A 57,671-nucleotide genomic window follows, 5' to 3' on the forward strand; every position below is an offset into this window, starting at 1 on the left:
GACGGTCGTTCTGTCCACTTTTTCTTCTAATCTAATGGACACCTCGCAGACAGCTCATCCCAGTATTTTCAAGGCTCCGGCTGATGTCCATCGTTTTTCTCTTGCGCATAACGAGGGAAACCACGCGAAATCGGTGACTTCGCCTGTGCCGACGAATTCCGCATCGAACTGCCTGCGTAACGCGTCCAGCGAGACGTCCCTGAGTCGAGATAGCAGTGCGACAAACCGGGCGGGCGCAAGCCAGGCCAGTTCCGTGAGCAACGGCCACGTAGCGTCCAGACCGTCGGCCCTGTAACGCGCCTCGGTCATCCATGCAAGCGGCGCAGGGATACGCCGCCACGATGCGATCCGCTTAACCGCCTGCTTTGCCGCACTCCAGTCACCGGCCTGCAACCAGATCGACGCCGCGTGATGGTCACCGTAATCCGCATCAAACGGCAGGTTGGAGGCTCGCTGCGCGAGCGTTCGCCAGCAAGGCATCAGCCAGGCGGCAGCCTGCACACCGAACATGCATCGGGCCGCCAGAGCGATTTCATCGTCGAGCACGCGACGGGCGTCAGCGAACGCAGGATGGTCGGCGAAGCGCGTGGCTGTCGTGTCCCCGATCGCGGTGATCAGGATTGCAAGGGCCGGCACGGTGTGATCGCCGGGATACTCGCCGCTCAGCCGCTCCCACGCCTGACGGGCATCGGAAGCATGACGCCGCTGCAAGGCGTCAAGCACGTCGTTGCGGAGCATGACATCACGGCTGTCGGCGAAAAGGTCAAGTTGCATCGTGACGGAAACCAGATGATCGGGATATTCGGGTCTGCAAGATTAGCCCATTCTGCTGCGCTTCCGGATATCCGGCCGTCGCTCGCTGACTACAGTCAGCTCGAAGCGTAGTCTGGACACTTCATCGCTCAACGTTTCGAGCCAATTCATTTTGATCATTTTCCCATCTGGGGTCGTGCCCACATAGCCGCCAAATGTGCCATTTGGCTCGGGTTCCTCGGGCACCAGAATCGGGCCTATTGATCGAGTTTTCGTCCAAAGCGCGACGCTCTCACACGGGCGTGTCCTATCGGAACTGCCGCCGACTGGCATTCGTCAGCTACAGGACTACATGAGTCTGCGAGCCGATCACGTCGCGGCGGCAGCTGCCGGGTTGTGTGCAGTTGATGCAGCAAGCCTTCGACCGGATGAATATCAAGCTGCACGATGTGATCTCCTCCCTCGACGGCGTCAGCGGTATGGCGGTAGCCCGCGTGATCGTGGCCGGGGAGCGTTCGCCTGAGGCGCTTGCGGCTATGTGCATTGCTGTGCTCCCCCCACCTATCATCACTCATTTGCCCGTCCGAATCCGGGGGTGGCAGTGCCGCGCGACCAGTTCCTCGAGGCGCGGATTGAACTCGTCGGGGCGCAGGCATTCCATTGGCTCGCGTTGCGGCCATACCTTGAGGATGTTGGCGGGGCGCCGTTTCATCGGCCCGCCGCCAAGTTCAGGGCCGATGATCCAGGCCGGGACGTTGTGCCGCTCAAGGTGCGGATACATCATGCGTGCGCAGTCTTCGAACCGGCCGTCATCGGTGGCGCCGTCGTCAAAAACCAACAGTGCGACCATGCGCCCACATTGTTCGCAGCGCACCTCTTTCACCGGCAACTGTCCGGTCGGCCGTGGCGGGCGAACAGGCAAGGGGGGCGTGGGGCCACGCCCGGGTCCATAGACCGATTCCAGAATGCCGGACAGTTCCCTGCAGAGCGGCTCGAGCAATTCGATCCGGCGTGACATCATCGGATCGCCAGGATGACCGGCGACCTCCGATGTCAGTCGCGTCTGGCCGTCCGGTGCCGATTCAACCGCGAGCCGGCCGAGTTCACCGAGTTCGACATCACGAAATACATAGGCGATCCCGCCAGGCATCGGCTGGCGGATGACGCTGATGTTCGGCGGCAGCTGGAAATCCTGACCGGGGTTGCTCCGACGATTGTTTCGCGCTGTCACAAAGGACTCCTGATGGTTAGCACGCCGGGGACGCTTCGATCCGCGACATGCCCTGCTGGGCGGAAACGATGGCCCTTGCGCAGTCGCCCTCATTCAACCCGACATTGCTGTTGATCTTCAGTACCTGATGGTCGGCAGTGGTGAGTTCGTATTCGTAGACGTTTTCCGTCTTCGTGGTCGTGGCATGGCTGAACAGGCTGGTCAGATCGATCCCCAGGCCGGCGCCACCGAACCCGCCACCGCTGATGGCGCCGCCACCCACGCCCGCGCTGACGGGCGAAGGCGATGGCTGATCGAGTCTGGCGACAAGCTTCCTGCCTGTGATGCGTCCGGTCTCTATCCGGGCATCGGGCGGCATGGGCTGGCTGGTCGTCCCGGCGCAGCCGGCCAGCCCCAGGAAGGTCGCGCAGGAAGCGAAGACAGCAAGGTAAAGGCAGGCCTTTGTCGGCATCACCGGGGCAGGGTCACGGAAAGTACAGGTCAGGAAATTCAAAGGGGAGCGCGTGCTGCTATTGTAGCCGTCGGCCTGACGGTAAAAACCCGTCATCGTCATGTCCTGACGGCGTGTCGAGGAAACCAGAATCAGGCGTCTGGCGCAACCATTGCGGTACCACTGCAAATCAAGGCTCGTCAGCCATATCGATGATCTGGAGTCTGAACTGCCAGCCTTCGAAAGCCGTGAGCATGCGCCCGAAATCGTCCCAGCTGATTTCCCGGCCATCGACGACCACGACCGGCGTGTCGCCGGGGCCGGTCATATCGGACGAAATGCGGCCCCGCACGGTTTGATCGCTGATCCGCAACTGATGTCCATCGGCAGCAAGATCCTTGACGGACAGGGCTCGCCGCATTTTTTGAACGAGGCGGCCGAGCAGGGTTAGCACGTCATCGTCCGGGTTGCCGATCATGCGGAATTCATAACCTGCCCGAAGCTCGCCCTGAATTTCGAAAGCATCGAGGACGAGCATGTTGCCGCCAGCCAGGCGCATCTGGAAATGGAACTGGTGCGCGTCTCCCGCACAATCGACCATCCGGATAGGTTCGAGCCGCACGTTCTCGAAGCCAGTCAGGCCGTACCGCTTCGCGACCTCTGCATTGAAACATTGAGTGCAAAGCAGCCGGTAACCACCACCGGCAGCGCCGTAGTGGATGGCATCATACGCTGCAATAGGCTGCGCACACTGTTCGCACTGGTCGCACTGGTCGTGAGTCATTGGGTTCTCCGTGGTTGGCGAGACGGTTCCCTGAGCGATGGCATGGGTACGAAGGCGATGCAGTTCACGAGGTTGGTCGCGGCCAGCATCACATACTGGTCGCTGTCCTCCGGAACGATCCGCTTAAGCCAGTCCGCAGTCATCGACAGCACACAGGCCTGCAGGTTCTGCTCAGGATGGTTTTCCACATACTGCTGCATCAGGCGATCCCGCTGGGGCGGACTCAGGTCTTCGCCCAGCTTGACCGTGCTCACGTAGATCCGCTGCTGCAATTCCTGATCGTCTTCCGTGATGAGGGGCCATGTCCAGCCCGATTCCTTCATCGCCTGAAAGCAGAGCAGGAGAAGTTCGAGGGCGAACTCCATCTTCTCCAGCGATACTCCCAGCTTCGGCAGGACGAGAACCGAGCCGAGCATATGCGGCTGGGCACGGTATATTTCATCGGCCAGCGCCTCCTTCTGTCGCAGGTTCATCGTCTCTACGGCGCTCATGGCCCGCGCCATGGCCTCCAGTGAAATACGGCTCATTCGGGTTTTTCCGTTACGTGATGAGTACCCGATGGCCGGTCACCACCGACCGGGTCGCCTTTTACCAATCTGCCCAGATGTGCACACCGGCCGCGAACACCCGAACACGGCGGGCGCTCACCGCTAGAACTTCGTGCCCGCGTGGCAACCGCCGAACGCAGCGCCGTTGGTCGCCAATGCACCGCAGCCAAACAGGCCGCATCCACCGAGCAGGGACAAGGCGCAAACCAGTAGCGCGGCCATCACGAACTTTCGGAGTTGCATCGTCGCCATCAGTGGTGGATTGGAGCAGAAGCAAATATAAGCGTGAGTACGACGTGAAGGAATCCCCACGCGAACAGAATCGCGGCAATCAGTCCGGCCACGGCCGTGCGCAGCGTCCATCGAAACTCGCGTCTGTCGGCCGTGTATGCGTCCTGTGCGACCGGTTGATTACGGACCACGCCCTTCAGATCCCCGATGCCGGCCGTGCATTCACGCTCCTTCACGATCTTCCCTGTCCTTTTCATGTGTGTCCAGTGTCACCCGCCGCGCTGTCCTGGGCACGCCGCGTCGCGACTTCGCCGACACGGCGAAATCCATTCCCGGCACCGTTGCATCGTCCTGATCCTCCACTTCCGCACCGACGATCTCGAACCGGCCATTGCGTTCGACGAGCGTGCGCCGCATGGAGAAGAGCCGACCGCAGCCGATGCAGTGCCATACGCGCCGGCCGTCGCGCCTGGCTGTGCCCGTCCGGCCGCAGAAAAGGCACGGTGTGTCTCGCGTTGGCGTGGCACCGAGCCGGAAGCGCGCGCTCAGGTTGCCGTCCGGTTCCAGCTGGTCGGCCCAGCGGGCGAACTTGTCACGCCACGTCTGGATCTGCGTTTCGTCAGCCTGGAAGATATCCGCGACCTGCGCGTACGACAGCGGCAGCGACAGATACCGGATCAATGGCCGGAAACGCCCGGCGCTTACCATGTACGTGCTCGAAAACGGTGTGCCGGTGCGCCGATTGAACACCCGGTGACACGTCCGGCATTCGAATGCCGGCAGCCGGCGGCTCGGATGGGGCGCCATCTCGTACGTGTTCCGGCTGCCGCAGTGCGCACATCGTGGCGCCGGCCCCGCCTTCGCGTATATGTCGTCGTATTCAGAAGTCAGCCGCCTGGTCAACTTGACGTCCTCGGCGGTGCCGGTCTCCGCGACGTGCAGCGATGTGGGCCGTACCTCGGCGCGGCGTCCGCCGAGTCGCACGCGGGCTTCCCATTTTCCAGACGGATCCAGCTCGAGAAGCCAGACGCGAAATGCCTTGACCAGTTCGCTGACCTGGGCAGGCAACTTCCCCAGCAGACGACCGGCCTCGGTGCAGTTGAGCGGTTGCGGCAACAGCGGGACGAATGTCTCGACCTTCCCGAGAAGGCGGCCATCGAGCGGCGTGCCCTGCAGGCGCGTATATTGTTTGCCGCATGCGCTGCAGCGGTATACCGGCAGGCGATAGCCACCGAGTCTGGGACGGTATCCATCGATGACAATGGAGGTTCCGGCGCAACGTATGCACGGTGGCCGTGGCTCCGCGTCCGACGAGATGAGCGCGGCAATGCGCCGGTCCAGAAATGCGATCAGTTCGCGGTCTTTCACCTGGCCTCTGGCCTTGCCATCCTGATTGCGGACTGGCTTCATGTCGGCGACCTCAACCCGCGGCAAACCCGCGGTTCCATCCCGCCCGCAGGGGCGAGCATGAGGCGGTGCAGTTCCAGGAGCCGCATTCGATGCCTAGCGCTCCGGGTCGGCCGGAGGCGCATCGAACAAACACCCCAGCGCGGCGAACTCAGCACGGCTGATCTGATCAATGTCAATCGCCCCCAAATGCTTTTCGACGAGACGTCCGTAGAGCGTTGACAACAACCGTTCCTCACGCGCGCCGTCAACACTGTCGTTGTACAGGCGTGCGCGATCGTGGTGTTTGCGCCAGTGATGAATGGCCCGCTCGATCTGGGCCAGAGTAAAACTCCGCATCTGTCCATACATCCTTTCAAAAACATCGGCATACTGGCGACGACGAAACCGTTCCCGGTCGCGCTTCGCACATCGTCAGCCGTCAAAGGCCATCAGGTCCTCGCCGACGGGCAACATCCTCTGCGGCAAAGCCGTTGCTGTCGTGTCATTCCGGATTCGACGCGGCCTGCCCAGGAAGCGAGTGGCTCACCTGGTCGACCACCGATTTTGCAGCGCCGACCGCCAGCGCCCGGTCAATATCCGACGTTTGCCAGTCGCCGTTAGCATCCTTCGTGAAGACTAGGTTTGCATGAAACGTCGTGCCGGATCCGTCAGGCAGACTGGCGCGACGTACGATGTCCACCTCGCAGGCGAAGGTATCGGCGGCGGTCTTCGTGCAATCGCCGTCGGGTTTGACGGACGCGACATCCGCTGACGTCGGCATCGGACTGCCGACCAGCGCGTTGATACCACCCCGGTTTGCCGCGTCGAGCGCCCGTCTCACCGCGCCATCGATCGCGCTCGCGCCCGGGCCCGCATGAAACGCGTCGCAGGCCGCTATCAGCATGCACATCCCTGCCATCGTTGCGGCGAGCCGCAGTCTCTTTGTTTGCATCGATTCCACCTTTCTTTTTGCGATTGACCGTAAACACCGTGGGCTCACGGTTCCCTCTTCCCCCGTTTCACAGCATGATCGGCACGGCCCCCTTGCTGCGCCGGCGATTGCGAGCCATACGCCGGCTTTCCCAGGCACACTCCGCACACCAGCTGCCGCGCCACACGCTGTTGACCGTGGCCTTCCATAGGTGGCCCTTCGCGCACTCAAGCTCAAGCTTGCCGTGCACCCCGGGGTAAACTGCGGACAGGCATCGCCCGCCGCGCGACTTCGCCAGATCCTGCATCTGTTCGATCGTGCGGGTCCTCGCTTTGACCGCACAGCGGTGACACCACTGGCCCTTGCTCACACGAAACCATGGCGCCGACCACGTGTGTCCCTCGGCGCACTGCCATTCCAGCGGCGTTTCCTTGTCGACGTACGCCGACAGGCAGCGCCCGCCACGCTCGACAGCCGCGCGTTCGATATCTTCATGGCGCGGCTTGATGCGCTCGAAATAACATGTCTGGCACCAGTCCCCTTTGAGCACGCCCTCGAAGTTGGCAGACCATTCATGCCCGGCGCCACAGCGCCAGCGCAGTTTCGCCCGGCCATTCTGATAGCGGGTCGACAGGCACAGCCCGCCGTGCCGCGCGGCGAGCGTGCGGGCCTCGTCGATCGAATGCACGGTCGTGCGCGCGTAGTGGCAGGCCTGACACCAGCCCCCACGCCGCAGCACCACAATGGACAGCGCGAAACGGTGTCCGGCGGCGCATTCAAATCCGAGCGGTACCTTGCTACCCTTGTATGCCGGCGTCAGACATTGACCGCCCCATGCCCGGGCGACTTTCTGGATGACGGCAATTGCCCGTTCGCGATAGTCGGGGGCATAGATGTCCAGCCGGAACATTTCCTCAATTGCGCGTTGTACCAGCGTGCGGGTCTGTACGGAAACCCGTTGCGACCATGCGGCGCTCGGGACCGCCTTCGTGACAGTTGTCATGACGTTCAGTCTCTTACTATCGTGCAACTCCTACCCGAGATGTCACTGTTTTGAACCATCGTTTGACGCGACGAGATCTCGATTCGCCAGTTCAAGCTTCAGTGGCGCATCGGCGGAAAGCGTCTTCTTCGCAATCACACGTCGCCATTCAGTGCCGGCACCGGGATCGCGATAGAACGCGACGATCGCGATGTATTGCGTGTCCGGCTGTATCGGCTGCGACAGGCTCGCGGCCGCGCCCGGGTTCACGACCGTGGCGAGGCTCGCCTGCAGGTCCTGCGCCAGCACGGTTTTGTCGTTCTTGAGCAGATCGTCGTAGGACGCCGCGTCAAAGAGCTTGCGGTCCTTGAGTTGATACACACGTACGGCAACCGAGGTCGACCGGTCGGCGTCGTCCGGGTTAAGGGAGGCGCGAGCCGTCAGGTCAACGTTCAGCGTCTTGACCTGTTTGTAGAAGACGGCTTGGTATGCGCTCGAGGTGCCGTCAGAGACAGCCTGCCAGGCGCCGCAGGCGGAAAGCAGCAGGCTGGACGCGAGGGTGGCCATGGCGGCCCGGTTGGCGCGGGTCGGGCGGCTGGGTATGAAGCTGGGCATGAATTCTCCGGAATCAGGCAACGCGTGCGGCAAGGTACGGGTTCGGCGCGGGTGCCGGAAACGCTTCGTAGCTGCCGAGTTCAATCGTGATCAGACGCTCGTCGTCCGACGGCAACACCGTGGTCCAGGCGAGGCGCGGCAGCGAACCGCTCAATGCTGAAGTCATTGTCGGTGGCGGCACCAGCCGCGACGACAGTTCCATGCGCAGGAACACATCGGCCTTCGTGCCGACATACAGGCGCAGGAACGCCATCAACTCCCGGTGCACCGGTGCGCCGGGCAACAGGTCGTGAGCCTGTGCGGCGCTCGCTGGCCGCACCGTCACCCGCGCCGCTCGGCTACGGTACGCGACGCGTGTACCCAGCACGTAGCCGGCACCAAGTGTCCCGGGGCTCACTCCGCCACCTTCCCGCGGCCGGTCGTTCCCCGGTGCGCCCGAACTGAGTACATAAGGTTTGCCCGCAGCCTTGAAGGTCGGGTGAAATTCGTCGACACGCACCTCGACGCCCGGCACCGCCAGCGCGACGACGCCAGCGAGCCCCTCGGGCGTGCGCGTGCGCTGGATCAGCAAGCCGAGCAGCGCGAGCACGCGTGAATCGGGCAGCCCGGCTCGCGCGGGCTTTTCGCCCCAGCCGAAACCCGCGAGGCAGAGCAGCTTGCGCGAGTGTTCGTCGGTCGCGCCCGGGCGGAATCCGATCGGGTAGCGGTATTTCTTCCACGCTCGGTACAGCAGCGTCACGTACCGGTGATTGAACTGGTCAAGAAACGCTTCGACCGCCTCGTGCCCCTCCTCCCGCAGCACGATATCGTCGATCATGTAGGACGGCACCGCAGCGTCGACGCCATACAGGCCCATGAACGTCGTGTGCACGGCAGGCGGTGCGTCGGGCCGCTCCGGGTCAAACCCGACCGAGGCGATTTCACCGGCCGGAAAACCTGTACGCGGCCGAGCACGGAACCGCACGGCTTCATGTTCAGGCGTGTCGCGTGTGCCAAAGCCCGGGTGGTCCGGCACGCGAACCTCCAGAAGCTGGCATAGCTGCATGAAGCTCATGGTCGGCGCGCGCTCAAGCAGCGATCTCACGAGCGGGTCGAGATTAACCGTGGCCTGATCCGGCAGATCACGTACCTTCATAGCGGGGAACGCAGTGCCTTGCTGCGCGGCCATTCGGTGCGGGACTGTGATGGCAGGCTGACGATCGCGAGTTTCGTGAACAGGTTGATCTCGGCGTAGAGCGCAAAAAAGCGGTGCAGGAGTTCACCGAACAGCATCACGTCGCCTTCTCCCGCGAATGCGTGAGCGTCGAGCGTCACTTCGATCAGCACTCCCCGTTCGACCGAGCCGCCCGACACCTCTTCAAGCAGTTCCTCCGAGACGTGCAGGATGCCCGCGAGGCGGCGACGGTTCAGCTCGTCGTTGGTCCAGTCATAGAGCGCCAGTGCGCCGCGCAATACTTCCGCATCCATCATCGACAGGAAGTTCGGCGCGAGGTGCGAGAGCACGCGCCACTGGAAGCGGTCTCCGGTTGGCGGATACAGCGGCAACGTCGGCGCGGCGAGATTGCGCACGCCTGCCACGTTCGGCGTGCTCGCGGCAAGTTCGTTGATACTCGCCTCGCGCAACCCCTTGCGCGGCAGCATGCCGTTCGTGCCTGTCACACGCAGCGACAGGCTTTCCTCCGGCAGGTCCTGCATCGTCTCCCATGCGTGGCCACCGAGGATTACCCAGGTCTCGTGCAGGCCGGTGGCACCGGGGCGCACCCGCGAGTGAAAGTACCGCTCTGGCGCTTCGTGGCGCATCATGCCGCCGCGATGGCGGAAGGTGGCGAACGGTACGTATTCATAGCGCTCCGCCGTTTCGTGATCGAACGACTCGATCGCGTCGACCGAGTAGGTTTCGACGTGTTCACCCTGGTGGCCCGCCGGCACGACCCGGTATTCCGTCTCGTGGTGATTAACCGGGATCGTCTCGGCATCCAGCGTGAACAGGTTGATCACCGGCGTGCAGAAGAGGCGCACGTTCTCTGCCGTAAAGCGCTGGTCGGACGGATAGCTGTGCTTTAGCAGGATCTCCAGCTCGAAGCTGAACGCGTTCGCAGGCAGTTTCGCAATGTCCAGTCCGCACAGGTCAATGAACAGGAATTTTTCACGAAAAGAAAAATATTCGAGTAATAGCTGGTACCTGTACAAGGCGGTCACGAGCGGCCAGACGCTCAAGTCGATCGAGATCAAGTGGTACAAGATCGACGACGCCGGCAAGGAAAAGGAATACTTCAACACGAAGCTCGACAACGTCAAGATCGTGGGTGTCACGCCGAAGATGCACGACATCAAGAATCCCGCTTACGAGAAGCACAACCATCTCGAAGAGATCGAACTGCGCTACGAGAAGATTACCTGGTCGTACAAGGACGGCAACATCATTCACGCCGACAGCTGGAATGAGCGCTCGTAAAAATTTGTAAGAAGCAGGCCTCGGAAAGCCGGCACTGGCCCAACCGACTCCCCGTCAGTTGTGTGCCGGCATTCTTTTCGCCAGTTCACCCTGTGGACTGGCGTTTTTTGTTGCCGGCGGACCCTCTCTCTGCCGCGCCCCAGGACCGGGTACCCACATGACGATGCGCGACACCACACATCTGCTCCGCAAGCTCAATCCGCATTGCGCGAGCGCGCTCGAAGCCGCCGCGAATCTCTGTAACGCGCGCCTTGCCGATGAAATCACCGTCGAGCACTGGCTGCTCAAGCTGATCGAGGCGGGCGACGGGGACATTCCCGCGATCCTGCGCCGCTACGAAATCGACATCAACGGCGTGTGGGACGCGCTGCTCGCGGCAATCGACCGCACGCCCCGCAATCTGCGTGGCAAACCATCGCTTTCCCGGTCACTCGCACATGTACTCGAAAACGCCTGGCTCCATGCATCAGCCGGTGAGTCCGCGCAGCCGATCCGCTCCGCGAACCTGTTGCAGGCGATTGTCGATGCGCCGCATGTGCTGCGCGCGACAGACGCCTGGCCGTTGCTGTCCATAAGTTCCACACAGGTCCAGCGGCTACTGCGTGACCTCGACCGTCAATCGGCTGAGGGGGCACGGCAGGACGTGAGGGAAGCAGCGGACAGCAAAGCGCCCGGATCACCGGGCACTGTCACGGCGACAGACGATGAGGCGCAACGGAAGGTGTCGCCCTCGCCCGGGATCAGCTCTGGTACGGATGGTGACGCCCTCGGGCGCTTTGCCATCGACCTGACTGAAAAGGCCGCGCGCGGCGATATCGACCCGGTATTCGGTCGCGATCGCGAAATCCAGCAGATGGTCGACGTGCTCGCGCGGCGACGGAAGAACAATCCGATTCTTGTCGGCGAACCGGGCGTCGGCAAGACCGCGCTGGTCGAGGGACTCGCGCTTCGTGTGGCCGAAGGCAGCGTACCGAATGTCATCCGTGACGTGCGCATTCTCACGCTCGATCTCGGCCTGCTTCAGGCAGGCGCGGGTGTAAAAGGCGAATTCGAGCAGCGCCTGAAAAACGTGATTGACGAAGTGCAGGCCTCGCCGGTGCCGATCCTGCTTTTCATCGACGAAGCCCACACGCTGATCGGTGCAGGTAACGCCGCCGGCGGCGCCGACGCGGCGAACCTGCTCAAACCCGCGCTCGCGCGTGGCGAGCTGCGCACGATCGCGGCGACCACGTGGTCTGAGTACAAGGAATACTTCGAGCGCGATGCCGCGCTTGAGCGGCGCTTCCAGATCATCAAGGTCGAAGAGCCGGACGACGATGCGGCCTGCCTGATGCTGCGGGGACTGGCCAGCCGTTATGCGAAACACCACAACGTCCATATCCGCGGCGAAGCGATTACCGCCGCCGTGAAACTCTCACGTCGCTATATCCCGGCGCGACAGCTACCGGACAAGGCTGTTGATCTGATCGACACGGCCGCCGCTCGTGTGCGTATGGGACTCGAATCGCCGCCGCCAGAACTGCAACGTGCAGCCGCGACGGTGACCGCGCTGGAACTGGAGCTTGCCACACTCGATTCTGATCAGCAGGTTGGTGTGCCGGGGCTGGCAGGTGAGCGTGAGACACTGAACGAGGCACTGGCCTCGGCGAGAGCGGAAAGCGAGCGGTTGCAGCAACGCTACACGCGCGAACTGGAACTGGTCAGTGGGTTGCTTGCCCACCGGGACGCCGGCAGCGACGGCGCAACGCTCGAGGCGGCGCAGCGTAACCTGTCGGATGCGCAGGGCAAGACGCCGCTGATATTCGCCGACGTGGACGCGCAGGCAATCGCGCGAGTCGTGTCCGAATGGACGGGTGTGCCCGTCGGCAATCTGGTCGAAGACGAACTGCGCAGTCTGCTCGCGATCGAACAGGGACTGGCGAAACGCGTGGTGGCACAGGACGATGCGCTCGCCGCACTCGCGGAAAGCTTACGCACCGCCAAGGCAGGCCTGAAAAGCGAGCACACGCCGTTGGGTGTTTTTCTGCTCGCCGGGCCGTCTGGCGTTGGCAAGACGGAAACCGCGCTGGCACTTGCCGATCTCCTGTTCGGTGGCGAATCCGCACTGACCGTGATCAACATGTCGGAATACCAGGAGGCGCACACGGTCTCGCAACTGAAGGGTTCTCCTCCCGGCTATGTTGGCTATGGCAAAGGCGGTGTGCTAACCGAGGCCGTGCGGCAACGGCCGTACAGCGTTGTCCTGCTCGACGAAGTGGAAAAGGCGCACCGCGACGTGCTCGACCTCTTCTATCAGGTATTCGACCGCGGTGCGATGCGGGACGGCGAGGGCCGCGAGATCGATTTCCGCAACTGCGTGATCCTGATGACCTCCAACCTGGGCAGCGCACAGATCGACGAGGCGACGGCAGAGAATCCGGCGATCTCGCAGGATGAGCTGCTTGAGGCGATCCGTCCGGAACTCGTGGCCCACTTCCAGCCCGCGCTGCTGGCCCGTTTCCAGACGCTCGTGTACCGGCCGCTGGAAGCACCGGCGCTCGAATCCATCGTGAAGCTGAAGATCGACAAGGTGGTCGAACGACTTCGCCGGCAGCACAACGTGGCGCTGACGTGCGACGAGGCGCTGACAGTATCACTCGCGCAACTGTGTCTCGCGCGAGAATCCGGCGCGCGCAACGTTGACGCGTTCCTGAACCAGCGAATTCTGCCGGCGGTGTCGCGCGAGCTGCTCGCACGGATGGCCGAGGGACTCGCGCCCGCGGAGATCCGGCTGTCAATGTCAGATGAGGGCAATCTCACGATCGATTTTGTTGATCGCGCCGACGACGAACACGATGCGACGGTCACGCTTTACAGCCACGCTCCTGCCACAGAAACGTCGATGTGAGGTCAATGCGATGCCCACCGGCCCCTCCCTCTACGACATGCTGCTCGGCCATATCGACGGCGAGCCGCTCGAAGCGCACGACGATAAAACGCTCGAGATTCTCAGCGTGCAGGCAAATATCCGGCGCATTCTGAACGCGCGCGCCGGAGCGCTGAAGCACGTGCCCGACTTTGGGCTACCTGATCTCACCGATGTGTACAGGAATCTTCCCGCCTCCGTTCACGACCTCAGGAACCAGATGGAGGCGACCCTGCTGAAGTTCGAGCCACGTATCCGGTCTATCGATGTCGAGATCGACGACAGGCCCGACCCCGGCCTGCTGGTCAGCTTCTGGATGACCTGTCACCTCAAAAAGGCCGGGCTCGTACGTTTCGGGACCTATTTCGAGCCGCAAGGACGTATGCGCGTGGAGCGGGTGCAGCCGCCCAAGCCGGGCCAGTGACGTCAGGCTGACTAACGACCGTGTCGACCTGCTCGCAAGTTCGCTTAGAATGGCGCGCAACGCCCAACTTATCGACAAGGAGAGTCTTCGACATGAATAAAACCGACCTGATTGACGCGGTTTCCGCACAAACGGATGTGAGCAAAGCGCAAGCTGGTGAGGCTCTCGACGCGGTTATCGACGCCATCACCAAGGCTGTCACCCGCGGCGAGACCGTGCAGTTGATCGGCTTCGGCAGCTTCAGCTCGGGTGCGCGCGCCGCGCGCACTGGGCGCAACCCGCAGACCGGTGCGGAGATCAAGATCCCGGCATCGAAAACCGTCAAGTTCACTGCCGGTAAGGCGTTCAAGGACGCTGTGAACAGCTCGAAGAAAAAATAAGTCTTGCGGTGGCAGGCGGGTGCTCCGCCCGCTTGCCACCGTATTCGCGTGTTTCCCACTCGTTTTCATGTCCCGTTCATCCTCCCGCCACAGCAGCCGAAAACCGGCCCGCAAGCCGCTCACCCGCGACATGCTGCTGCCGCTGCCAGCCGCCACGGTACGTGCGGCCGCTCTCGAAAATCACCTCGCGCTCGTTGCGATGCGAACCGGCAATGGCAGCGTCGACCAGATGAGCTGTCTGCTCAAGGTCGCCTACCTCTCCTGGTTTCTTCTGGAAAAACCCGTCGATCGTGAACAGCATATCCACCTGTTGCACGCCAGCGAAACGGCGCTTCAGCAATGCGGGCTGCGTGCGCAGTCCGGACAGCCGTGGAGCCTACGGCAGGAGGAGATCGCGGATCTCGAATCCCTGCTCGCGTTGCATGACCGTCAACTGCATTCGGTATGCGCGCATCAATATCAGGCAGCGTGGGCCAGGCTGCAGCATTTTGTGAGCAGCGACGCACAGTCGCCGCTTCCTGCACGCCGGCCGTTGTGACCATCTACTGCCAGCGGCGCCCGTGCACCAACGGCAGCCTGTGATGCGACTCCGGACGGCGCTCAGCCGTGGCTATCAAGCAGATCGCCCTGTCCAAGCGTAGAGCAAATGAATCCTGACATGCCTGCATTCAGCTCGCGATAGCGGTCGGCGTTGGCGACCTTCCCGCGAAGCATTTTTCGCCACAAGGTCTCGCGGCGCTCGGCCGAAATATGAACCCACGGTGTGAGTACGATTCCAGCCTTGTCGTAGTCGCCCTGAGCTCGCATAGCTGCGTAGTTTTCCTCGATCGTAACGATGTGAACGGACTCGTAGTCAACCAGAGTGCGAACAAATTCGCCGGGATCATTGAGCTGGTCCCGGCGGTGTCGATCGACAAGTCCAGTAAGCGTCGTCTGGATCCGCTTGTAATGCTCAAGGCGCAAACCTGAGCCCTCGGCCGCAATGGCTGAATGCGAGACAAGCCCTGTAAATTGCCGAATTCGGCGTTTGACGCTCTCTGCCATGATGTGCGTGTACCAGGCACGAGCCCGTCCCGAAGTGACATTCGGACGGGAAGCGAGCCACATGATTTCTTCGTAGATCGAGACAAGCGCCGCTTGAAGGTCGGCGGGAATCTGCAGGTCTGCATGGGGGAAAGGCTCGGTATTCAAGCTATCCATCCTGGCGCTCCCGCACTATCGCGACAAACTGCTCGACGTTCATCAGCCACGCCTGTTGCGAGGGCACGTAGGTCTCATGCAGTTTGGTCGGCAGCACCAGTTGCAACCGCTTCGCTCGCATTTCGTCGGTCTGGTGAAGGGAAATGGCGGTCTCAAGGGTGAGCAGGTGCTTGTCCGCCACACGGTCCGCTTCAGCCAATACCTGTCTCCAGCGATCCTTGCAGGTCGACTTGACCCCAAGCATCGTTAAACGGATCGAGTCAAAGGTGTGATCGTGGTATTCGGCCTTTCCAGGAAACAGGAAATCCGGCTTCGACTTGTTTTCAGTCGCAGCCGTGCGCGCATACTGAATCCCGCTTTCTGCGAAGAGCAGTTCAAGGTGATTTTCGAGCGCGAGGCCGACCCGGCTCTTCCGGCGATTCTGCACGGACAACGAAAAGCTCAGGAAGCCCTCGACATCAGCGCCCTTCTCCGCATCGCCGCTAAAGCCTTTTGACAGGCGATCGGCAAGCAGATATCGCTCGAGCGTCCGGAAAAGTATCTCCTCGCGCTCCATCCACGCCATCAGCACCACGTCAGGATTTTCGTGCACGTTCAGGTCGTCGAGCGTCGAGCGTGCATATGCGGAGAACTCGCGCGTGGTAGGGAACTTGCCGCCAAAGCGCTTGAGCATCTCATCCAGATACGTTGCTTCGGAAGTTTCAACCGCGACGCCGATGCTCTCAAGAATGAAGCGGGATGCAAACTCGATCCGGTCCTGTTCCGTCTCCAGTTCCGACTTGACCGAAAAACCCGGATGCGCAAGATCGGCGAATCCGAAGAGCCACTCGATCTGCCGGGCGATGCTGGATCCGTTCTCGGCGATCACCACAAGCAGACCGCCGTCGCGACGCTTGCCGATCACCAGCAGATCGCCCGTCGCTGCATTGAGCGAAACGTTCGTCGTCGGAAAGTACAGGCGGTATTCCCAGCGCTGCACGCCGCGTTCGAGCCGTGCCCGCTGGCGTGCGTCGTACCACGTGAATACCGCGTCTTCCATAATCGGATCGTCGTCCAGATCCGACAGGTAGAGCAGCTTCGCATCGTACCGAACTTTGCCGTCAGGCTCGCCCAGTATCGTGCGCAACCCTTCGACGCCATTGAACTCGTGCTGGTTCGACTGGATGACGTCCGCTTCCACCGCACTCAGCCGTTTCGCGGCCACACCCTCGAAGTACTCGGACAGGTAACCCGCCTTCATCCCCGTTGCTCCCATTTGCGCGTGCTGCTTCGCAGCCACCCAGCGAGTGCATCGGCTACTGCCTCCGCATCACACCCTTTGCCGCGCACCGCACATTCCCAGATGACACCGACCCGCCAGCCTGCGGCGAGCAGCGCATCATGCGCACGCTGATCATTCGTCTGGTTGCGACCGATTTTCTCGCGCCAGAACTCGACGCGCGTTGCCGGCCATTTGAAGTATCGACAGTCGTGCCCGTGCCAGAAACAGCCATGCACGAACACGACCGCATGATAGCGCGGGAGCACAAGATCCGGCTTGCCCGGCAGGTCGCGTGCGTGAAGGCGGAAGCGAAAGCCCCGCCGGTGCAGCAGGCTGCGAATGAGAATCTCAGGCCGGGTGTCGCGCCCCCGTATGCCGGCCATCATCCGGCTGCGGGTGACGCGGTCGACGACGTCGACCATCATTCAGCGTGCGCGAGCTCTTTTGCGACGGCCTGTCGCGCGGAGATCAGCGTCTTCATGTGCGGCACCAGGATGCGGGCGACTTCGCGCATCACGGGCATCACCACGCTGTTGCCGAACTGACGGTACGCCTGCGTATCGCTCACCGGAATCCGGAAGCTGTCCGGAAAGCCCATCAGTCGTGCGCACTCGCGCGGCGTTAGTCGCCGCGGCCGCTTGCCCTTGCCTTTGCCCTGAAAAACGAGGATCTCCGAGCCGTCTTTATAGTATCGGGCAGACAATGTGCGGGTTACGCTGTCCGGATAAACGAGTCCAAACCCAAAACCGTTGCCGGCCGCGCGATGCTTCTCTGCATAGCCTTGCAGATACTCCCACAGCTTCGGCGTCAGGGTGTACTTGGCTTGCACCTTAGCCTTGTCATGATCGAAGAAGCGGTCGCCATCCCATTCGAGAAGCGGCTCGCTGCCGTCGGTCTTGTGCAGGATCGACGACAGGACCGGACCGTCCGCCGGCAGGCAAAGGTCGTCCCACGAGAACGCGGTCTCTTCGCGAAAGCCAACGATGACGATGCGCTCCCGGTGCTGCGGCGTGAAGTGCTGGCCGTCGATGATCTTGTAGTGCACGTCGTACTTGAGTTCGTCGCGCAGTACCGAAATGATCCGGCGGAAAGTTTCGCCCTTGTCATGCGAGACGAGGTTTTTGACGTTCTCCAGCAGAAACGCTGCTGGCCGTTTGACGTCAATGATGCGCGCAACATCGTAGAAGAGCGTGCCCTGTGTCGTGCACTCAAATCCATGGGGCCGGCCAAGCGAGTTTTTCTTGCTTACGCCGGCGATACTGAACGGCTGGCACGGAAAGCCCGCGAGCAGCACGTCGTGATCCGGCACGTTCTCAGAGAGGAACGGCACAATGTCGCCAACAAACTGGTGAGTGTCGCTGGAATCGCCGAAGTTCTCGACGTAGGTCTTGCGGGAGAAATCGTTCCACTCGCTGGTAAAGATGCAGTGGCCACCGTAAGTTTCAAACCCCTGACGGATGCCGCCGATGCCGGCGAAGAGATCGATAAAGCGGAATCCGCTTTCCTTCCACGGGACGTCCTTGTTCGCCCTGCCCTCCAGCATGTCACGGAGCGCCGCCTCGGCGATGACGGGACAGGGCGTTTCCTGTGACTCCCAACGTCTGATGGTCTTGATATCCTTGCCGACCCGTTCGGCGATTTCGCGCTGACTGTATATCTGTCGAACCTGCTTGAGCAGGGTGTGCGAATCGGCTACGGTCATGTTGATTTTCTCGCTGGGAATTTTTGCGGACATTTTGACCTTGGGCCACGCTCGTGTCCAGCGTTTTTTGGAATGACCTTCCACTCCGTGTGCCCAACGCCCATGATCTGCGATAGTTTGGTGTTGGTAGCTGCGAGTGGGGCACTCAAGAACATCCGGTCGTGATTGTCCACCCGCCCCTCGAGCAGGCCCTGTTGATGAAAGCGCGTCTTGAGTCGGTGTAAAGCAGTGGCCATGGGCTTCATGAAAAGTTCCTGCTGGTTCGGTCCGCCGTATCGTCGCGTGCCGGAACATCACCTGCTTCGTCCGATACGGCTTCAGGGATCGGCGTCTGCCACATCACATACAGCGTGTTGACCGCTCCTTCCCCGTGCTCGTAACCATAGAACACTTCGCGTCCACCCAACCCAACGCTGTACGGTGGCGCCGGGAACCCGGAGGCATCGCGGGTTATGTCGTGCCTCGATGGAGACCGACGCTGCGACGCGTCCGCTTGGACTTTTTCGACATGTCGGTAAATGTCGTCGCGGTTCGACATGAAGTGCTGACCACTGTCGTCCGATGGAAACGCCACTGCCGCCATGTTGTTATCCAGCGCGAAATGCTGGGCCACTTCCAGGAACGATTGCACGACTGACTCGGCATCGTAGCGCACGTCCGTGTCTTCGACCGTGTTAATCGCCCGCATTACCAACGTTGCGCGATGCGGATCGATCGCTTTGATGCGCTCGACGTAGAGCATCGCCATGCCCACCAGCCGCATGGTCAACGGATCGAACACGACCAGATGTGACTGCCGTTCTTCGCGCCACATGCGCACGTTGTTTGCCGAGCAGAGCCTGGTTGCTACCTTGGCGAAGTACGCCGCCGGATGTTTCGACACGAACGCAACGTATTCTGCCTCGCTTTCCCTCCCCGAGGGGCGGCCTTCGAAAGCGTTGAGTTGCCGGTGGGTCCATGCACCGTGGATGCCACGTACCTTTTCCGCAATTTCGCCCAGCACGGCAGCCAACCGCTCGCGCGTCTGCATCCGGTTGTCATTGCCCGGCGATCCCGCGAGGCGGGTTGCCAACTTGCCGGCCGCTTCGTCGCTCAAGCTCCCGGCGATTCCTGTGACCTGCTCCCTCATAACGTCGAACAGCCCGATGTCAAAAAAGGCCGCGATGCGCTCCGCTGCGGCGTAACGCTGATCAACATCGTTCGCCTGTGCTTCCAGTGTTTCGATGTCGTTAAGCAACGCCTCCGTTACCTCGACAGGAAGGACGCCGAGGAGCACGCCGAGGTGCCGGTAAAACGTCTGCGGGTTGGCCGAGGCGTCACCCAACTGCTTCGGTGACAATCCCTGGCATCCATTGAGCACGTTGGCTTCCGCTTCCCGGCGAAAGGTCACGCCGTATGCGATAGCATCGCGGATCGCATCCACTCCATCCGAGTCGATCCGGCCTTTCAGTACAACGGGTCTGCGGCGCCACACCATAGTGTAGTGATCGCGCCGCACGAGGGAGTCGAGATGACTTTCAAGTCCTGCTACACCTGACCATCGCGAGTCCGCTTCGCGCAGCTCGACGCTGTAGACGGCCTCAATCGCGTCTGCCTGAAGCTGCGAAAGGGTCGTGGTGGCTGGCCCCTGCCCGCGCAGGAGCGTTTCCACTTCCACTCGGAACGCGACGAGTTGCCGTTCGTATTCATGCTCGCCGGTCAGGTACGCGGTGATCAGGCTGGCGGCCAGCATGCCTCCGGTAGCATCGAGTTGCCTTTTCAGGCCCGGGAGGATGCGGGCATGGATGCCGGGTTCCAGCGTCTGCCAATGCTGCCAGTATGCGTGACGCGCCTCCTCGTCCTCTACGTCGGTCGGGCTGCCCAGCAACCTGTAGCGCTCGTCCCACATGGCCGATGTCAGCGCGCCAAGGTTGCCGCCGACAAACGAAAAGTTTCCGCGGCTGGACGCATCGTCGACGAGCAATCTCGATACGGGCTGTCGCCAGTTGACCCCTGCGAGGTGCTCGATGCCACGCGACTTCTGCCGCCAGGCGCGCAATGCGTGCACGGTCCGTAGCCCGCGCGCCTCGACCGCGTACTCCAGCAGGCTGCGATCGATCTGGGCCAGTGGCCGGATTTCGTCGAACGCCGCGCGATCGGGCACCGGCAGGACCGAGACAAGATACTCGAGCGCATCGATGCGCTTCGCCCCGATGTTTCGCATCCATGCGGCGACTGATTCCGGTTGTTTGGCCGCGTTGCGCAACGCTCCATACATCGTCAACAGCCGGTCCAGATTGCGCGCCGACGTACCGTTCGCATACAGATCCTGAAATGCGAGCACACCGGCCGGCATGCCAAATCCATGTTGCGCGAGCGTCCGAAGGTAGTCAGCCAGATCATCGCCGGAACGTTGTGTCACGTAGGCACGGCATGTCGCGAGTTCACCAAACTTGAGTGAGTGCGGTGCCGAACACAGCAGCTCGATAGAATGGCGCGGATCACGATTACGCTCAGCCATCTGCAGAAGAAGCGACTGCAGGCCGGAAAGATCTTCAAGGGTTGCGCCACGCTCGCGCAGCTCGCGCACCGTCTCTTCGTCAGGCAGTTTTTCTTCTTCCAGGATTCGGGTGAACAGGCACCACTGCTGCGGATCCTTTGCACCGATCACGTCAATTACGAAATCCCAGTTATCCGGACGCGCGCGCCAGAGCCACTCGTCCAGCGCTTCGAAGAGTTGCGCCACATCGACGTGCTGACGCGCGGAAAGCGTTCTCACCGTGCGATCGAGGCGTGCCGGATCGCAGCGCCGCCAGCACCCGAGTACCTTCAGTGTCTGCTGACGGGGCACGCCGAGTTCAAGCAGGCGACGAATGGTCTTCGGGCCGTCGTCATCCCAATTGACGTCCCAGTTGTGGCCCTCGTTCCGTTCGCGCCAAGGTTCAAGCCACTGTAGCTCGTCGACGGATCGAATGACTCGCAGACCAATAAGAACGGCGAGCTTTTCCGGCGGGAAACTTCGCCAGATTCCGCAGAACACCGCATGCAGTTGTTCGGAGGTCTTGATTCCAAGATGCCACGCGTTGCGCGCGGTCACCAAGTCGAAGTACTGCAGGTCGTCCAGTACTGCCAGACTGCGTGGTGCCGTGAACTTCCGTGCAATGAAATCCAGTCCTTCGCCGTAGTAGGGTTTTTTCATGCATGCAGGACCGGCAAGCCGCTCAAAGACAAGTTCACGTCCTTCGGGTGTGCCTACAGAGCGAAGGCGGCTTGCTGCCAGTCGAAGCGTCCACACCGGAAAGAACGCCGACAGAAGGAAAACGCTGATCTTGACAGGCCACGAGATCTGCACCGGCACGTGATCCGGAATTCGCAGCGCGCGTCGGGCAAGGTCTGCAACGGGTGACTGCGGAGCGCACAGCTCGTCAACACTGCTCGCGACAGACTCACGAAACGCCTTGATGATCCGGCGACCATAGGCAAGCCCTCGTCGTGGACTATCCTCGTATCCATACCGGACCCTCGACGATTCCGAACGCCGCTCCTCAAGCCTCCACCTCGCGTACTCCGTCTCCAGTTGCTGCTTGCGGAAAGCGCGATACGCGTCTCTCTCGTCCCAAGATGGAGTACCGGTCGAGTGAGGGCCAGAATTGTGCGTCGAGGTTGTGGTCATAGGCTGGTCTCGCTATAGGGGCGGGCGCGTGGCTGCTTGTCGTTCGTCTTTTCGCCGCCGTGCGCAATCAGCGTGCGGCGGTACTGGTCATTATCAATGAGCAACTGATAAAAGGGGTCGTACAACGGTCAGTGCTGTACAGGCCGCGTGTCGGCCCCCGGACTGATTGGCCGGTGCGCCGGTGCGCCGGTACCCGAAGCCGATCCCGCAATCGTCTGACGAAGACCGGCCCGCAGGGCGTGAAGCGTCGGGCACGCCGGAACTACAGAAAATCAAGTGAGAGCTGCAGATTCTTCGGGTTGTGCATACAGCCTCGGGTGCGCAATGGTGCACATTTTTTCGAGATAAGCGCTACACTGGACACTGTATATTCATACAGTGTTTTTGTCCATGAGCGCCCTGCCCCGTCACCCTGAAGAAATCCACCCCGCACTGTGGACCTATACCCGTGGAGTACATAGTTTGAGGGCGAAAAGCGGGAGAGCGTTCTGCGGTGGGGTCGCCAAGGACTCACCGTTTCGATGTATGCATACATCGAACTACATCGTTTCGGTTATCCGCTGTTCAGGCTCCGAGGATCTTTCGTATTGCACGCGCGAAGCCGACATCGAACACAGTCCGACCGTGTTCGTTCACGATCTCGCCATGGCTGCCTTCGTGTAAGCCGTGTCCTTCAAGGTAGTCGGCAGAGACCGCCTTCTCCAGCGCTTCACGTTCTGAAGGAGTGAGCTGCGCGTCGTTGCCGTTCGTCGTTGTTGGCAACACGATGGCGGCTCCTGGACCGCGTACACCGATTGGGCGCCGGTCCACGACGACTTGAGCGTTGGACTTCAGAAGGTTGACCTCGGCCCGGAGCTTGTCTCGCTCCCCGATGATCGCTTGCATGATGGAGCGGATCGCGGGGTCTTGAATACGCATGAGGTATTCGTGGCTTGCCGGCGGTTTCGATGATTGAAGCGTCGGTGGCCCGGCATACGTTGCCCAGGACGAAATCAGCTTGCGGTAGTCCGCCGATTGCATGTTGTAGAGGACGCGCCCCTTTAGGATGCCTTCCGTCTCAACCAGGCGACCAATGGTTGAGAGAGAAAAATCGCTCGAGCCTGATTCCTGATGCCTGCGACAAATCTCATGCAGCGCTGTCAGCCTAGCAAGCCGATGAGCGCGGCCGCCTTTGGCGAGCAGCGTGTCAAGAACAATGTCCGGGTGACCGATTGTCGGGCTGTTCATCCTTGCGACTCGTCGATGGATTGAGGCTTGCGCGTGAGCATGTCGGTGGCGTTGCAATCCGGCATAAGCGTGGCGAAATCGACGCCAAATCGCTCGCTCAAGCTCTGGCCAGCATCCATCAAATTGATGACCTGCCGCGTTCCCAACACCGGATTGGCGGGGTTCATCTGCCGTGCGAGACGGCGCATGAATGCGTTGCCGACGCGGAGTTGCTCTTCCTCACTCAGCATCATGAAGACGGGCGACAGGTTATCGCGATATAGCACAGCATCGAGCAACTGACTACGACGGAATATCGCCTTGCCTGCATCGAGATCAGGATAGAGCTCGACGTCTTCGCAAACCCCAGCAAGCTGAAGCAATTCCGATTCGGTGTCTTCAAACGCGATATGCACATCGCTCGCGGTGCCCACGGCCACCAGTTGAGTAGAGTCTTCGACGACCCGGTCGAGCGCGGCCTTACAGCGTTCAATGAGCCGCCAACAAGCGGTGAGATCCTCCGCGAAGTCGTTGAATCGCTTCATCGATCCTTCCCACACGCGCTCTGCTTGCCGAAAGGTATCGAGATGAAGGAAGACTTCGCCAGCGTCTTCAGCGTCAGCCTTCTGCTTCTTCAGGTCAAGAAGCACGCCCTCATTCGCGAGGCAAGCATTGCGGGCCTCGTCGAAATGGTAGGCGATCGTGTTGAAGTGCGCGGCGAGCGATGGAAGGTAGTGAGGCTCCGTCACAAACCAGCGGCATCGAACGCAGTTGCGATTCCCTCCCGGAACGGGAGCGTGTTTTGCGTTGCCAACAGCTGTACCTGGCAGAACCATCGGACCGCCGTTGTGGCATCCACCAATCGAACGGTTTTCCATCGAATCGCTGGCGTTTCCGCCAGCGAGGCACAGGCCGTGGTGCATTGGCATCCAGCCCAACGCGTTTCTTGCCGCTGGATGCTCAGCGATTGCATCTGCAACACTGCTCGCACTATTGCAGATCGCGCTTTGCACAAGTTCCTCGTGCGCAGTATCGAGCAGGAAATTCTGAATGCTCGCATTCTTATTTGCATCCAGGCGAGCCTTCGCATCGAGGAGGACGTCGCGAATATGGGTGGCTCCAGGCTTGGTGTAATACAAGGTCATGACCAACCGGCTATGACCGACAAGCTTCTGCAGCACAGGGAACGGCACCTGGCCTTCCAAGGCCAGCGCGGTGACAAGGGAGACTCGCAAACTGTGAAGTGGGAACAACGTCCTCTTCTTGGATTGGGGCGGCAGCAGCCGAATCGGCGTTCCATTGTGGTGAGTCTCGGAACGCACGGCGAGCCGTGATTCAAATGCCTTCAGCAAATGGAACCAGCACGAATTGAGCGCCTGATCCTGAAGCGGAAAGTTGCGCATTTGTGCCGTTGGGTATTCTGGCAATCGGAAGAGAAAGCACGCGTCGGGATAGCGCGCCAACTGGAAATCAGTCTTGACGATGATATGTCGACGATCAAGTTCTGCCCATGAGGTCCGACGCGAGATGGGGTTGTACTTCTCTTGCCAGTTGCGCAGCTTCTCGATCCAGTAGAAAACATTCTGGTGAACCGCTCCGCCGTGCATCCACGGCAGCAAATAGCCCTTCTCTGGCCCTGACTTCGAAACATCGGCGGTCTTGTTCGTGTTGATATACAGGACCACTAGTGCGTCCTCGCTGCTGCTGCGATCATCGTCGCGCCGGAACACACCCTGCTGTAGCGGTCGAGATTCGCTACCCTGCGCAATCTCGTTGCTGTTCAGTTCCCAACGACCCGCCATATAGCGCCAGGTGTCTGCCTCTCCAGAGTCAAGCACACGGACCTGGCTAGTGCGTAACGGCAAGATGAGCTTCACAAGCAATGCGACCCAGCGCACTGGACTCCACATCTGCAACACTTGACCACCGCGATAGTTTCGACTCAGCTTACGTATGCGCCACACGCAATCCGGATCGTCGCGATCAATCTCGTCTTCGGTCACGTCGAACCAATCAGGCGCGCTCGCACCCATATGGCCGATCTTGCTCCCCAGCGCGCCTTGCGCCCATTGCCAGTCGCGAAAATGGGGTCCCGCCGCCAGCATCTGCCGAAGTTGGTCGATGTAGCCATAAGGCAGCGGTGAATAAACGCTCTCGCCGCGCTTCGGCAACCCCGCTTTCGACATACGACGTACCGGGTTGTGATAGCCCTGCATTAATACGGCGTTATCGTCTTTACCAATCTGACTGAAATGCCGAAGCAACACAAACTGCAGAAAAGCGTGGATAAGATTATTCGCGCTGATGCCCCAAGGAGAGTCAGTACACGCCGTTCGGTGAAATTCTGGAACCTGTGTCGTTTGCGCCAGGAATACACTCGGATCCAGTGGCAGGCTCTGCAGAATGAGGTAGCGCTCGAAGAAAGTCGATAGGGCCTGCAGTCTTTGGTGTAGACCATGTGTTTCCCCACCGAGCCACTCCAAGGCGAAGACTCTCCAGGCTGCAAGTTCTGGATAGAACTCCACCACCCAGGCCAGGGTTGCATCCGAATCGCGTCGCATGCTGCGCTCGGTCCTTGCCGCCTTGCGACGCCCCTTGGGTTTAGTTGGAGAGGTCTTGTACATGTGTTTGCTCGGTCACGTGGAGATGTGGCTAGTCAGATGAACGGACCAAATCCGACAGAGGCGTCGTAAGAAGTCCATCCAGCCGGTGCGCCGCTTGCTGAAGTGCTTCTCGGGCTTCGCTAAAGCTTGCTTGTGTGTAAATCTCCTGGCTCTCGATCGAGGCGTGATGCATGAAGCGGCGAATCATCGGCTTCTCGATTCCCGCGTGCTTCAAACGCTGGCCGTAGGCGTGTCGGTGCCCGTGCGGAGTTGTGCCAAGCGCCTTGCCAACTTCGAGGCCAATGCGTTTGCACGCGGCCGCGTGAGCCTTGTTGTATTGCGTGAGGGTGTATATCGCACCGTAGGGTGCGCGCCGCAGGTTCACGAAAGCGAACGGATGATCCCGATCAAAATGCGCAAGCTGCTTCAGATAGCGATGCCACAGTTCCAGAAACCACTCGCCGTACTCCGGCACGAACCAGTACGCCTGCTTGTAGTAAGGACCGTCGTGCATGCCGCCTTTCCAGCCAGCATGCCGACGGTCCATCAAGTCTGTACGCGGCACAAGGCCGAAGCGCTGGCCGAGGTATTCTGCTCGGTTCGATTTACGCGGTCGTCCTCGCTCGTCGCACCAATCAGCAGGCGCGGTCCCGTAGTGCGGATGGTGGATGAGGACCTTGGCTTGACGCGGATCCTGTGGATCTGGAAATACGTCCTGAACGTAAAGGTGAAAAGGCTCCGACTCTCGAAATCCCGCGCCATGGAGCAGTAGCGTGATTAAGATGCCACGATAGTCGTAACGATCGCCGTTGCGAAAGCCTTTGAAGAGCAACGCTTCAAAGTGACGTTCTGGAAAAGCTGGTGGCTCACCTCGCGCGACCTTCGGGATTCTTCGGTAGCGAAGCCAATATCCTGTAGCGCGCGCGGTGGCATTCGACGCCCACGTATGCCCGAGGAAGGCCTTGCTTCTACGATATTGGTAAGCGGCTTCATCGATCTGTCGATCGAACGTGCTGCCGACGTACCGAGGATTGACGCTGGCTGCTTCAGGACGAACTTCGCCCAACCAATTGAAGAAGTCGCTCAAATGGATGATGATGCGTGCCGCGTCGTGCGGCGAGCGAGGTGGCCAGCAAAGGCCCGTGGCGTCGATTCCTGTTTCGCGATTGAACGTTCCTGTGTACAGGCGCTTCGCGAAATTCTGAAACAGTTGATGAGGGTCGCGTTCGGCGGGGTTGAGCTGAATGTACTCAAGAAAGAGCCGCACCGATCGCGTCACCTTGCGCATCCATTCCAGACTGCGATCGTGGCTTCTATGCAGGAAATAATCAATCAGCGGCTCGAGTATCCCCGTCGCCGCGAGCAAAGCGGGGATCTCAGTGTAGACGCCGGTTTCGTCCGTGAGGACCTTTGCTCTAATGCTGACGAACATCGCTCGACAGAAATAGCAAACACCCTACGCACGGTTTAAGTCACCACGTTGACCGTTGTAAGTCATCGCTGCTCCCGAATCGACTCACCGATAAGAGGGCCGTGCCGGCGCGCACTTCGCTGCGATAAAAAAGCTGACGGCGGATAGCGCGGAGACAAGCAACACCGTCCATTCGACGGCGACATACCCATGCGTCAGTCCCCAGATGCTGGCCGCTGCGATGGGCGCGATGCCCTTCGCAATGTTCGACGGAAACGACAGCATGCCGCTGATCGCGCCGTAGCCCTCCGTCCACAGAAACTGCTGGACGATCGTGCCGCGCAGGATCGTCATCATTCCGTTGGCGGCGCCATAGCAGAACGCGAAGATCCACAAAAGCGCAGCGGATTTGCCAGCCACGATCAGGACGACCGTCGAGACGGGAAAGAGTGTCACCACGACGAAACCAACTGTCGTGATGGTGACCTTGCGATCGAATGCAAACCAGACCGCGCGGGCGATGACTTGCGCGGGTCCGATCAGCGCCATGGTGATGACCAGAACCGTGTTGGTGACGCCGCGCTCGACCATCAACGGAACCAGATGAAATGTGAGCGCGGCGAAGGTCGCGTAGTAGGTCGTGAAGCACAGCGCGAGCGCCCAGAAGGTAGGCGTGCGCAGTGCACGTCGCGTTGCCGCAGCATCGACCGCCATGCGCTCCGCGCTCGGCTGGGAAGCGTTCGGGTCGATTCGTGAGGACCGGATCGCGACGACATGAATCGGTAGGCAAATGATTAGATTGCACGCGGCCAGTGCGGCGAGCGCGAGACGCCAACCGCCCACATCCACGAGGAACTGCGTGACCGGAATGAAAACCGTGCTCGCGAATCCCGCAACGAGCGTCACCAGTGTGATCTTGGTCTTGTATCGCAGCGGATAGCGATGCGTGAGCACGGCGAAGAGCGGGTCATAGAAGGTCGCCGCCATCGACAAGCCCAAGCCGATCCACGCTACGAAGAGAATCGTGAGCGACGATGTGGCCGACCACATCAGCAGCATGGCGGCCGCGATCAGCGAACCGATTGACATGACCCGCCGCCCGAGCCCGTGGTCGATCCATTTGCCCACTGGATACGCCGCGAAACCCGAGACTAGCAGTCCGAGCGATAGGGCCGCATTCGTGGCGGTGCGGCTCCAGCCCATCGTCTGCTCCATGGGCACGACCAGCAGCGAAAACGAATAGTAGACCGAGCCCCACGACACCAGTTGAGCGAGCGCGAGCGCCCAGGTGGCCAGCGATTCGGCGCGATCCGTCGAATTACTCGACTTCACTGTCGTCGGTGTCGGCGTTCTGTGAGCTGTGCTCATGGCTCATGGCTGCATTGGCGAGGGCGGAAACTGATGCCGGGGCTTTCTCTTTACGCTCGCTGTACCGGTCGGTCAGGTAATCTGAGCGGTCGCGCACGAGCAGCGTGAACTTATACAGTTCCTCCATCACATCGACCACACGATCGTAGTAAGACGAGGGCTTCATGCGACCGCTCTCATCGAACTCCTGGAACGCCTTGGCTACCGAACTCTGATTGGGAACGGTCACCATCCGCATCCAGCGGCCGAGCACGCGCAAGGCGTTCACCGCGTTGAAAGATTGCGAGCCGCCCGACACCTGCATGACCGCGAGTGTGCGCCCTTGCGTCGGCCGGATGCTTCCGGAGTCGAGCGGCAGCCAGTCGATCTGGTTCTTGAACACGCCGGTCAGCGCGCCATGTCGTTCCGGGCTGCACCACACTTGGCCTTCGGACCAGATGGACGCTTCGCGCAATTCGACGACCTTCGGATGGTCGGCGGGCACGCTGTCGGCGAGTGGCAGACCATGTGGATCAAACACTCTGGTCTCGGCGCCCAACTGGCGAAGGATGCGCTCAGCCTCGAGTGTCAGCAAGCGACTATAGGAGGTCGGACGGAGCGAACCGTAGAGCAGCAAGATGCGCGGCGGATGATCCGAGATCGTCCGGGGTTCGAGCTTTGTGAGATCGGGCGTGTCGAGATGAAAAAGACTGACGTTCGGAAGATCGGTGGACATCGTATGAAATGGGCTACGGGGTGATGGGGCGTGAGAGCAAAATCGCTGTGGCCGGGCACAGTTCAACGGCCTGGCGCGTGGCAAGGATCGCGGCAGGCGCGGTCTCGCGGCTCACAAGCATGAATCCGGTCTTCTCGAAGAAGGCTTGTGCGTCAGTCGTGAGGAGCCACGCAGTTCTGGCCTCCGCGTCGAACGCCTTACGCAACAGCACGGCAACCAGAGTCTGGCCGATGCCTTTGCTTCGACAGCCTGGCTCGACTGTCACCGAGCGGATCAGCACATCGCGCCCGTATTGTTCGAAGCCACCATAACCGACGTGCGAACCAGCAAGCGTCGTGAACCCGAAAAAGCGGCGCTGCGGTTCGTTGAGGTCATCGACCGGGAGGCCGTCACGGACTAGGGCCTTGACCAGACCGACGTCACTTCCGACGGTCTCCTGTGCAATGATGATGGCGCTCACACTGGCTCCTCAGGCCGTCTCGTACCAGCGCTGCGAGCGATTCACGACGCCAACCACGAGCAGCATGACTGGCACTTCGATCAGCACGCCAACGACTGTGGCCAGCGCCGCGCCAGACTGAAACCCGAACAAGCTGATGGCGGTGGCAACGGCCAGTTCGAAGAAATTGCTCGCGCCGATCAGGCTGGACGGACCCGCCACGCAGTGCGCGACCCCGAGCTTGCGGTTCAGCAAATAGGCCAACCCGGAGTTCAGAAACACCTGAATGAGAATGGGGACTGCGAGCATCGCAATGACCAGCGGCTCCTGGACGATTGCTTGCCCCTGGAACGCGAACAGCAGCAACAGCGTGGCGAGCAGTGCGCAAATCGAATACGGTCCGAGGCGCGACACCGTGCGGTTGAAGTGTGCTTCACCCTTCGCGAGCAGCACGCGACGTAGCAACTGCGCGATAACAACCGGGATGATGATGTAGAGACCCACCGACGTGATGAGTGTGTTCCAGGGAACGGTGATGGCGGATAGGCCAAGGAGCAGCGCCACGATCGGTGCGAACGCAACGATCATGATCGCGTCGTTCAGCGCCACTTGCGACAAGGTGAAATAGGGATCGCCCTTGCAAAGTTGCGACCAGACGAACACCATCGCCGTGCAAGGGGCGGCGGCCAGCAGAATGAGGCCGGCAATATAGCTGTCGAGTTGCGCTGCAGGCAGCCAGGGAGCGAAGACGTGGCGCACGAAGATCCATCCGAGCAGCGCCATGGAGAAAGGCTTGACCAGCCAGTTCACGAACAGCGTGACGCCGATCCCGCGCCAATGGCCCTTGACCTGCGCCATCGCACCGAAGTCGATCTTGATGAGCATCGGGATGATCATCACCCAGATGAGCACGCCGACTGGCAGGTTGACCTGAGCGACTTCCATGCGGCCGATCGCCTGAAACAGCGACGGCAACCATTGGCCCAGCGCGATGCCCGCGACGATGCACAGCGCAACCCACACCGTCAGGTATCGTTCGAAGAAGCCGATGACCGGACGGCTCGCGCGAGCGACCGAGTCAGTGCTGCTCATTGGATTCCTCGGCGGGACGTTCGCCAATCGCGCGCACTTCCTTCTGGGCTGCATTGCGATCGAGTACGTGCAACGGCAGGTTCACAAACTGGCTCACCCGCGTCAGAATCTGCCGATAGACCTTGGTGAAGACCGCGCGCTTCTCCTCGTCGCTGCCCACGAATGCGGCAGGGTCTTCAAAACCCCAGTGCGCAGTGATCGGCTTGCCGGGCCATATCGGGCACACCTCGCCAGCCGCCTGGTCGCACACGGTGATCACGAAGTCCATTCGCGGCGCGTCCGGCGCACCGAACTCATCCCAGCTCTTACTGCGCAGCCCGGCCGTGTCGTAATCCAGCGACTCGCAGCGCTCGAGCGCAAACGGATTGACCGCGCCTGACGGGTGACTGCCTGCGCTGAACGCGTGGAACCGGCCCTTGCCGAGCGTGTTAAAAAGCGCCTCGGCCATGATGCTTCGGGCGCTGTTGCCCGTGCAAAGGACCAGAATATTGTAGGTCTTGTCGTTCACGTGTTGCTCCGAATGAGATCTGCGCCCGCGCAGCAGGCAATTGAAGAAACGCGGGCTTCGCGCGAACGATCGCGCGACTCTCCATAAACAGGGGCGTGTTCAAGCGTTTGAAACGTCTCCCACGCGACGCCCTGCGGGTCTACGGTCCAGCTCTTATCCGACTTTGCGTAACAGCAGGTCGTCGCCGTCTGATTCGTGACAGGCAACTCGGCGCTTGCGAAGCGCGCTCGCATCTCAGCGAGCTCATCATCCGATTCGACCTGAATGCCAAGGTGATCAATGCCGGGCTTTACGCCACGCTGCGAAATAGCGAAGTTGACCTTCGGATCGCTCAACTCCCATTTGCGGTAGTCCGACTTCGATACCGTCGGTTTCGCGCCTCCAAACATGGCGACGTAGAACCGGGTGCTCGCATCAATATCTTCGACAGCAACGTGGATGTGCATGCGTTTCATGATTTAGCTCCTTGGCACTGCGACGCACCTTGAACGGAACAGTCAGCGCCGGCACAGCAGTTCTCGGTCAGAAACCCGAGCAGTCCGTTCATCGCATCGAAGTTGGCTGAATAGAAGATGAACCGTCCCTTCTGTTCGCTGTTGACGAGGCCCGCATGCGACAGGTCTTTAAGGTGAAACGACAGGCCAGACGGCGAGAGGCCAAGCTGCTGAGCGATCTCACCAGCCGGCATGCCTTCGGGGCCCGCGACAACCAATGCGCGGAAGATCGCCAGGCGCGATTCATGAGCGAGCGCGCCGAGCGCGCGTACAACGAGGTTCGAGTCCATCGCGGCATCATAGACCTGTCGATTCAAAGATTCAAGTAATCTTGAAACGATGCGGCCACGGTGTTTGCTGGTCAATTAGGGACGGTAGATAGCGAGTGGGGGGAAGAGAGTTGAGCCCGCCCTCCAACCCCGAAACGCGAAATCTTGGGCTAGAATACCTGTATATTTATACAGTACTTCTGGAGCCAGATCGTGAGTCGGCCTGCCTTAGCCGCACAGCAGTTACGCACGCCCGAGGAACGGGCGCGCTCCCTCGATGCTGCGCTCGATAGAAATATGTATTCGGAGTCGGGGGGAATAACCCTGTGGCGAGCCTCGCAACTGGCCGCCGGCTTCGACCGGGTGGTGTCGTGCGGCCACGCCGCGCTGGCCGCCGAGCTGCCGGGCGGCGGCTGGCCCGCGGGTGCACTCACCGAACTGCTCACACCGCAGCCGGGCTGCGGTGAACTGCGTCTGCTGCAGCCCGTGCTGGCAACCGGCGGATCCCGCCCCTTGCTCCTGCTCCAGCCTCCGCATCGGCTACAACCCGCCGGACTGGCGTGGCTGGGCGTTCCCGCAGGACAGGCCTGCGTGTTGCGCGCACCACACACGGCTGATGCGCTGTGGGCCGCCGAGCAGATCCTGCGTGCCGGCACCTGCGGCGCCCTGCTCTTCTGGCAGGCCGACGTCCGGCAGGAGGCGCTGCGGCGCCTGCATCTGGCCGCGCAGGCCTCGGACACCCTGCTGTTCCTGTTTCGCCCGCTCGCGGCCGCCCATGCAACGTCGCCGGCGCCGCTGCGGCTTGCGCTGCGAGCCGCCAGGGGCGGTATAGAAGTGACCTTCGTCAAGCGCCGCGGACCGCAGCGCGACGAACCCGTTTTCGTTCCTCTCATGCCTTCACCGGCCCTGTTGAGCCGATATGCAACTCTGGATCGGCGTACATCTGCCGCACCTCGCCCTCGAGTCGTTTCTCCCGCGCTCGTCGACACCACGCCATGAGGCCGGGCTTGTCGTGCTGGAGAAGGACCGCGTTGTCGCGCTCGACCACGCGGCACACTCGGCCGGGATCGTGCCCGGCATGCGCCGCGGTGGCGTGTTGACGCTCGTCCCCGACGCGGTCATCCGGGAACGTGATCTCACCCGTGAAGCGGAGCTGGTTCGTGGCGTGGCGTTCGCCCTGCTGCAGTTCACCCCCCACGTGGTGCTGGCAGAGGAATCGGTCGTGCTGGCCGACGTCTCGGCGAGCCTGCGCCTCTTCGGCGGCATTCGGCCACTGCGCCGGCGGGCGGGTCAAACGGTGACCGCGTTCGGCGTGACCGCGACACTTGCCGTTGCCCCTACGGGGCAGGCCGCGTGGCTCTTCGCCCGGTCATCGGCTGGCAGCGCGCTCACGTTGCGCTCCGTCGACCGTACGCTGCGTCGCGTGCCGTTACCTGCCCTGCCGCCGGCGCGCCCCTACGCCGAATGGTTCGACGGACTGGGATGCGAAACGGTCGACGACGTCCGGCGACTACCCCGCGCAGGCCTCAAGAAGCGCTGCGGCACGGCCCTGCTGGATGCGCTCGATCGCGCGACGGGCGCGGCGCCCGAAGTGTACGAATGGCTGGAGTTGCCCCCCACCTTCAGCGCGCGGCTCGAGCTGCCCGACCGGATCGAGCATGCGGAAGCCGTGCTGTTCGCGGCGCGACGGCTGATCCTGCAGATGACCGGCTGGCTGTCGGCACGACAGCTGGCGATCGCGCGGTTTGTACTTGAGCTCGAGCATGAACGCGGCCGCGCGGCGGTGCCGCCGACGGCAATCGAAGTTGCCCTCGCGGAACCGACGTCGCGCGAGGACCACCTCGTGCGCCTTCTGAAAGAACGGCTGGGCCGCGTCGAGCTGGCCGCGCCGGTTATCGCCGTTCGTCTTGACGCGAAGGACGTGCGCGAAGCGGATGCGCCCAGCGAGTCGCTGTTTCCGGAGCCCGGCGGCTCGCCGCGGGATCACGCGCGCCTGATGGAACTGCTCGTCGCCCGGCTCGGCGCGCAGAACGTGCTCAAGGCGGCTCCGGTTGCCGACCACCGCCCGGAAGTCGCCGCACGCTGGCTTCCCATCGGCGAGACCGCCAGGCCCATGTTGCCGCCGCCAGGTCTTCCGCGACCCACCTGGCTTCTCGACAACCCGGTGCAGCTCATCATGCGCAGCCACCGTCCGTTCTACGGCACGCCGCTGCGCATGGTCTCGCCGGGCGAACGGATCGAGGTCGGCTGGCAGGATGGATATCCGGTGACGCGAGACTATTTTGTCGCGGAGTCCGAAGACGCGGTGCACTACTGGGTCTTCCGGGAGCGTGTAAGCGCCGTCGAGGAACGCGAGCCGCGCTGGTTCCTGCACGGGCTTTTCGGGTAATCGCCATGGCGCCGACCTACGGCGCACTGCCCGACTATGCGGAGCTTCAGTGCGCGTCCAACTTTTCCTTTCTGCACGGCGCATCGCACGCCGAGGATCTCGCTGCCCGTGCCGCGCAGCTCGGCTATGCCGCACTGGCTGTCACGGACGAATGTTCGCTTGCCGGCGTCGTGCGCGCGCACGTCGAGGCGAAGAAGGCCGGGCTGCCGTTCATCGTCGGGTCGCACTTCCACCTGACCAACGCCGACGGCTCGCCGGCCCTGTCATTCACCGCACTGGCGATGACGCGCGAAGGCTATGGCAACCTGTCCGAGCTGATCACGCTCGGCCGCATGCGCGCACACAAGGGCAGTTACCGGCTCGCGCCGCTGGATCTCGCGCACCCGGAAAAGCCCTTTGGACACCTGCGGGGACTGCCCGGGTGCGTCGCGATCCTGTCACCGGACTACCCCGCCGATGAAAACAGACTGGATACGCAGGTCGAGTGGTTCGTCCAGACCTTCGGCGATCGCGCATGGGTCGCACTGACATTGCACGCGCGTGCAATGGACGATATTCACCGCGGCACCGTCGAACACGTCGCGGCGCGTCACGGCGTTCCCGTCGTCGCGACCGGCGCGCCCGTCATGCACGTGCGTTCGCGCAAGCCGCTGCAGGACGTGCTGACGGCGATCCGGGTCGGCAGACCGGTCGCCGGATGCGGCTATGATCTCGCGCCCAACGCTGAGCGGCACCTGCGATCGCGTCTGCGGCTCGCCAACCTGTATTCGCAGCGCACGCTCGAGGAGACGCTTCGGATCGCTCGCCTGTGCACGTTTTCACTCGACGAGCTGCGCTATGAGTATCCCGACGAGCTGGTGCCGGCCGGCCATACGCCGGCAAGCTACCTGAGACAGGAGACCTACATCGGCGCACATCGCCGCTGGCCAGCGGGCATCCCGCATCAGGTACAGCAGCAGATCGAACACGAGCTCGCGCTGATCGGGGATCTGCGCTACGAGCCGTACTTTCTGACGGTCTACGACATCGTCCGGTTCGCGCGCAGCGAAGGCATCCTGTGCCAGGGGCGCGGCTCGGCGGCCAACTCGGCCGTGTGCTTTGCCCTTGGCGTGACCGAAGTGGATCCTGCGCGCTCGTCGATGCTGTTCGAGCGGTTCATCTCGAAAGAGCGGGGTGAGCCGCCGGACATCGACGTCGATTTCGAGCATCAGCGCCGCGAGGAGGTCGTGCAGTACATCTACCGCAAGTACGGGCGAGATCGGGCAGCGCTGACGGCCGCCGTGACAACGTACCGCCCACGCAGCGCGCTGCGCGAATCGGGCAAGGCACTCGGCGTGGATCCGGCAATCGTTGATCGCGTCGCGAAGGCCCATCAGTGGTTCGATTCGAGCGACGATCTGCTCAACCGCTTCGCCGAGGCCGGTCTCGACCCTGAAGCACCGCTGATCGTGCAGTGGGCAAATTTCGCGGCGCTGCTCGTGGGCTTTCCACGACATCTGTCGCAGCACAGTGGTGGCTTCGTGATCAGCCGCGGCAAGCTGTCGAGGCTGGTGCCGATCGAGAACGCTGCGATGGCCGACCGCTCAATCATCCAGTGGGACAAGGACGACATCGAGGCACTCGGCCTGCTGAAGATCGACGTGCTCGCACTGGGCATGCTGTCGGCGATCCGTCGCGCACTCGACATCATTGCCGAGAAACGCGGCGAGCCGTTCGAACTGCAGGACATTCCTGCCGAAGATCCCGAGACCTACAAGATGATCTGTCGCGCCGATACGGTCGGCGTATTCCAGATCGAATCGCGCGCGCAGATGAGCATGCTGCCCCGCCTGCAGCCGCGCTGCTTTTACGATCTCGTGATCGAGGTCGCGATCGTGCGCCCGGGCCCGGTGCAGGGCGGCATGGTGCATCCCTACCTGCGCCGGCGACAGGGACTGGAGCCCGTCACCTATCCGAGTCCGCAGATGGAGCAGGCGCTCTCGCGCACGCTCGGCGTGCCGATCTTTCAGGAGCAGGTGATGCAGGTCGCGATTCTCGCGGCAGGATTCACCGCCGGGGAGGCCGACCAGCTGCGTCGCGCGATGGCTGCGTGGCGCCGCAAGGGCGGACTCGAAGCCTACTACGACCGCATCGTGAACGGGATGCTCGAGCGCGGCTACGACCGCGAGTTTGCCGAAGCGATCTTTGCGCAGATCCAGGGCTTCGGCGAATATGGCTTTCCGGAGAGTCACGCAGCGAGCTTCGCCCTGCTCGTCTACGCGAGCGCGTGGCTGAAGTGTCATGAGCCGGTCGCGTTTCTCGTGGCCATGCTCAACAGTCAGCCGATGGGTTTCTATTCGCCGTCGCAGCTCGTGCAGGACGCAAAACGCCACGGCGTGAAGGTGCTGCCCGTCGACGTGACGCTCAGCAACTGGGACTCGGCAGTCGAGGGCAGATCGACTCGAGCGCCGGTCCGCCTCGGCATGTCGCTGGTACGCGGCCTGAAAGAAGAAGCCGCCGCGCGCATCGAGCTCGCGCGGGCTGTTCGGCCGTTCGTCGATGTCTCCGATCTGGCAAGACGCGCGCAGCTCGATCGCAAGGATCTGCAGGCGCTCGCGGCAGCCGACGCATTGCGCTCGCTCGCCGGCGATCGGCGCGCGGCGCTCTGGCAGGCGGTGGCTGCGGTACCCGACCGGGATCTGCTGCGCGGGGCCACCGATGACGACGTGACGCCGGTCCTCTCGCCGATGACAGAAGGTCAGCAGATCGTCAGTGATTACCGGACCCTGGGTCTGACGCTCGGCAGGCACCCGCTGGAACTGCTGCGCCCTCGCCTGCTTGCCCAGCGCCTGCTGCCGGCGTCGACGCTGGCCGGCTTCCGGAACGGACAGCTCGCACGGGCCTGCGGCATCGTGACGGTCCGGCAACGCCCCGGCACGGCGAAGGGGGTGATGTTCGTCACGCTTGAGGATGAGACCGGGCAGGTCAACGTCATCATCTGGCCGTCCCTGCTGGAAAAGCAGCGACGCGAAGCGCTCGGCGCGTCACTGCTTGCCGTGTACGGCGTCTGGCAGCGCGAGGGGGAAGTGCGCCACCTCGTCGCGCACCGGCTGGTTGATGCGTCCCATCTGCTCGGCTCGCTTGTCACGTCGACGCGAAACTTCCATTAGGAACCGGCGTACCATACTGACGCACCTTCTTTCAAGGAGAGCGACCATGTGCTATTCAGCCCAGATCGTGGCGGACTATCGCAAGTATGTCAGGATGTTTGGAGCACACATGAGCATTCGCGAGTTCGCGCAACTGTACTGGGAACGCTCCGAGGGCAACAACGTCAAGATTCCGAAGGCAATGGACGCCGCGTTCTCGGTGCCCGCGACGGACGAGGAACGTCGGATCAAGGAAGCGATCGACCGGTTCAACAGCGAGCAGGCAACAAAGCTGGAACAGGAACTGTTCAAACAGCGCGCGCGACTCGCCGACATAGACCTTACTACGAACATCGACTGGCGGCCTGAGCAAGGCGGGGCGTTAGCGACAAGCGGAACAATCCGCGCCATACTGGGTTACTAAAAATGAGTGGCACCGTTAGCCAATTTTTTGACGCTCTCAACGTTCAAGAGGCGGCCTTTATTCCCGAGTTTGCCTCGGACAGCCGCGGTCTGATCCTGAAGGCCGCGATCAACGAGCTTGACTGGTACTACTACAACCTGTCTCAGTGCAAGGCCGCTACCTTTGACCGGACCGAACAGTTCTACCTGCTTCAACTGGGCGTTGCGCGTCTAATCAAGCTTTCGCTGGAAGCCCGTCCAGCGTTCAGTGTTCCGAGCGTGATGTTCCAGCGTGACCCCGGCATCGCCCTTCCCGTTCTACAGATTGTAGCGGGGCTGGGCATGATCGAACATGGCCGACGCATTGCGCAATCGGCATTGACCGGACTTTGCAGCATCGAACGCACGGGGGCAAACGAGTTCCTGATTCGTTTGCCGTCTGTCGTTCCCGACGACGAATATTATGAAAGGGCAATCGCAGAACACTACAGAGCGCAATCGCGCAGGCGCATCGAGCTGCTCTTTGAATCGGACTTTGGACGGCAGAGAGGCGAAGAAGTCGGAGAGACGCTTAAGAAATTGGTTTACCCGTTTCAGCGTCATTTCATCGGGTATCACGCGGCTCCCATCCTTGACGATTATTTTTTCACCGTTGCCTTCAGCGAAATCCAGCTGACTGACGGATACGACTCGTTTCACGGCTTGGTGGAGTTCGGCGGAATACCCTACCAAAAATATATTCTTGTCCTGACTTTTCTCGTCGCCATTTCAATACGCCATGAGCGATTCGCCGAGGCGCTGGTTGAAAAGGAACCTGGAGTCAAACTGGACAACGTTCTGACGATCACGTCCGAAACCGAGCCCTTCATCGAAAGCATCAGGGACGCGATCAACCAGTTCGGCGCGGTCTATGAGGGGTTTGAAGATGCAACGCTGGAAGATGCCCGGCGCATCTTTGAGGTCCTTTCTGTCGGTCGAAGGAATACGGTCCTTCTCAACCGACCCGCAGCGCCGCTGCCCATGATGGTCCAGTCATCGGATCAAAGCTTCATCCGGTCTATCGCTGCTGCGCGCCTGAGCCCGATGCAGTTCCTTCTCGATTCATTGAGACACCATTTTCCGCGTGACTACGACAAGCATCAGCAGTCTCGCGAAAAGACGATGCAGACGGCCATCAAGCGCGTGATGGATGACGCGTTCGACGGACTCATGTACCTCGAGAACATCAAGGTCAGACTGGGTGGGCGCGAGATCACCGATATCGATCTGGTGGTGATGGAAGAAAGCACCGGTACAGTCTTCCTCTGCCAGCTCAAATATCAGGATATGTTTGGGGCAGATCTCCGGTCGAAGCACGCCCGGACGAGCAGGCTTCGAGAGCAGACGGTCCGCTGGCTGGCGTCGCTGGACGAATGGATCGAGGCAGTTGGGGAGGCTGGTGTTCGTGCTTCTCTCAGATTGCCACGGCGATTCCCGCCCTTGCGCATCTATCGCCTCGTTATATCGAGGCACTACAGCTATCCGCTGAAAGATCTGGCGCAAAATTCCGATACGGCGCACGCCAACTGGTATCAATTCTTCAATTCGATCGAGCTTGTGAAGTTGGAGATGCGCGGTGGGCACAAGCTGGGTGACCTCGTGGCTATGCTGAAGAAGATGGAAGCGCCAGGAGGCCAGCAGGCACACCATGACGAACCACGGAGCGAATGGATCATTGAGAGTCTAAAATTCACTGTCGTTCAGGAAGAAGCGGATCGCCTGCCCGACTCTTCGCACGCGCAGCGTCCACAGCAGGCAGATCGCGGATAGGGGCCAATCGAAGACTGATCGTGCAACAGCGCGTCCCGCCGCGCTAGCGGGCGCGATAGAGGCATTTGAATAACGGGACAAAGAGGGGCTGGCCCACGCGGAATTCATTGCGCATTGAGCGCTCCGAAAATCGACAAAATTCAACAACGGTCCATCAGGATGCCGATATTTCAAGAAATCGAAGACGTTCAGGAACTGGCAAAGCTCTCGGATATGCTTACGGCCAGAATTTCGCGGCAGGCTCGACACAAGAGGACCAGAGTCGTCGGATATCCAAGTGGCAAGGCTGAGTTTCCGGTCAACTTCGAGTCAAAGAACGGATCTACCGTCTTGTGGTGGTCCAGCAAACCATCCGATGACGGCGAGGCCATCATCAATCTGATTGGTACGGGAGATCCCGACAGCAGCAGACTCCTGCTCATCGATCTGCAGTTCAATGTGCCCATTCGCAGGTTTGCACGCCGGCACGGCGGTGCTTTCGTGCGCGAGCTTGAATCCGGTGCCGTCCTGCTCGCGCACCGTGGCATCGTGACGCGTGGAAAATCCCGCGTCCCGAGAGAGTCGCTCCTTGCCGAAACCTCGGCAACCACGTCGGGCGTAACGAGTTCTGCCGGTCTGCTGGAGCTCTTCCTTGTTGCGTCGCTCGACTCGGACACGCTCCTGCACGACATCGCCAACTTTTCTCAAGAGATTCGCAGAGCGGCCGAGGTCGTCATGGATGGCGTGGAATCAGCAGTCCCAGACAAGCCGCCTTATTCCAACAGAGCAGCTTTTGACACCGGGCTGGGCGAGTACTTCGACGAGTTCTCGGGCCGGCGCGCCCTCCCGTCAAGGGATGCAGTGATTGTGCTGGTCCGGCATGGCAGCGTTGTCAGGCAACTGAGCGAAGCACTGAAACGGACCGGAAAGGTCTATAAGTCCGCACTGGTGGATCTGGCCGTCGTTACGAAGGATGCCGCTTACCTCTTTGAGGTCAAGACATCAACTGATACTGCCTCCGTGTACATGGCGGTCGGCCAACTCTGTATTCACGCCATCGCGCTGGCGAAACAGTTCTCCGGCAAAGCCGTGCATAAAGTGATGGTAGTTCCTGGTTCGCCGCCGCACAGCATCCGGGAGCGGCTGCAGGACGAACTCGCCATCAAGGTCCTCAGCTATGAGTGGAATCGCGCCGGCCCCGTAACCTTTAATCCGGTCGATCTGCGTTCCATCGTCCGATGATGCGCTCAAGTGGGTACGTGTTTTCAATCCTGTTCCGGGGATAGGCATGGGTAGCATGGGATTGGCAATCGTCGACGGCGCTCGTTGCAAGCCTCGCCCGGGATTGAAGGGGGCCTGCCCCGCGTGCGGGCGAACCGCCATCGCAAGGTGCGGCGATCTCAATCGATGGCACTGGGCTCATGCGGGTCGACGCCACTGCGATCCATGGTATGAAAACGAAGGACCGTGGCACCGTGAGTGGAAACAGCGGTTTCCGCTCGACATGCACGAGATAGTGCACTTCGATCACGTACGTGGGGAAAAGCATGTTGCCGACATCAGGCGTCCTGATGGACTGGTGATCGAACTCCAGAACTCCCCCATGGACATCGAAGAGATGGAAAGCCGGGAACGCTTCTACGGCGAGAAAATGATCTGGATTGTGAACGCTGAACGGTTTAAGTCTCAGATCCATTTGTTCGATGCCCTGCCCGATCCAGATGCCGATTTTGTAGCGGACCTCGTCTTCTTCCCGCCTCATCCTCTGTGGGTACGAAACCGGGCGAGCACCGAAAAGGGGGATGGAAGCGGTCTGATGTTTTACCGGCGCTCCGAGACTCCCCCCGGTAGTTCCATGGTAGCGCCCCACATGGGACGCGAGGTGATTGATCTCGTCCGGCGCCACTATGTTGGTCATCACCCGTGTCTGTGGAAGAAGCCGAGGGAAGTCTGGTTACGCTCGACCCGGCTCACCTTTCTCGATTTCGGCTCAGACGAGATGTGGGTAGTCCGGCGCTATGGTCCCGAGAAGTTATTTTGTTTGCAGCGGGCGTCAAAGCAGGCGCTGATTAGCTCGATCCTGGACGGAAAGGCTCCGGTTGTTGCAAGTTCCGATGTCTCATTCTTGGATAGCGAGGCCCTGAAGAAACGGATTTTTCGCTAAGGGCTAACCTGTAGGACGAGGAGTCCGCCAATCGGACTCCATTCAAACCTGCGGGAATTTTCACAGGTCACATGGACAACTGAACTGCTTTGCGACAATGAGTCGGGAGGAATAGCAATGACCACACTCAATGATGCTTGGGGCGCCATCCGGGCCTGTCTCGAGAGCAGCTTCTACTTCCATGGCATCAAGAAAATTGTCGGACTGGCCGGCCTCGACACAACCAGGATTGCACATATCGACGAGAAGCCAGCAGCCGATGGCAGCAGCAAAAGGCCAACGAAGGGGGTGCTAATGTCAGGGATCGACCAGGTCTACGCAGAAATGGACGAAGACAAGCGCCGGCGTTTTGTGGTCATTGCTGCTGAGGAAATAGTCAAACAAAGACCCGACGTTCAACCTCAACTGGAAGAGTATCTTTCAAGGCTGGGCTGGCAGTGGTTGGACGACACCCTCGTTCCCGTGAACCTTTTTGATGCCGCAGACCTGGCCGAACTTCCCGCGGAACCCCGTGCAGAATTGATAAAAGCGGCACAGCGCTTTCGTGATGGCGACCTGAGCGGAGCAATATCGGCCGCATGTGCCGCCGTTGATACGGTGACGTCATCCATTTATCGCGACGCAGGTCTAGGTGACCCTGGAAGAGCGTCTTTTCAGGAACGATGCAATTGCTCCTTGGAAGCACGCGAGGTCATTTCAGAAACGCAGAAGCAGGGGTCCCTTTGATTTTGGTGCATTTTACCGGGGTAGCAGCGCCCAGACGCCGTGCGGGTTTGCGAGCCGGCCCTATTAAAATGTCCTGATAAATCAGGCACTTCCTGTCTGGTCTTTTCCCCGTGGCCGGTACACCCGCGCCGAGGCCTCCCCTCGGGTACAGGCGCGCCGGGACGCGGCGTGCCCGCAGGTTAGCCGCGATAATGATTGTTATCTTTGATAGTGCTGTATAGACGAGCACAAAAACGGGTTTTATAACGTTATATGCGTGTGAAATAATCTGGCGAAAATGGTCCTCTTCGCCGCCAGGAGTCCTGCATGCCCCGTCTGGCCGCCGTTACCGCCGAACAGATCCGTGCCGCCGTGCTGTCGATGCTCGCCGACGCCGGCGATGGACAACCGCCCACCGGCGAACGGTTCCGCAAGATCGTGTCGGTACGGAAACTCCGCGCGCGGCTCGGTGCGGGCGATCCGGCCACCCTGGCGCGGGCACTGAACGCCAATCGAGGCCGAGGTCGTGCGCGCGGGACTCGCTGACATCGCGATGCCCGGCATCCCCGTCGAAATCGCCGAACAGATGCGCGCGCTGTGGCAGGCGGCCGTCGCCGTGCAGCTCGACGACGTGGTGCGCCTGAAGGCCGATGCGCAACAGGCGATCGCGGCGGCGGACACTGCGCGTACCGACGCCGAACTGCGCGTCGAACTGCTGCGCCAGGAACTGAGCGAGCTGCGGGCGTCCGTCGCCACACGCGATACCGACCTGTCCGATCTGCGTGCCCAGAACGCGATGCTGCGCGACCGGTGCGGGGCGCTCGATGCGGCGGCCGAGGAACGCCGGGCACAGCTGGACGCCGCGACAGCGGAGCGGGCTGCGGTGGAGCGCACGCACGCGGACGCACTGGCGGACGTGCAACACCGTTACGAGGCGCTGTCGAAACAGCTGCTGCAGGAAACCGCCCACCAGCGTGAGGCGCTGAAAAAGGAGCATGCACACTCCGCGTCGCAACTGAAGTTCGCCGAGCGCCGTGTTGCCGCGCTTGACGGCGAACGCGCGCGGCTTGAAGGCGAACTCGCAAGCGAGCGCGAAACCCGCCAGCAGGCGGTCGGCGAAGCGCTCGCACTCAAGGCGATCAACGCGAGCCAGTATGCGCAGCTCGACGAACTGCTGCGCATCGTGTCGGCCCAGGAGGCCCGTCGCGCACCGGTGGCATCCAGCGGTCTCGCGACCGCGATGCGCACCACCGGCACCCCGAAGGGCGGCACGAGAAGCGCACGAAAAAGTCATGAGCAAAACAATGAGCCCCGCCGACTGGATCGATGGTGGCACGACGCCCCCACGGCGGCTGCCGGCGGAAATCGACGCGGCACTCGCTTACCTCACCGCCGCGCTTGGCCACGTTGTCTACACACGCTGGACACTAGCCGCGATCAGGCACCGGTATGCGTCGCTCGCCGACGCGAAGTCAGCACATCCGGCGGTCATGCAGCAGTTGCTCGATCAAGTGGTCGCGATTGAGTACTGGGATCGCGGCCGCGTGCGCACTGCTGCGATTGGCGATGCGCCGACGCCGGAGACGGTGCTGCAACGCGTACTGCATACCCATCGCCGACGCTTCAAGGCGCTACCCGAAGCCGGTTTGCCGGCCGCGACCGGTGAGCCAATACGGGAAACCTCGCGGGATACCACGGCGCTGGCCACCGTGCCGCACCTATTGATCGCGTGGCTCGCTCGCGCGGGACGCTTCGCGAATGTGGCGAGCGCAACCAACACGCTCGGCGTGGGCGACGACGCGCACGCTGTCGCGCTCTTCCTGCGCGATCGCGCGAGCCGCTCGCCGCATACGCTGCGTGCATACCCGACCGAACTGCGGCGGCTGGTTGTAGCGGCCCGATAACGTAAATCGCCGGGACCGATTACATCAGTGGCTTCGGGACCAGATTAGCTGAAAACATCGGCACGCCCGGGACCACATTACGCGAGAACGGGCCCACTTTGGTTGAGAACAGCCCGATTACATCGGCGAGGAACCAACATTCAGCGAGAACGCTAGAGTGGCACGCCGGCGGCCAGCAACTGGTCTACTAGCCGGCGACCTGTTGAAGCACCTGGTGCAGTGCACGCCAGTTGCGAAGTTGAAATCGAAGTGGCCAAACGAGGCGTGCGCATTCGCGGCCTGTCGATGGATCACGGCGAACAGTTCCTGCATGACTGCCTGCGATGATCGGCCCGCCTCCGAATACGCGCTCTGGATTGTCGCCGACACCACCATATGCAGTGACGTCGTTCATCCACGTCAGGCGCTAACGGTAAATGACATCATCATGCCGGTATCTTCATGCTCTAGCAAATGACAGTGAGCCATATACGCTTTCTCTGGAGGTGCCAGATGATCAAATTTAACCATCACTTCACTAATGGCATCTTCAACGTGAACGGTATCTTTCCAGCCACTACGATGAGCCGCGGGCGGCTTTCCATTTTCCGACAGGATTCTGAACTGGGTACCATGGATGTGGAAAGGATGGAGCATCATGTCTCCTTGCCCTGAAATCGTCCATTTCTCGTATTGCCCTTTCTTGACATCAAACATCGGTTTCTTCATGTCAAACGCCTGATCATTAATGAAATTGGCATTAAATAAATCAATGTGCTTATCATCGGACTTACCGCCATGCGCCATACCATGATCTTCCATGCCGTTCATGGCCATCGTGGAGCCCATTTTCATTTTTTCATGGTCATCCATGCTCATGCCTGCCATGGCCTTTTCCCCGTATCGATCCATCAACGCCTGCATACCCAGCATATCTACTTTGGAATCCATGGCGAGTCGCAGCATGCGATGAGGCATCCCGTCTGTTGATGGTATTGCCGGAAGAGCGGCCAGCCTGTCCGGCAGGTTTTTCTGTCCTGCTGTCGATGTCGTTTCAATATGCAAGACAGGTAGGGCGTTATCGAATGGCGCCAGCACCATTCCCATTTGAACCACGGGCAGCGTGACGATATCGAATGGCTTTCCGTTGGACGTATCGACCAATACTTCGAATCTTTCGCCCATCAGTATAGGAAGCTCTGCAACCTTTACAGGTTCCGGGAGGTATCCGCCATCGCTGGCAATAACATACATCGGTCGTTTATCGCTGGCTGCCAGTTTCAACGAGCGTGCGTTGCAGCCGTTCAGAAAACGTAGACGCAACCAGCCTCGAGGGGCAACGTGTTGAGGATAAACAGCGCCATTGGTCAGCATCAGGTCCCCGAACCAGCCAATGGCGGCGCTCATTACGTCCATTTTATAATCAATCTGGCCGTGATTATTCAGTCGTTTGTCTTGCAGAATGACGGGGATATCATCGGCACCCCAGCTTTTCGGCAGGGTGGCCGCGCTGCTTTCGTCATCCTCAATCACGATGAGCCCCCCCAGTCCCATGGCAACATGGTGGCCACTAACATGATGAGGGTGCGGGTGGAACCAGCATGTCGCTGCAGGTTGATCAACCTGGAATTGTGGCTTCCAGGTATTTCCTGGCGCGACAGTCGCCTGCGGGCCACCGTCCGCATTCCCGGGAACTTCCAGACCATGCCAGTGGACTGTTGTGGTTTCTGATAACTGGTTGGTTACTAACATTGTCACGTTGCTGCCTCGCGTTAGATGCAGGGCGGGGCCCAATAATGCACCATTAAAACCCCATGTGGTCGTCAGGTTCGCTCCTCTAAAGTGGGTTTTTCCCGCCTGGATATTCAAGGGAATCTGGCCCTGGGCGTCTGGTTTTACCAGAGGAGGGATCGGCAGTGAAGGATGTCCAGCGGCGAAAACGCGGGTGCTCCAAAGCGGTAGCGCAGCAGCTGCGCTGAAGCCTGCACCAAATTTAATAAAATCACGACGTTGCATGGCTCACTCCCCAATTCAAAGATTAATTGCCGGTCTATATTGATGCATCTGGGACTGCGCGGCGTTTTGTTTCACCCATGTTGTCTTCTTGAATCTGTGCCGGGGGTGTTTGCTAAAACGTTCGTTTTAGCAAACACCGCAGCAAGAACCGCTGTCGCGTACGGCCTGCCGGATTCCGGCCCGCCGCGTGTGCAGAATATCCGTAGTGCAAAACAGCGTTCGATTTATTCCTGAGCGTTGACTATAGTGTACGAAATCCCTGATGGCGGGAAGACATGGACATTGGCTATGCACGTGTGAGCACACGCGAACAGAATGTCGCGCTGCAGGTCGACGCGCTCAAGGCTGCGGGATGCGCCCGGGTGCTGACCGAAGTCGCCAGCGGCGCCTCGACCGAGCGGCCGGTTCTGGCCCACCTGCTCGATGACGTGCGCCCGGGCGACGTGATCGTCATCTGGAAGCTGGACCGGCTTGGCCGCTCACTGCGGCATCTGATCGATGTCGTCAGCGTGCTGTTACAGCACGAAGTTGGCCTCCGGAGCCTGAACGACCCGGTTGACACGACGACAGCGCAAGGCCGTCTCGTGTTCAACCTGTTTGCTTCACTGGCGGAATTCGAACGCGAAGTCATCCGGGAGCGTACACAGGCCGGCCTGTCATCGGCGCGGGCCCGCGGCCGCAAAGGTGGTCGCCCGAAGGGGGTGCCGGCGAAAGCTGAGCCCACGGCGTACGCTGCCGAGACACTTTACCGGGAAGGCCAGTTGAGCGCCGAGCAGATCGCACAACGCCTGCACATCTCCAAGAGCACGCTTTACGCCTATCTGCGCCATCGCGGCGTACCGGTGGGTGTAGGCTATTTTTACCCATCCCGCACAATCAGAAAATCTTCTTCAAACCCTTTCCAGGCGTGGCTTTCAGAGGTGCGAGAGAGCGAAAAATTGAGCTAACGGAGGGGGACCGGCCACCGTCCCAAGGATCGTTGACCCGGACGGGTAACTGCAGCCGGCCTTACGCGACGGGGGCATACGGGGAGTTCGAAACGGGAACAGTCGCCTGCATTGTCCTGCGGCAGAAAGTGTACCCACGGGCGTGCCTTGTCTTAAGCGTGTCTTTGGCGGCCAAACTGAAGCGGGCAGACACGCGGACACGCCGTGCAACTGATCGACGCTGGTCAGCGGATATTGCCCGTGTGACCCAGCGAATAACGCCCCGGTTGCGGCCACACCGTGAGACCGTGTGGCTCCATGCCGACCGGGATCGGTCTGACCGAACCGGTCGTCGTATTGATCGCATAGACGACATCGTCGAACCGGCCCGACAGCCACAGCGTTTTGCCGTCCGCGCTGACATTGCCCATGTCGGGACTGCCGCCATCCGGAACCGGCCAGGTCGCAATCACCTTGCGCGTCGTGAAATCGATCACCGACACACTGCCTTTACCATGGCGCGGCCCGTGAACCTTGTTTGAGCCACGATTCGCGACATACAGTTTCGTGCCGTCGCGGCTCGGGTACAGTCCGTGCGTGCCAACACCAGTCGGGATGAAACCGGTTTTCGTGAAGCTGTCGCCATCGACCACGAATACGCCGTTGGCCACCATGTCGGCGATATAGAACACCTTGCCGTCCGGCGAGATGCGAATGTCCTGCGGCATGCCCTTCTGATCAAGCTGAAGGTAACCGACCACCTTGCGATTGACCAGGTCGATCTTCGCGAGGCGGCCGCCGAACTCGCAGGTGAAGAGAACATATCTGCCGTCAATCGAGAAGTCGGCGTGGTTGATCCCCTTGCATTCCGGTACGGACAGGCTCGACCCGAGCGCCATCGTATGCGCATCGCGGAAATCCAGTCGCGCATGCGCTTCAGCCACCACGATGGCTTCCTTGCCATCGGGCGTGAAATACATGTTGTACGGATCGTCAACCATCACCTCCTTGCCAGGCTTCCCGGTCTTCGGATCGATCGGCGTCAGGCTGCCGTCCGGTCGACCCTCGGCGTTGTTGGCGACCCACAGGGTCTTGAGATCCCACGACGGGACGACGTGTTGCGGGCTGTAGCCGACATGAAACCGGTCCACGACCTTGAACGTGGCCGGGTCGATCACATAGACGTCGTTCGAGCGCAGATTGGGCACGTAAATCCGCGGCAATGCATCCTTGACCGCCGGGCTGAAATGGCCGGCGCCTGCTTCGCTGTACAGGTTGCTAGCGTTCACCACAGGCGGCATGCCCGCGACGGTACCGGGAGTCGGGGCAGCCGATACGCTAGCCGCAACGTACAAACCGGCCAGCGCAATACCAGCAGACAATGCGAGTCGCGAGAAGCGACGGGAACGTGAATACATGATGAAATCCGTTATTCAGTGAAATGATAGGGGATGAAGAACCTGATCCTGCCGGAGCCGTCACTGGTTCGTGGTGTCTTTCCTGATCGCATGGACCGTTTGCGACACGATTGCCTCGATGCCTGGCTCGCCGAGTCCGGCCGTCGCGCGACGGGGGTCCCCGCCGTAGACCCCGTCGGCAGGTCCGGGTTTCGGTGCATTCTTCAGCTGACCCTGCCGCACCATCTGCGGCGCCACCGCGAGCAGCAGCGACGTGTCCGCAAGACCCGCATGCGTACCGATCTCGTTATCGCGGTAACCGCGTTGACGCAGGATCTGCGCGTAGCCGTCCGAGCTGGCAGCATAGTATTCCGACGGGTCGAACGCGCGGGCACCCGAGCCGGTCCAGGCATTGTTCAACTGCGCGACCGCGCGCCGGATGTCTTGCTGATAACCACCGTGATCGCCGAGGAAAACAATATTCCTGAAGCCGTGGACCCTGAAGCTGTTCGCGACGGACTCCAGTGTTTTCTCGAACACATCGTCCGGAACCGTGGTAGTGCCGGGGAAACGCATGTGCGAGCTCGGCGGTGCGTAGCCGCCTTCCGGCACGTAGGCGATGACCGGTGCGACCAGCGCATTGCCGAGTTCCTCGGCAATGCGCTGCGACAGCACCTTCACGCGCGCATTGTGCTTGCCTAGCGCGACATACGGACCGCTTTGCTCGGTGCCGCCAATGGGGACAAGGATCGTCGTCTTGCCCGCCTGAACCTCGCCACGCAGTTCGGTCCAGGTCAGGTCGTCAAGAAATACGGTCTTCGGCGTCTGTGCGAAGACAACATGCGAGCCGGTCAGAAAAATGAAAGAAACGAGTACTTTTCGTAGTGGTTGGTACATGAGGGCTATTCCGGGCACCTGGTGCAAACTGGCTGTATGGTAGTTCCGATTGAAACACCGCTTTGCGCGGTCCTGCAGTCGGGCATCATGCTGCCAGATTTTTCTGACGTTGTGCGCCCATCATTGGCATGGATGCGTCATTCTCACGGCCGTTCGCAACGCCAGCCTGATTTTCCAGATGCGCCCGTCATGCCAGATCACTGCCGGTACAGACCGGACGGTTGTTCAACGGCACCTGGCCATGCTTGACCTTCCTGCGGCGCCAGGGTCAATAATGTTATGTGCCCGGAAAACGGGAAAAAGAACCTGAAGTCCGTTCGACCGACACAAGGACGGCGGCGATGACGCTCGCGTGAGCGCCATCGACCGGCATGCGGCCGGCTGGATGAACGGCCCTGCCCTAATGCCGCGCCGCTGGCGCGCTGGGGGCGCTGCTTCATGCACGGATTGCCCTCCGATGACCACCCGCGCTGCGAGGTCCGAGGCGATGCACTCATTCGTTCGATTTTTCTGCTTGGTGTGCGCGTGCGCGACGGCGTACGGCGCGAGCGCGTCCGCCACCTTGCCCAACGAAGGCAACGAGGCGCCGTCGACGCTGGAGAACGATGTGCATGTCTTCGTCGTCCAGCACGACGGTTCCGTCGAGGAGCACGACGACTCGACGCTGCGCGCGAATACCGTGAGCGGCATCGACGATATCGCGCAACGTTATATCTGGTTCAACAAGGGCATCGAGAAGGTCGAGCTGCTCGCGGCCGACACGATCGACCGCGACGGCGTCGCTCATGCGGTTGGTCCGGAAGCGATTCGCGACGTGCAGGAACCACGCTCCGCGGGTGCCCCGACTTTCGAGGACGGCGTGCTACGCACGGTGGTCTTTCCCGGCATCGAGGCCGGTTCGCGCACGCGTCTTGTGTTCCGCAAGACGCGCACGAAGCCGCTTCAGGCGGGACTCTTCAGTTATTTCGTCGAGCCGTCGCGCCAGCCCGTCGAAAGCCAGCGCCTCATCTTCGACCTGCCCGACGACGTGCCGCTTCATGCCGACGCGCGCGGCTACGTTGCACTGGCGCCCGTTACGGCGAACGGCCGCACGCGCTACGAATTCGACTACAGCCACGGCTCTTATTCACCGATCGAAAGCGGTGCTGTCGGATACGTGACTTACGGCGACCGGCTGATGGTGTCCACCGAACCCGACTTTGCGTCGTTCGCCGCGCGCTACCGTATCGCGGCGGTCGACCCGAGCGCTGGCGATCCCGCAGTCGCGCAACTTGCGCGATCGCTGACAGCGAACGCCGCTGATCCGCGCGCGAAAGCACGGGCCATTTATGACTGGGTGCGCCTGAACGTACGTTACGTCGCACTCTTTCTCGGCGAGACGGCGGCGGCACCTCACAAGGTGACCGACGTACTGCGCAATCGCTATGGCGATTGCAAGGACCATGTGGCGCTCTTTGGCGCGCTGCTCGCAGCGGTCGGGATACGCAGCGAACCGGTGCTGCTAGGTCTCGGCCCGGTCTATACGTTGCCGTCCGTGCCCGGTTACGGCGCAAGCGCCATCAATCACGCGATTGTCTGGATGCCTGACCTTGGCGTGTATGCCGACACCACCGTCGGCGGCACCGAATTCGGCTACCTGCCGGCCGGCATCATGGATCGTCCGGCGCTGCTGGTGAACGAGGGTGTACTGTCGCGCACGCCCCCGACGCAGAAACGGGAGCGTGTCGCGCGCCTGCAGATCGATGTCGCGTCCAGCGGCGTGGCCGACTACACCTATCACGTCGAGGACGCGGGCTGGACCGCGGAACTGGAACGCAACATGTTCAGGCGTGCTACACGCGAGCGCGCGCGGCAGATTGCGACCGACCGCCTGCGGCAGACCGGATTGCGCGGCACGGTGCAGATTCGCACCGGCGAACTGGACGCGACGTACGGGCCGTTTGACGCATCCATAGCCGGCTCGCTCGATCATTTCGTGTGGCCGGACGGCACGACCGCCCTGCCTGCACTGTCGAGCCTGTCCGGTGGGATCGCGACCCAGGTGCAGGGCTGGCTCGCCGAGCCGGTACGCACACAGCCCTGGGTGTGCATTGGCGGCGACTTCGTCGAGACGGCACAGATCGCACTACCCCAGACCCTACGCGTGACTGACCTGCCTGAGGATTCCAGGGTACAGGATCGCTTCTTCGATTTCGAATCGCACTATGTCTTCGATCCGGGCACGAGGGTCGTGCAGATCACGCGGCGGCTGCACGCACGCTTCGCGCATCAGATGTGCTCGCCGGACGATTCTGGTATGGCACGTGCGTCGCTCGAGCGCATTGAGCGCGACACGCTCGCGCAGATCATTGTACGGACAGAGAGTCGCTGAAAAAGTGGCCGCGCGAAGGACCCGGGAGCCAGCTTTCGGTCAGGCAGCCATGATCCATGGGGTAGTCTTCTGGCCCGTTCAGCGACTGGCGGATTGATTGCAAAAATCCTTGTCGATCAAAGGTTCGCTCATCCCCTGCTGCGCGAAAGCCGACGAGTCGCCAGGCCCTGGTGCAAGCGGCCCTGGCTCCGGCATGATCGAGCGCGCCCCTGGGATGCCCCCGCGCCCGTCACCTATCTGGGCGGGCAGTTCGGTGGTTTGACGTGCAGGGACTGGCAAGGATATGTTTTGGGTAGTTGCACCGCCCGCGCTGCACTCGTGCTGGAGTCATCGCTACTCACGACGCTCGACTCTTTTGTTGCGAAGGAATTCGCGCAGCCGGCAAGCACCACTGCCAGGCCCGACATCACGGCGACTTTACTCCACACAAAGGATGGCATATGGACTCGACAAAAAGGAAGAATGGGTTTGCAGCGCGGCTAACCAGGCTGGGTAGCCCGCTGCGCCTGAGCGCGACTGACGCGCGCGATTGCGCTCCGTCGTCGCCCGACCGGGACGGTCAGTTTGCGTTTCTGGCGGCACAATGGTGTCTCGTTGAGGCTGACTCGCCCGCTGTTGCCCCTGCTCGCGTGTCTTTCCAACCGGCGTTTCCCGCCCTCCCGGCGCGCGCCATCCCGATGCAGGCATATCCGCGCTATCCTTCACGACGAAAGCAGGCGTTGCCGCCTTCGGGTAGTCGTGGTCAGCGTCGGCAAGAGCCGAAGTGGCAAGCGTCGCAAAGACCACCGCGGTAGCGACAAGCTGAACTTTCATATGTCCCCTCCAGAACAGCGCCGGAACCGGCGATCGCGATTTCGACCGGGTTTCATTCTGGCGGGCGGCATATGAACGGGACATGGCGTGGAAATGACCTTTTGGTCATCCCGAACCAGTTGACAGTGCCGCTTTCGACGCCGTCCCGCAGCAACCGGTCAACTAACGTACCCGACGCCGACCACGTGCCGGAGCCCGTGAAGGCTGGCCGCCGCCTGAGCGTTGCTCCTGTCGGGAGGATTCAGGCTCAGAGAAGCCTCGCGATGGCCTCAATCGGTTTCATGCCTGCGCCGAAACGGGCGATGTTCTCACGGTGCTCCTTGAGAGCACCATATGACAGGTACTTGATGCCCAGTTCCGCAACACGGGAGAAGGCCGGTCGCGCCAGCTGACTCCGGACATCGGCCTCCCGTGCGTCAGGCGCCACCAGATACAGGTGACGCTGCGCTGCGGTAACCGAGCCGAGCGCCAGGTCGAGCAGGCGCACGATGCCCGAGTAGATGGATGTCGTGTGCTCGACCTCGAATGCGGCGACAACGGTCTGATCGGGATGCAGCCAGATGACGTCGATGAGCGGCACCGTGTCCGCCCCGTTAATGCTGAGCGATGTGGGCAGTTCCGATATGCAGCCGTCAACAAGCTTCCCGCCTGCATAGGGACGCGAACGGTCATTGGTGGCAATCCAGACCATGTACCCAAGTGAGTGACCCAGATCGCGTAACCAGCCCTGAACCTCGGTATGGGTCGCATCCTGTTGCTGGTTCGCTTCGAGTTGTCTGGCAAGCGCGGTTGATTGCGCGCGAACGGCCTCCAGATCCTTCAGCCAGGCCTCACTCGCCGCGGTATCGTCGGTTGAAGGAGGCAGCGGATATCGATCCATACCGACATCAAACAGGAATCCTGCGATGGCTCCGAGGTCATTGGACAGCAGCGATCGATGCTCGAGATTCACTTCCAGGATACGCTGCCGCATCGCCAGATAGTGGTCCCAGCGCCCCAGTTTCATATTCGCGTGCATCACCGCGTTGAAGCCTCTCACGATCGCGGTGTTGAACGGACTGACATGTGTGGGATGAATGAAATAAAGCAGATTGGCAACAGCAGGCCCGAGTCCCTTGATGCCGTGAGTGAGAATCCAGTATCCGGATTGCATCGAGAACCTCATCGGCTTCGTTGCAGCAATCGCACGCGTCCAGCGCTTTGCCGAACGCCCGCTGATTCGCGGAATTCTCATAAATATCCGGGATGCGAAGCTTGGGTTTCCACAAAAACGCATGGTCGGCGCCCCGGAAAATCTGGCGCTGCTCCGCCACGGATGCAACGACCGTTTCGAGCGAGGAACCGCGATATGTGTTGCCAAAAGCCCCGGACTCAATTTCCTTGACGACCTGCCGGATGCCCTGGCGGATGGAACGGAAATTCTTGAGCCGCTCAGGCTAGAGAAACCATGTCTGGAAAGTCCCGGCGGGGTCCGCTTTCCAGTGTTCGATCAGCGCGTGGAGACTATTCATATTTTGACTTTTTTGGCTTGCCGGTGAGTCTATCACCGCACTGACGATGCACGGCTGGAGATCGCTTGACCTGTACCCGGAAGGTTCAGGCGCGGTCCTGATGGCCACCGGCATGGTCGCAGCAGTCCAGGATGAGCATCAGTGATGCAGCGAAGGCGTTCCGCGTCTCCGCCAGCATGACCGGTCAATCCGAAGAGGCCGGACTCATCCTGCCAGAGGCATTTGGATGGAGCACCTGAGGCCGACGGCTTATACGCGCTTACGCGTAAAACCACTTGACCTTCCAGCGGTGGGAATGCTCATACTGCAATTCACCCAGTCCAGATGGAGAACAGGATGGAACTTGAAGTGAAAGACATGACCTGCGGCCACTGTGCCGACCACATTACGAAGGCCGTCAAGAATGTCGATCCATCCGCGACGATCGACGTCAATCTCAACGAAAAACGCGTCACGGTTGCGTCGGCGCTGCCAGCGCAAGACGTGCTCCACGCAGTATCGGAAGCTGGCTACAGTCCGGTACTGATCGCGTGATTCGCATCCGCGCACGGCCCGGGTATACGCCTGGCACCCAGGAAACATGTGACGCCAGGCGGCCAGCTGACATCACCACACATCGCTTCCCGTTGACCGACGACGTACGCCATGGGCCGGAGTGATGAACGGTCCTGCTTCGGCGGCCCGGTCACATTAACCTGCCCCGATATTCACCTGTCGATTGCGGCCGCGGTCGCAGATCAATCGACAGGAAACGTAACAGGCTTCAATTCTGCGGCTTCACGAACCGCAGCGTCATGTCGTCGCTCTCGCCGATGGCCAGATATTTCTCCCGATCCTTGTCCCCCAGCTTGAGTGTCGGCGGCAGGTACCAGACCGGAACACTTCCATCGTCTTTGGGATTGGCGTTGACTTCCGACGTGCCCGAAAGCGTGAAGCCCGCCTGGAGAGCCTGGTCAACAGCGTAAGCCTGTGGGACGCGGCCATTCAGGGCGGCGCCGGCCACATCACCTCCGGCGCTTGCCCGATGTTCAACAACGCCCAGCACTCCGCCTGGTTTCAGTACCTGATAGGCAGCACGAAAAAAACTCTGCATAACCGCGTCAGTCGTCTCATGGTGTGCGTTCAGATATACAAAGTCATGCAGATTGAGGAACGTAACGACCAAGTCGGCAGACGCCGGCCCACCGAGCGGCATGTAACCAGGCGGCTCATACGGTGTCGTCTCCACCTTTCCGAACACTCCCGGATTGCCTGCAAGCTTTTGCCCATATGCGCTGCCCATCTTTCTGTAAAACGGATTGGCACTTGTTACCGGCGGCGCAGCCTCGATCAACCGTCCATGCTCCCTGAGAAAGGGTGCCAGAATTTCAGTGTACCAGCCGGATCCCGGCAGGACTTCAATGACGGTCATGTCGGGCCTGATGCCTAAGAACTGAAGCGTTTGCCGCGGATGACGATACTTGTCCCGTAGCTTGAACGCGGGGGTGCGCTGCGGACCTTCTATCGCAGACTCCAGGGCCTGGCCCGGGTCTTTCGGAATCGTAGTCCCAGCGGTTGCTGGCGGCAGGGATACAACCAGCATCACCGATGCTGCCACTGTCCTGAATGCTGCTTTCACGAATACCTCCGTTGCCACGGTGTCTCCAATGAACTGTCTCGATGGTGCCAGGCGGTCGCCGCGGAACCGTGTGCCAGACGCTGGTAACTGTCAGTCGCGTGAGAAAACCGGGCCGCCAGGTGGGTACCGTGCGCGCCTCAGGGTCACGTCAGCAAAAAGACCGCAGCCTTTCTGGCTCGAGATCCCTCACAGCCGAACGATGGATTCGACATCGTAAACCGCAAATCTGATCGCGTCGACGCGATTGTACTGTCTGTGTGTCCACGCACCCGCATCGCGCGGAACCAGGACTGCTTGACATAGCGACCAAATCGGCAGTGTGACTGCCCAGCAGTCTCCCTCTTTGGTTCGCGCCATGACTCGCCGAACGAACGGCGCTACCCGACTGTTCGCAGAGGTTGCCAACGCGATGCATGACGGCGTTAAGACTGCATCAGCCAGATCCAGTCGAACCATGTCACTCAGCGGGACCCGCACGAGCGGCGACGGCTTTGACCGTACGGCGCGACCTGGCTTTGCCGGATTGTCGCAGTGTGCGTGCCAAACTGCAGCCGCCTGCCGATCATGCTGATCGCCACGTCCATCAGAGACGATGGCCGTTACGGCTCGATTCGGCGCACCATTGCATACGCATACGCCGCCACCTCCAGCTGGCTGCCGAACGGCACAACGAGCAGGGTGACAGGAGAAAACGTATCTGAGGCGTAGCGACGCATGATAGGTGTCAGCCCGCTTGACTAGCGTCGAGCGAGGCGCGCGGTAAGTCCGGGAGCAAATTCGCATCCCCAAACGCGCTCACTAACGGCCCGGCAGACTCTTCCGCCCGGTACCCGGTTTGCCTCGCCGGCTCGTTCGTTGCTACTGCGCAGCACGTCTTTCACCTCGACTCAATGATGAAACGGAGAGCCACCTCACGACCGCCCTGTCAAAGGGTCAGTCGTCAGGTTCTTCCTGACCGCACCCGCATTGTGCTGACGGGCGACGAAGCGTCGCATGGGTTAACATCTTACTGACGCGGTAGGAGACTCCATCGAGGTTCTCCTGATCCTGCGCGTGTCGGACCCGGCGTCAGCCAGCGGTTTGTTAATGCGGCAGAGGCTTGAGACGCCCCAACGCAGATTGGGACAGTTGTAGCTGTTCCGTGATGCCGGAGCCGCGAACGGAGGCACCCGGCACGAAGTTAGTAGCATCATTTCAAAGCTGCATCTGTGTGGTCAGATGCAGCCGAAACCGTGTCGCTCAGTGTGACAGACCGTACAGTTCCTGATTGCGCCGAATCGTTTCGGCACCCGGCGGATAGTCGTTCTTCCGGAACGGCAGAAGACCGTCTTTCTGCGCCTGAATCAGTTCGACATGAACTTCGGCACGTGTTTTACCACGCGCTCCAGACGAATAGGAACCGGCGGAAACACCGCCCACAGCGGTATCGCTGCCGGTTGCACCAGCCGATTGGTAGTTGGCGTCTGCAAATGCCGGCGCAGCCGCGGCGATGCCGATAACAGCAAGAAGAACGGTCAGCAGCTTCATTCAATTACTCCGTTTCAGTGTTTGACGGAGTCAGTTTAGGTATCTGTCTCTGACAGGACCGTGGCCAGCAGATGAACAATTCGTCAGATACTCACGACTTGCACGACAGCGTCGCCCCATGCGGTGAGACGTCTTCACACAGGACTCCAAAAGATACT

At 61.0% G+C, this 57,671-nt stretch carries 48 protein-coding genes and 5 pseudogenes; 18 read left to right on the forward strand and 35 right to left on the reverse strand.

Translation table 11 applies throughout. The annotated features are described in order from the left end of the window. Window positions 1–54 precede the first annotated feature (54 nt). The 13 genes and pseudogenes from HV711_RS24765 to tssF form a co-directional block, all read right to left on the reverse strand. Complete coding sequence (locus HV711_RS24765; protein ID WP_051224470.1) at window positions 55–774, reverse strand: hypothetical protein; 720 nt, start codon at window positions 772–774, stop codon at window positions 55–57. 550 nt (window positions 775–1,324) lie between these two features. Next, window positions 1,325–1,984 (reverse strand): hypothetical protein, encoded by a 660-nt coding sequence (locus tag HV711_RS24770; protein WP_051224467.1) that lies wholly within the window; start codon window positions 1,982–1,984, stop codon window positions 1,325–1,327. Window positions 1,985–2,000: 16 nt separating this feature from the next. Then, window positions 2,001–2,603, reverse strand: a complete 603-nt coding sequence (locus tag HV711_RS24775; protein WP_175145283.1) for a hypothetical protein — start codon at window positions 2,601–2,603, stop codon at window positions 2,001–2,003. Window position 2,604: 1 nt separating this feature from the next. Then, a complete protein-coding gene (locus HV711_RS24780) occupies window positions 2,605–3,198 on the reverse strand; it encodes a DUF7713 domain-containing protein (RefSeq protein WP_035482708.1) in 594 nt (197 codons plus the stop codon). Further along, window positions 3,195–3,725, reverse strand: a complete 531-nt coding sequence (locus HV711_RS24785) for a hypothetical protein (protein WP_035482707.1) — start codon at window positions 3,723–3,725, stop codon at window positions 3,195–3,197. The genes HV711_RS24780 and HV711_RS24785 overlap by 4 nt, the downstream gene beginning before the upstream one ends. A 272-nt stretch (window positions 3,726–3,997) precedes the next feature. Further along, entirely contained in the window at window positions 3,998–4,234 is a 237-nt protein-coding gene (locus HV711_RS24790; RefSeq protein ID WP_175145285.1) for a hypothetical protein, read from the reverse strand. After that, complete coding sequence (locus HV711_RS24795) at window positions 4,200–5,387, reverse strand: DUF746 domain-containing protein (protein WP_051224465.1); 1,188 nt, start codon at window positions 5,385–5,387, stop codon at window positions 4,200–4,202. Before HV711_RS24795 ends, HV711_RS24790 begins: the two co-directional genes overlap by 35 nt. 93 nt (window positions 5,388–5,480) lie before the next feature. After that, on the reverse strand, window positions 5,481–5,723 hold the full coding sequence (locus HV711_RS24800; RefSeq protein ID WP_035482702.1) for a DUF3717 domain-containing protein: 243 nt from the start codon (window positions 5,721–5,723) through the stop codon (window positions 5,481–5,483). 145 nt (window positions 5,724–5,868) lie between these two features. Then, window positions 5,869–6,318: a hypothetical protein gene (locus HV711_RS24805; protein WP_082201516.1), complete on the reverse strand. Its 450-nt coding sequence runs from the start codon at window positions 6,316–6,318 to the stop codon at window positions 5,869–5,871. Window positions 6,319–6,385: 67 nt separating this feature from the next. Beyond that, window positions 6,386–7,300, reverse strand: coding sequence for a hypothetical protein (locus tag HV711_RS24810; RefSeq protein WP_175145287.1), 915 nt, complete (start codon window positions 7,298–7,300; stop codon window positions 6,386–6,388). Between the two features lie 42 nt (window positions 7,301–7,342). Beyond that, window positions 7,343–7,894 carry a type VI secretion system lipoprotein TssJ gene (gene tssJ / locus HV711_RS24815; RefSeq protein ID WP_082201514.1) on the reverse strand — a complete coding sequence of 184 codons (552 nt, stop codon included), beginning with the start codon at window positions 7,892–7,894 and terminating at the stop codon, window positions 7,343–7,345. Window positions 7,895–7,907: 13 nt separating this feature from the next. Continuing rightward, the gene (gene tssG / locus HV711_RS24820; protein WP_035482698.1) at window positions 7,908–9,029 is read right to left on the reverse strand and encodes a type VI secretion system baseplate subunit TssG; all 1,122 of its coding nucleotides are present in this window, start codon (window positions 9,027–9,029) and stop codon (window positions 7,908–7,910) included. Further along, window positions 9,026–10,078: pseudogene (gene tssF / locus HV711_RS24825) on the reverse strand (type VI secretion system baseplate subunit TssF); the annotation flags it as partial. The pseudogene tssF and the gene tssG, both read right to left, overlap by 4 nt. Between tssF and tssD the strand changes: the two are divergent. The 5 genes and pseudogenes from tssD to HV711_RS24850 form a co-directional block, all read left to right on the forward strand. After that, window positions 10,074–10,349 (forward strand): annotated as a pseudogene (gene tssD, locus HV711_RS24830) (type VI secretion system tube protein TssD); the annotation flags it as partial. The pseudogenes tssF and tssD overlap by 5 nt on opposite strands. Window positions 10,350–10,506: 157 nt before the next feature. Further along, entirely contained in the window at window positions 10,507–13,236 is a 2,730-nt protein-coding gene (gene tssH / locus HV711_RS24835) for a type VI secretion system ATPase TssH (protein WP_051224463.1), read from the forward strand. Between the two features lie 10 nt (window positions 13,237–13,246). After that, entirely contained in the window at window positions 13,247–13,678 is a 432-nt protein-coding gene (gene tssE / locus HV711_RS24840) for a type VI secretion system baseplate subunit TssE (RefSeq protein WP_035482697.1), read from the forward strand. Window positions 13,679–13,770: 92 nt separating this feature from the next. Next, complete coding sequence (locus HV711_RS24845) at window positions 13,771–14,058, forward strand: HU family DNA-binding protein (protein WP_035482695.1); 288 nt, start codon at window positions 13,771–13,773, stop codon at window positions 14,056–14,058. 130 nt (window positions 14,059–14,188) lie between these two features. Then, a complete protein-coding gene (locus HV711_RS24850) occupies window positions 14,189–14,596 on the forward strand; it encodes a hypothetical protein (RefSeq protein WP_051224460.1) in 408 nt (135 codons plus the stop codon). A gap of 62 nt (window positions 14,597–14,658) precedes the next feature. Here the strand turns inward: HV711_RS24850 and HV711_RS24855 are convergent, their stop codons facing one another. The 15 genes from HV711_RS24855 to HV711_RS24925 all read right to left on the reverse strand — a co-directional run bounded on the left by HV711_RS24855 (window position 14,659) and on the right by HV711_RS24925 (window position 31,999). Next, a complete protein-coding gene (locus HV711_RS24855) occupies window positions 14,659–15,258 on the reverse strand; it encodes a hypothetical protein (protein WP_035482693.1) in 600 nt (199 codons plus the stop codon). Beyond that, window positions 15,251–16,513 carry a type II restriction endonuclease gene (locus tag HV711_RS24860; RefSeq protein ID WP_244142735.1) on the reverse strand — a complete coding sequence of 421 codons (1,263 nt, stop codon included), beginning with the start codon at window positions 16,511–16,513 and terminating at the stop codon, window positions 15,251–15,253. The genes HV711_RS24855 and HV711_RS24860 overlap by 8 nt, the downstream gene beginning before the upstream one ends. After that, window positions 16,495–16,941 carry a very short patch repair endonuclease gene (locus HV711_RS24865; protein ID WP_035482729.1) on the reverse strand — a complete coding sequence of 149 codons (447 nt, stop codon included), beginning with the start codon at window positions 16,939–16,941 and terminating at the stop codon, window positions 16,495–16,497. The genes HV711_RS24860 and HV711_RS24865 overlap by 19 nt, the downstream gene beginning before the upstream one ends. Continuing rightward, window positions 16,941–18,221, reverse strand: a complete 1,281-nt coding sequence (gene dcm, locus HV711_RS24870; RefSeq protein ID WP_035482728.1) for a DNA (cytosine-5-)-methyltransferase — start codon at window positions 18,219–18,221, stop codon at window positions 16,941–16,943. Before dcm ends, HV711_RS24865 begins: the two co-directional genes overlap by 1 nt. A 241-nt stretch (window positions 18,222–18,462) precedes the next feature. Next, window positions 18,463–21,399 (reverse strand): hypothetical protein, encoded by a 2,937-nt coding sequence (locus tag HV711_RS24875; protein ID WP_051224458.1) that lies wholly within the window; start codon window positions 21,397–21,399, stop codon window positions 18,463–18,465. A 1,038-nt stretch (window positions 21,400–22,437) separates the two neighbouring features. Continuing rightward, the gene (gene gmtX / locus HV711_RS24880; RefSeq protein ID WP_007182813.1) at window positions 22,438–23,100 is read right to left on the reverse strand and encodes a gamma-mobile-trio protein GmtX; all 663 of its coding nucleotides are present in this window, start codon (window positions 23,098–23,100) and stop codon (window positions 22,438–22,440) included. Beyond that, window positions 23,097–25,703: a gamma-mobile-trio integrase GmtZ gene (gene gmtZ / locus HV711_RS24885; RefSeq protein WP_007182814.1), complete on the reverse strand. Its 2,607-nt coding sequence runs from the start codon at window positions 25,701–25,703 to the stop codon at window positions 23,097–23,099. Before gmtZ ends, gmtX begins: the two co-directional genes overlap by 4 nt. 28 nt (window positions 25,704–25,731) lie before the next feature. Further along, complete coding sequence (gene gmtY / locus HV711_RS24890; RefSeq protein WP_007182815.1) at window positions 25,732–27,114, reverse strand: gamma-mobile-trio recombinase GmtY; 1,383 nt, start codon at window positions 27,112–27,114, stop codon at window positions 25,732–25,734. A gap of 84 nt (window positions 27,115–27,198) precedes the next feature. Then, window positions 27,199–28,461, reverse strand: a complete 1,263-nt coding sequence (locus tag HV711_RS24895; protein WP_007182816.1) for an MFS transporter — start codon at window positions 28,459–28,461, stop codon at window positions 27,199–27,201. After that, window positions 28,412–29,176 (reverse strand): arsenical resistance protein ArsH, encoded by a 765-nt coding sequence (gene arsH, locus HV711_RS24900; RefSeq protein WP_007182817.1) that lies wholly within the window; start codon window positions 29,174–29,176, stop codon window positions 28,412–28,414. Before arsH ends, HV711_RS24895 begins: the two co-directional genes overlap by 50 nt. A gap of 13 nt (window positions 29,177–29,189) precedes the next feature. Then, complete coding sequence (arsN2, locus tag HV711_RS24905; RefSeq protein ID WP_007182818.1) at window positions 29,190–29,636, reverse strand: arsenic resistance N-acetyltransferase ArsN2; 447 nt, start codon at window positions 29,634–29,636, stop codon at window positions 29,190–29,192. Window positions 29,637–29,645: 9 nt separating this feature from the next. Then, on the reverse strand, window positions 29,646–30,707 hold the full coding sequence (arsB, locus tag HV711_RS24910; RefSeq protein WP_007182819.1) for an ACR3 family arsenite efflux transporter: 1,062 nt from the start codon (window positions 30,705–30,707) through the stop codon (window positions 29,646–29,648). Continuing rightward, the gene (locus tag HV711_RS24915) at window positions 30,694–31,215 is read right to left on the reverse strand and encodes an arsenate reductase ArsC (protein WP_007182820.1); all 522 of its coding nucleotides are present in this window, start codon (window positions 31,213–31,215) and stop codon (window positions 30,694–30,696) included. Before HV711_RS24915 ends, arsB begins: the two co-directional genes overlap by 14 nt. Beyond that, on the reverse strand, window positions 31,212–31,670 hold the full coding sequence (locus HV711_RS24920; RefSeq protein WP_007182821.1) for an ArsI/CadI family heavy metal resistance metalloenzyme: 459 nt from the start codon (window positions 31,668–31,670) through the stop codon (window positions 31,212–31,214). The genes HV711_RS24915 and HV711_RS24920 overlap by 4 nt, the downstream gene beginning before the upstream one ends. Beyond that, window positions 31,667–31,999, reverse strand: a complete 333-nt coding sequence (locus HV711_RS24925; RefSeq protein ID WP_007182822.1) for an ArsR/SmtB family transcription factor — start codon at window positions 31,997–31,999, stop codon at window positions 31,667–31,669. Before HV711_RS24925 ends, HV711_RS24920 begins: the two co-directional genes overlap by 4 nt. A 276-nt stretch (window positions 32,000–32,275) precedes the next feature. Here HV711_RS24925 and imuA point away from each other — a divergent pair, with 276 nt between their 5' ends. The 10 genes and pseudogenes from imuA (at window position 32,276) to HV711_RS24975 (ending at window position 44,458) form a co-directional block, all read left to right on the forward strand. Next, window positions 32,276–32,977 carry a translesion DNA synthesis-associated protein ImuA gene (imuA, locus tag HV711_RS24930; RefSeq protein WP_035482690.1) on the forward strand — a complete coding sequence of 234 codons (702 nt, stop codon included), beginning with the start codon at window positions 32,276–32,278 and terminating at the stop codon, window positions 32,975–32,977. After that, on the forward strand, window positions 32,898–34,367 hold the full coding sequence (locus HV711_RS24935; RefSeq protein WP_082201512.1) for a Y-family DNA polymerase: 1,470 nt from the start codon (window positions 32,898–32,900) through the stop codon (window positions 34,365–34,367). The genes imuA and HV711_RS24935 overlap by 80 nt, the downstream gene beginning before the upstream one ends. Before the next feature lie 5 nt (window positions 34,368–34,372). Next, the gene (locus HV711_RS24940; RefSeq protein WP_035482688.1) at window positions 34,373–37,516 is read left to right on the forward strand and encodes an error-prone DNA polymerase; all 3,144 of its coding nucleotides are present in this window, start codon (window positions 34,373–34,375) and stop codon (window positions 37,514–37,516) included. 46 nt (window positions 37,517–37,562) lie between these two features. Further along, window positions 37,563–37,835 (forward strand): annotated as a pseudogene (locus HV711_RS24945) (SOS response-associated peptidase family protein); the annotation flags it as partial. 86 nt (window positions 37,836–37,921) lie between these two features. Then, window positions 37,922–39,706 (forward strand): hypothetical protein, encoded by a 1,785-nt coding sequence (locus tag HV711_RS24950; protein WP_051224457.1) that lies wholly within the window; start codon window positions 37,922–37,924, stop codon window positions 39,704–39,706. A gap of 114 nt (window positions 39,707–39,820) precedes the next feature. Then, window positions 39,821–40,927 carry a hypothetical protein gene (locus tag HV711_RS24955; protein WP_175145289.1) on the forward strand — a complete coding sequence of 369 codons (1,107 nt, stop codon included), beginning with the start codon at window positions 39,821–39,823 and terminating at the stop codon, window positions 40,925–40,927. A gap of 361 nt (window positions 40,928–41,288) precedes the next feature. Next, window positions 41,289–41,849, forward strand: coding sequence for a hypothetical protein (locus HV711_RS24960; RefSeq protein ID WP_175145291.1), 561 nt, complete (start codon window positions 41,289–41,291; stop codon window positions 41,847–41,849). Window positions 41,850–41,966: 117 nt separating this feature from the next. After that, entirely contained in the window at window positions 41,967–42,575 is a 609-nt protein-coding gene (locus HV711_RS24965) for a hypothetical protein (RefSeq protein WP_035482683.1), read from the forward strand. Between the two features lie 306 nt (window positions 42,576–42,881). Beyond that, a pseudogene (locus tag HV711_RS34095) lies at window positions 42,882–43,830 on the forward strand (DNA-binding protein); the annotation flags it as partial. A gap of 214 nt (window positions 43,831–44,044) precedes the next feature. Continuing rightward, the gene (locus tag HV711_RS24975) at window positions 44,045–44,458 is read left to right on the forward strand and encodes a hypothetical protein (RefSeq protein ID WP_244142734.1); all 414 of its coding nucleotides are present in this window, start codon (window positions 44,045–44,047) and stop codon (window positions 44,456–44,458) included. 399 nt (window positions 44,459–44,857) lie between these two features. Here the strand turns inward: HV711_RS24975 and cueO are convergent, their stop codons facing one another. Continuing rightward, on the reverse strand, window positions 44,858–46,453 hold the full coding sequence (gene cueO / locus HV711_RS24980; protein ID WP_035482681.1) for a multicopper oxidase CueO: 1,596 nt from the start codon (window positions 46,451–46,453) through the stop codon (window positions 44,858–44,860). Window positions 46,454–46,728: 275 nt separating this feature from the next. On the opposite strand from cueO, the gene HV711_RS24985 reads away from it, so the two are divergent. Next, window positions 46,729–47,400, forward strand: a complete 672-nt coding sequence (locus HV711_RS24985) for a recombinase family protein (RefSeq protein ID WP_082201511.1) — start codon at window positions 46,729–46,731, stop codon at window positions 47,398–47,400. Window positions 47,401–47,624: 224 nt separating this feature from the next. On the opposite strand, the gene HV711_RS24990 is transcribed toward HV711_RS24985, so the two are convergent. Both HV711_RS24990 and HV711_RS24995 read right to left on the reverse strand, forming a co-directional pair. Then, a complete protein-coding gene (locus HV711_RS24990) occupies window positions 47,625–48,797 on the reverse strand; it encodes a YncE family protein (protein WP_035482679.1) in 1,173 nt (390 codons plus the stop codon). A 60-nt stretch (window positions 48,798–48,857) separates the two neighbouring features. Then, window positions 48,858–49,673 carry a creatininase family protein gene (locus HV711_RS24995; RefSeq protein WP_035482676.1) on the reverse strand — a complete coding sequence of 272 codons (816 nt, stop codon included), beginning with the start codon at window positions 49,671–49,673 and terminating at the stop codon, window positions 48,858–48,860. A 487-nt stretch (window positions 49,674–50,160) separates the two neighbouring features. Between HV711_RS24995 and HV711_RS25000 the strand changes: the two genes are divergently transcribed. Continuing rightward, entirely contained in the window at window positions 50,161–52,044 is a 1,884-nt protein-coding gene (locus HV711_RS25000; protein WP_035482715.1) for a DUF3857 domain-containing transglutaminase family protein, read from the forward strand. A gap of 417 nt (window positions 52,045–52,461) precedes the next feature. Here the strand turns inward: HV711_RS25000 and HV711_RS25005 are convergent, their stop codons facing one another. Continuing rightward, window positions 52,462–52,857 (reverse strand): DUF4148 domain-containing protein, encoded by a 396-nt coding sequence (locus HV711_RS25005; RefSeq protein WP_175145293.1) that lies wholly within the window; start codon window positions 52,855–52,857, stop codon window positions 52,462–52,464. Window positions 52,858–53,104: 247 nt separating this feature from the next. Further along, window positions 53,105–54,368: pseudogene (locus HV711_RS25010) on the reverse strand (type II restriction enzyme NmeDI-related protein). Between the two features lie 336 nt (window positions 54,369–54,704). On the opposite strand from HV711_RS25010, the gene HV711_RS25015 reads away from it, so the two are divergent. Then, window positions 54,705–54,902, forward strand: a complete 198-nt coding sequence (locus tag HV711_RS25015) for a heavy-metal-associated domain-containing protein (RefSeq protein WP_035482673.1) — start codon at window positions 54,705–54,707, stop codon at window positions 54,900–54,902. A gap of 229 nt (window positions 54,903–55,131) precedes the next feature. Here HV711_RS25015 and HV711_RS25020 read toward each other — a convergent pair whose 3' ends face one another. Beyond that, the gene (locus HV711_RS25020; RefSeq protein WP_035482713.1) at window positions 55,132–55,986 is read right to left on the reverse strand and encodes a class I SAM-dependent methyltransferase; all 855 of its coding nucleotides are present in this window, start codon (window positions 55,984–55,986) and stop codon (window positions 55,132–55,134) included. 1,239 nt (window positions 55,987–57,225) lie between these two features. Beyond that, window positions 57,226–57,513, reverse strand: coding sequence for a DUF4148 domain-containing protein (locus tag HV711_RS25025; protein ID WP_035482670.1), 288 nt, complete (start codon window positions 57,511–57,513; stop codon window positions 57,226–57,228). Window positions 57,514–57,671 lie beyond the last annotated feature (158 nt).

Source organism: Paraburkholderia phenoliruptrix, from assembly GCF_902859825.1.
Taxonomy (GTDB): Bacteria; Pseudomonadota; Gammaproteobacteria; order Burkholderiales; family Burkholderiaceae; genus Paraburkholderia; species Paraburkholderia phenoliruptrix.

Bases quoted from the DNA above. Each gene is read 5' to 3' on its own strand.
- HV711_RS24940 (WP_035482688.1), top strand. From the start codon at position 34,373: ATGGCGCCGACCTACGGCGCACTGCCCGACTATGCGGAGCTTCAGTGC.
- HV711_RS24805 (WP_082201516.1), bottom strand. From the start codon at position 6,318: ATGCAAACAAAGAGACTGCGGCTCGCCGCAACGATGGCAGGGATGTGC.
- HV711_RS24975 (WP_244142734.1), top strand. From the start codon at position 44,045: ATGCAGCAGTTGCTCGATCAAGTGGTCGCGATTGAGTACTGGGATCGC.
- HV711_RS24765 (WP_051224470.1), bottom strand. From the start codon at position 774: ATGCAACTTGACCTTTTCGCCGACAGCCGTGATGTCATGCTCCGCAAC.
- HV711_RS24925 (WP_007182822.1), bottom strand. From the start codon at position 31,999: ATGGACTCGAACCTCGTTGTACGCGCGCTCGGCGCGCTCGCTCATGAA.
- arsH (WP_007182817.1), bottom strand. From the start codon at position 29,176: ATGTCCACCGATCTTCCGAACGTCAGTCTTTTTCATCTCGACACGCCC.
- tssJ (WP_082201514.1), bottom strand. From the start codon at position 7,894: ATGCCCAGCTTCATACCCAGCCGCCCGACCCGCGCCAACCGGGCCGCC.
- arsB (WP_007182819.1), bottom strand. From the start codon at position 30,707: ATGAGCAGCACTGACTCGGTCGCTCGCGCGAGCCGTCCGGTCATCGGC.
- HV711_RS24875 (WP_051224458.1), bottom strand. From the start codon at position 21,399: ATGAAAAAACCCTACTACGGCGAAGGACTGGATTTCATTGCACGGAAG.
- HV711_RS25025 (WP_035482670.1), bottom strand. From the start codon at position 57,513: ATGAAGCTGCTGACCGTTCTTCTTGCTGTTATCGGCATCGCCGCGGCT.
- HV711_RS24960 (WP_175145291.1), top strand. From the start codon at position 41,289: ATGGACATCGAAGAGATGGAAAGCCGGGAACGCTTCTACGGCGAGAAA.
- HV711_RS24895 (WP_007182816.1), bottom strand. From the start codon at position 28,461: ATGAGCACAGCTCACAGAACGCCGACACCGACGACAGTGAAGTCGAGT.
- HV711_RS24850 (WP_051224460.1), top strand. From the start codon at position 14,189: ATGCTGCTGCCGCTGCCAGCCGCCACGGTACGTGCGGCCGCTCTCGAA.
- HV711_RS25005 (WP_175145293.1), bottom strand. From the start codon at position 52,857: ATGAAAGTTCAGCTTGTCGCTACCGCGGTGGTCTTTGCGACGCTTGCC.
- tssG (WP_035482698.1), bottom strand. From the start codon at position 9,029: ATGAAGGTACGTGATCTGCCGGATCAGGCCACGGTTAATCTCGACCCG.
- tssE (WP_035482697.1), top strand. From the start codon at position 13,247: ATGCCCACCGGCCCCTCCCTCTACGACATGCTGCTCGGCCATATCGAC.
- HV711_RS24995 (WP_035482676.1), bottom strand. From the start codon at position 49,673: ATGTACCAACCACTACGAAAAGTACTCGTTTCTTTCATTTTTCTGACC.
- HV711_RS25015 (WP_035482673.1), top strand. From the start codon at position 54,705: ATGGAACTTGAAGTGAAAGACATGACCTGCGGCCACTGTGCCGACCAC.
- HV711_RS24785 (WP_035482707.1), bottom strand. From the start codon at position 3,725: ATGAGCCGTATTTCACTGGAGGCCATGGCGCGGGCCATGAGCGCCGTA.
- gmtX (WP_007182813.1), bottom strand. From the start codon at position 23,100: ATGAACAGCCCGACAATCGGTCACCCGGACATTGTTCTTGACACGCTG.
- gmtY (WP_007182815.1), bottom strand. From the start codon at position 27,114: ATGTTCGTCAGCATTAGAGCAAAGGTCCTCACGGACGAAACCGGCGTC.
- HV711_RS24990 (WP_035482679.1), bottom strand. From the start codon at position 48,797: ATGTATTCACGTTCCCGTCGCTTCTCGCGACTCGCATTGTCTGCTGGT.
- HV711_RS24985 (WP_082201511.1), top strand. From the start codon at position 46,729: ATGGACATTGGCTATGCACGTGTGAGCACACGCGAACAGAATGTCGCG.
- tssH (WP_051224463.1), top strand. From the start codon at position 10,507: ATGACGATGCGCGACACCACACATCTGCTCCGCAAGCTCAATCCGCAT.
- HV711_RS24935 (WP_082201512.1), top strand. From the start codon at position 32,898: ATGCAACTCTGGATCGGCGTACATCTGCCGCACCTCGCCCTCGAGTCG.
- gmtZ (WP_007182814.1), bottom strand. From the start codon at position 25,703: ATGTACAAGACCTCTCCAACTAAACCCAAGGGGCGTCGCAAGGCGGCA.
- cueO (WP_035482681.1), bottom strand. From the start codon at position 46,453: ATGCAACGTCGTGATTTTATTAAATTTGGTGCAGGCTTCAGCGCAGCT.
- HV711_RS25000 (WP_035482715.1), top strand. From the start codon at position 50,161: ATGCACTCATTCGTTCGATTTTTCTGCTTGGTGTGCGCGTGCGCGACG.
- HV711_RS24800 (WP_035482702.1), bottom strand. From the start codon at position 5,723: ATGCGGAGTTTTACTCTGGCCCAGATCGAGCGGGCCATTCATCACTGG.
- HV711_RS24920 (WP_007182821.1), bottom strand. From the start codon at position 31,670: ATGAAACGCATGCACATCCACGTTGCTGTCGAAGATATTGATGCGAGC.
- imuA (WP_035482690.1), top strand. From the start codon at position 32,276: ATGTATTCGGAGTCGGGGGGAATAACCCTGTGGCGAGCCTCGCAACTG.
- dcm (WP_035482728.1), bottom strand. From the start codon at position 18,221: ATGACCGTAGCCGATTCGCACACCCTGCTCAAGCAGGTTCGACAGATA.
- HV711_RS24865 (WP_035482729.1), bottom strand. From the start codon at position 16,941: ATGGTCGACGTCGTCGACCGCGTCACCCGCAGCCGGATGATGGCCGGC.
- HV711_RS24790 (WP_175145285.1), bottom strand. From the start codon at position 4,234: ATGAAAAGGACAGGGAAGATCGTGAAGGAGCGTGAATGCACGGCCGGC.
- HV711_RS24950 (WP_051224457.1), top strand. From the start codon at position 37,922: ATGAGTGGCACCGTTAGCCAATTTTTTGACGCTCTCAACGTTCAAGAG.
- HV711_RS24845 (WP_035482695.1), top strand. From the start codon at position 13,771: ATGAATAAAACCGACCTGATTGACGCGGTTTCCGCACAAACGGATGTG.
- HV711_RS24780 (WP_035482708.1), bottom strand. From the start codon at position 3,198: ATGACTCACGACCAGTGCGACCAGTGCGAACAGTGTGCGCAGCCTATT.
- HV711_RS24860 (WP_244142735.1), bottom strand. From the start codon at position 16,513: ATGGGAGCAACGGGGATGAAGGCGGGTTACCTGTCCGAGTACTTCGAG.
- HV711_RS24795 (WP_051224465.1), bottom strand. From the start codon at position 5,387: ATGAAGCCAGTCCGCAATCAGGATGGCAAGGCCAGAGGCCAGGTGAAA.
- HV711_RS24965 (WP_035482683.1), top strand. From the start codon at position 41,967: ATGACCACACTCAATGATGCTTGGGGCGCCATCCGGGCCTGTCTCGAG.
- HV711_RS24855 (WP_035482693.1), bottom strand. From the start codon at position 15,258: ATGGATAGCTTGAATACCGAGCCTTTCCCCCATGCAGACCTGCAGATT.
- HV711_RS24810 (WP_175145287.1), bottom strand. From the start codon at position 7,300: ATGACAACTGTCACGAAGGCGGTCCCGAGCGCCGCATGGTCGCAACGG.